Below are 48,023 nucleotides of genomic sequence, written 5' to 3'. Positions count from 1 at the left end.
GCGTTGATGCAGCCCAGGCGTGGCGCACGGTCGCAATCACCGTGATTCTGCTGGCGTTGGTGCCACTCTGCCGTCGTTGGCTGACTCTGCTGCCTTTAGGCGGGGAGACGGCTCGCTCGCTGGGCGTGGCACTGAAGCCTTCGCGCTTCGCCTTGTTGCTGTTGGCTGCCGGATTAACCGCCGCCGCTACGCTGACCATTGGTCCGCTGAGCTTTATTGGTCTGATGGCACCGCACATTGTCAGGATGCTGGGCTTCCGTCGTGCCGTTCCGCAAGTGGTGATGGCCGCGTTGATGGGCGGTGGTCTGATGGCGATAGCGGACTGGTGTGGACGGATTGTGGCGTTCCCGAATCAGATCCCTGCAGGGCTGCTGGCCACGTTTATCGGCGCACCTTACTTTGTTTATCTGTTGCGTAAGGTGTAAGGGAAGGCGGCTAAAAAAAACGCCTGATGAGAGATCACCAGGCGTTTTTTTGTTTGCAACGTGCTACTCCGTGGCCTCAGGTGCCACGCTAAGCCTGACAATGATCAGGCTAATTTAGCGAAGCTACGGCGTGCTGCCTCGACAGTGCGCTCGATATCCTGCTGGCTGTGTGCCAGAGACATAAAGCCAGCTTCGAAGGCAGACGGTGCCAGATAGACACCTTCTTCCAGCATCAGGTGGAAGAACTTCTTGAAGCGCTCCACATCACACTGGGTCACGTCCTGGTAGCTGGTCACTTCTTTGGCAGAGGTAAAGAACAGACCAAACATACCGCCTACGTGGTTCATCACCAGCGGAATACCGGTCTCTTTTGCCGCAGCCAGCAGGCCGTCAACCAGTTGCGTGGTCAGTGCGGTCAGCTTGTCGTGGCTGCCTGGTTTGGCAATTTCGCTCAGGCAGGCGAATCCAGCCGCCATGGCAATTGGGTTGCCAGAAAGCGTGCCAGCCTGATAAACCGGGCCGGTTGGCGCCAGCGCTTCCATCACGTCACGGCGGCCACCAAATGCGCCTACAGGCATACCGCCACCGATGATTTTACCCAGGCAAGTCAGATCAGGCTTCACGCCATAATGCGCCTGAGCACCAGCCAGCGCTACGCGGAAGCCGGTCATCACTTCATCAATAATAAACAGCGCCCCAAATTCGTCGCACAGCGCGCGCAGGCCCGGCAGGAAGTCAGCATGAGGCGGAATGCAGTTCATATTGCCTGCGACCGGCTCAACGATAATACAGGCGATTTCGTGAGGGTATTGCTCGAAAGCAGCGCGCACGGAATCCAGATCGTTGTAAGTACAGGTCAGAGTATGTTTAGCGAAATCAGCCGGAACGCCCGGAGAGTTAGGTTGGCCCAGGGTTAGGGCACCCGAACCGGCTTTCACTAACAGGCAGTCCGCATGGCCGTGATAGCAGCCTTCAAACTTGATGATCTTGTCACGGTGGGTGAAGCCACGCGCCAGACGGATTGCGCTCATGGTGGCTTCTGTCCCTGAGTTCACCATCCGGACCATGTCCATGGTTGGCACCAGGTCGGTGACCAGCTTCGCCATCTTCACTTCCATCTCGGTAGGTGCGCCGAAGCTCAGGCCGCGCTGGGCCGCTTCAATCACCGCGTCACGGATGGCAGGATGGTTGTGACCCAGCACCATTGGGCCCCAGGAGCCAACGTAATCAACGTACTCTTTGCCATCGGCATCGTATAAGTAAGCGCCGTCAGCTCGTTCAATAAAGAGCGGTACGCCGCCAACGCCGCTAAACGCGCGCACCGGGGAATTCACGCCACCGGGAATTAGTTGCTGCGCCTGAGCATACAGATTTTCAGACTTACTCATGGTTCCGCTCCTGAGGATGCATTAAGAAAAACCCGGCCATTCTAAGGGAACATGGGGCCTGGATAAAAGGCAAGTCGCGCTTTTGACACGATTAGAGAGGAAATTTTCCCGGGACATCGCGACTCAGGAGGGTAAGATATTGACCTATCTTTACTGAACAATGAACAGGATATGAACGAAAATACGTCATCTACTGAGCAATTGAACACTGTCCCGGCCCGGCGAGGCGACTTTTTACGCCTGATCCTCCGGAAAGATAAAACGCCTGCTGCAGTGCTGGTTGTCGCGGGCATTGTCGGCACGCTGGCCGGTTTGGTCGGTGTTATATTCGAAAAAGCCGTTAATGCAGTCGTTAGCCAGCGCCTGTCAATGCTGGCCACCGTGGAGAAGCACTGGGTGCTGGTTTTCCCTCTGGCTTTCATCCTCTCTGCGCTGCTGGCGATGGTGGGGTATTACCTGGTCAGACGATTTGCACCGGAAGCTTCTGGCTCCGGCATCCCGGAAATTGAAGGGGCGCTGGAAGAGTTGCGTCCGGTTCGCTGGTGGCGAGTGATCCCGGTTAAGTTCGTCGGCGGCATGGGGGCATTGGGGGCAGGCATGGTGCTGGGTCGGGAAGGGCCAACCGTGCAGCTGGGCGGGAATATTGGTCGGATGGTGCTGGATATTTTCCGCATGAAAAGCACTGAAGCCCGTCACTCTTTGCTGGCAACGGGCGCAGCTGCTGGATTGTCCGCCGCGTTTAACGCACCGCTTGCTGGCATCCTGTTTATTATCGAAGAGATGAGGCTGCAGTTCCGCTACAGCGTTATCTCTATCAAAGCCGTATTTATTGGCGTGATCATGTCCAGCATAGTGTTCCGCATCTTTAACGGCGAAGGCGCGGTGATCGAAGTGGGCAAACTGGCCAATGCGCCGGTCAATACTCTCTGGCTGTATTTGCTGCTGGGGATGCTGTTCGGCATCGTTGGTGTGTTGTTCAATGCGCTGATTTTCCGTACCCAGGATATGTTCCAGCGCCTGCACGGCGGCAACATGCGTAAGATCCTGATCATCGGCGGCGTGCTCGGCGGTGTTTGCGGCGTGCTCGGAGTGATTGAGCCGGAAGCGGCTGGCGGTGGATTTAACCTGATCCCGATCGCCGCAGCCGGAAATTATACCGTGGGCATGTTGTTGTTTATCTTTATCACTCGTGTAGTGACCACGCTGCTGTGTTTCGGCTCTGGCGCACCTGGCGGTATTTTTGCGCCGATGCTGGCTCTGGGGACGCTGCTCGGAACCGCTTATGGCATGGCCAGCGCTTCGCTGTTCCCGGCTTATCATCTTCAGGCTGGCACCTTTGCCATTGCGGGCATGGGCGCACTTTTTGCGGCCTCGGTAAGGGCTCCGTTGACCGGGATCGTGTTGGTTTTAGAAATGACCGATAATTATCAGCTTATTCTGCCGATGATTATTACCTGTCTTGGGGCAACCTTACTGGCACAGTTTCTTGGCGGCAAGCCGCTCTATTCCTCACTGTTGGCGCGGACGCTGGCAAAACAGCAGCAGAAAGACGATGACCAAGTGGCAGCACAGAGTGCCACGCAGGCTGCAGGGAAATCGGCGGATACTTGATTGCTATACTTGTGTATAAGATAATGATGCGAAAGAGGGTCGATTTATGACCTGGCAGGCAACCGCCTGAATGCATACTGGAGTATTAAATGAGTGACGATATAGCTCTGCCCCTGCAGTTTACTGAAGCAGCGGCCAGTAAAGTCAAAAATCTGATTTCAGACGAAGAGAATCCGGATCTGAAACTGCGTGTGTATATCACCGGGGGGGGCTGCAGTGGTTTCCAGTACGGTTTTACCTTCGATGACAAGATCAACGACGGTGATATGACCATTGAGAAAGCGGGCGTTTCGCTGGTGGTTGACCCGATGAGTTTGCAGTATCTGGTTGGTGGCGCGGTTGATTACACCGAAGGCCTGGAAGGTTCGCGGTTTATTGTGACCAACCCGAACGCGAAAACCACCTGTGGCTGTGGCTCTTCGTTCAGCATCTGATGATGTTGCCCCGGCGCTTTCGCTGCCGGGGGTCTTACCATTCAACCGTAACTAATTTAGACGCTTCCCGGTTCTTACTCTTTGTTGAGAGTACCGTTTCGGTCACTTTTGGCTGGGCCGATAACTGCTGGCCGCAGTTTACTGTGGGTGAGTTCGCTGGTGTAGTGCTTTGCCCGTCAATATGACATTGCGAGTAAATGGTCAGTTTGACCCCAATGCTGCCCGTAATGGACGCAGCACAGGCATGACCAGCCATCATAAGGCCAAGGGCCAGATAAACGGCTTTCATTGTATTGTCTTTCCTGGTGTAAAAAAATCCGGGCTTTCGCCCAAAAAACGGGCAGCGAGAAGAGAATATTTCGCCGCCTCGTTATTTTATTAACGACAATCTTTGTTGAAACTTTAACCGACTTTACTGCGGCCTTCAGGTTTCAGGTTTTTGCTCGGGGTGCAGTTGGCTGCACAATTGTTGAGCAGCCTGCATAATACGGGGTCCTGGGCGGCTAAACCAGTCATCATTTACGGCAATTATTGGAACGTTTAATTGTGGGCGCCAAAAGGCAGCAACGTCGTTGACCTGCTTTGCCTCTCCTCCCGTTACAATCACCGCCGGTTTGCGCATTAAGACTTGCTCGCGGCTCACCTGCGGCCAGGCAACCCGACTGTCAGCGAAAATATTTTCCCCGCCACACAGCTGCAAAATCTCATTCTGCAAGGTTTTGCCTGCAGCGGTGAACAGAGGATGCTGACCAAACTGCAGAAACACTCTTTTCTTTGCCAGCCCGCCATAGCGGTGGCTCAGCGTTTGCTGTTGCTGGCTCAATACATCAGCAGCTGCATCGGCTTTGGCCGGGTCTGGGCTCCACCTTTTCAGCTGCCGCAAACTGGCGATCACCTCTTTAACGGTGCTGCCTTCTATCCAGACGACTTTCACGCCAAAGGCACTGAGTTGATCCACCTGCCGTTGAGGATTGCCCCCACGCCAGGCGAGGACTACATCAGGCTTAAGCGCGAGAATACGTTCGGTATTGATGCCTTGCCAGTTGGCCACTTGCTCAACCTGCTTCGCGGCTGAGGGATAATCCGACCAGGCGCTGACGCCTACGGGGGTGATCCCCGCGGCGAAGGCCAGTTCTGTCAGATTGGGTGCCAGCGTAATCACTCTGGGCGTTGCCGCTGCTGCAGCAAAACAGGCAAGCAGCAGCAGGCAGGCGAGGAAGCGCTTAGCCACGGGACAGATTGGTCAGCAGGGTTTCAACCATCAGCGAAGATTGTTTAGCCGCTACTACCAGGAACTCATCGAAGCTCAGGTGCGATTCCTGATCGGCCACGTCGGAAATAGCGCGAACGACCACGAACGGCACCGCGAACTGATGACAAACGTGGGCAATCGCCGTGGCTTCCATTTCCACGCCAACTGCCTGTGGGAAGGTGGTACGAATGCGTGCCAGTGGCTCAGCGCCGTTAATAAACGCATCACCGCTTACGACCAGACCACGAACTGCGTTCAGTCCCAGCTGTTTAATGCAGGCTTCAGCTGCTTCAATCAGCTTCTCGTCAGCGGCGAAGGCTGCCGGGCAACCAGCCATCTGCCCTGGCGCATAACCAAAGGCCGTGACATCGGCATCGTGATAACGCACTTCATCAGAAACCACGATGTCGCCCACTTTCAGTGAAGGGGCCAGGCCACCCGCAGAGCCGGTGTTGATAATAAAGTCAGGTTTGCAAAGCTGCAGCAGCAGCGTAGTACCAAGCGCAGCAGACACTTTACCAATGCCCGATTTCAGCAGCGCAACGTCAACGCCATTGAGCGTGCCGGTATAGATTTCACAGCCTGCCAGCGTCAGCGTTTGACGGTTTTCAATTTTGTCGCGCAGCAGAGTGACTTCCTGCTCCATTGCACCAATAATGCCTGCTTTCATAGGGATACTCGCTAATGTGGTGGAATTAATCTGTCATTTCGGCGCATAGTCTATCATGGCAGGATGAAGGGCATCACGCGTACCAGGCATGAATCTGGCGCCGGACAATGGGAAGCAGGCATGACCGAAATCGACTTCAGGAAAAAGATTAATTATCAGCGTCGTTATCGTCCGATGCAGGGGCCGAAAGACGAACATGAGATTCTGCGAATTTTTGAGAGCGACCGCGGGCGCATTATCAACTCGGCGGCTATTCGTCGCTTGCAGCAGAAGACCCAGGTTTTCCCGCTTGAACGTAATGCCGCGGTACGTTCGCGGCTGACGCATTCGCTTGAAGTGCAACAGGTTGGACGTTATATCGCCAAAGAGGTTTTGACCCGGCTGAAGGAGTCAGGCCAGCTGGAAAACTACGGGCTCGATCAACTGACCGGCCCGTTTGAAAGCATTGTTGAAATGGCCTGTCTGATGCACGACATTGGTAATCCGCCTTTCGGTCATTTTGGGGAATCCGCTATTAATGACTGGTTCCGCCAGCGGATGGATAACAACTTCTTGCCGCCGGACGAGCGTGCCGACCGCTGTGAACCGGAAGTGCTGCGCTATAAAACCGATGGCTTTAACGATCTTCGTGCAAAGATTCGTCAAGATTTATCCCAGTTTGAGGGCAATGCTCAGGCGATACGCATGGTGCATTCGCTGTTGCGAATGAACCTGACCTGGGCGCAGGTCGGCTGCATTTTGAAATATACCCGGCCAGCGTGGCACAGAGGAAAAATTCCACCGGGCCACGATTATCTGATGAAAAAACCGGGATATTATCTGGCGGAAGCAGAATACGTTGCCAGATTACGCAAAGAACTGGATCTTCAACCGCACTGTCGTTTCCCCTTGACCTATATCATGGAAGCGGCGGACGATATTTCCTATTGTGTGGCCGATCTTGAAGATGCCGTTGAAAAGAATATATTTAGCGTTGAACAACTCTACGAGTACTTATTCGAACTTTGGCCAAACCATAAGCCGAATGATCTCTTCAGTTTAGTGGTAACCAGCGCGCTGGAAAAATCCAGAAGTTCCCAAACCAGCCGCAGCAGTGAAGATCAGTTCTTTATGTATTTGCGGGTGAATACCGTTTCCCGTTTAGTCCCTCACGCCGCCAGCCGCTTTATTGATAATTTGCCTGAAGTGTATGAAGGAAAATTCAATGGCGCGCTGCTGGAAGATGGCAATGCCCAGAGCCAGTTACTGGAAATTTTCAAGAAAGTTGCGTTTCGTCATGTGTTTAACCACCCTGACGTTGAACAGCTTGAGCTGCAGGGTTACCGTGTAATCAAAGGGCTGCTGGATATTTATCACCCTTTACTGATGTTGAGTCAGGAAGAATTTGCCGAGTTGATAGAGAAGGATTATTTAAAAGGCTATCCAATAGAGACTCGTCTTTTCCATAAACTCTCTACTCGTTTTCGCCTGGCATATAGTGAGGCTGTGGGTCGCCTGGATAATCGCGCTGGAGATATTGCCATCTGGGAATATTATTACCGGGCGAGAATGTTGCAGGATTACGTCAGCGGTATGACAGATTTGTATGCATGGGATGAGTACCGTCGTCTGATGGCGGTGGAATAACGTGGGAAGTACTTTCAATTGTAAAGGCAGAGAATAAATATTTACCTTTTGCTGAAACTTTTTCATGAACTTAGCGTTAAAAATTAACTCTCATCATCACGACCACAGCAATGGTTGCATAATTGGACACTAGAGAAACAGACGCATGAAAAAAACATTTTTAGTAAGCGCGTTGGCTCTGAGCCTGGGAATGGCGATGACCCCGCTGGCTGCTTCTGCAGCCGAAACGGCTTCTTCTTCCAGCCAGCAGTTGCCAAGCCTGGCTCCAATGCTCGAAAAAGTGATGCCCTCGGTTGTGAGCATCAATGTTGAAGGCAGTACCACGGTGAAAACCCCGCGGATGCCGCAACAGTTCCAGCAATTCTTTGGTGATAACTCACCATTCTGTCAGGACGGCTCGCCGTTCCAGAGCTCTCCGATGTGTCAGGACGGCGGTGCTCAGGGACAGGGCGGAGGAGAGACAAAGCAGGAGAAATTCCGCTCGCTGGGCTCTGGTGTGGTGATTGATGCAGCCAAAGGCTATGTCGTTACCAACAATCATGTCGTAAACAATGCGACAAAAATTCAGGTTCAGCTGAGCGACGGCCGCAAATATGATGCGAAAGTCATTGGCAAAGATCCCAGCTCTGACATCGCTTTAATCCAGCTGATAGACGCGAAAAACCTGACGGCAATCAAGATTGCTGATTCTGACGATCTGCGTGTGGGCGACTACACCGTGGCTATCGGTAACCCGTATGGCCTGGGTGAAACGGTCACGTCAGGGATCGTTTCCGCGCTGGGCCGTAGCGGCCTGAATGTGGAAAATTACGAGAACTTTATCCAGACCGATGCCGCAATTAACCGGGGTAACTCGGGCGGTGCGCTGGTGAACCTGAACGGTGAGTTGATTGGTATTAACACCGCGATCCTGGCACCGGACGGTGGCAATATCGGTATCGGCTTTGCTATCCCAAGCACCATGGTAAAAAACCTGACCGCGCAGATGGTTGAATACGGCCAGGTGAAACGTGGCGAGCTGGGCATTATGGGCACTGAGCTGAATTCCGAGCTGGCGAAAGCGATGAATGTTGATGCTCAGCGTGGCGCATTTGTCAGCCAGGTTCTACCGAACTCCTCAGCGGCGAAAGCGGGTGTGAAGGCCGGTGATGTCGTGACGTCCATCAACGGTAAGCAGATCTCCAGCTTCTCCGCGCTGCGTGCGCAGGTTGGTTCGCTGCCAGTCGGCACTAAAATGTCTCTGGGCTTAATCCGTGATGGCAAACCGGTAACGGTGAACGTCGAGCTTCAGCAAAGCTCTCAGCCGAAAGTGGAATCGGCGACGATTTACACCGGCATTGAAGGCGCTGACCTGAGCAACTTTGACGAAAAAGGGGCGAAGGGTGTGAAGGTTGATAACGTGAAGGCTGGTTCTGCCGCTGCGCGCATCGGTCTGAAGAAGGATGATGTGATCCTGGGCGTGAACCAACAGGCGATTGCTAACCTGGGTGAACTGCGCAAGATTCTGGACACCAAACCTTCGGTCCTGGCGCTGAATATTCAGCGTGGCGACAGCTCTATTTACCTGCTGATGCAGTAATTTCTGGAAGTGCCGACCTTACTCGTCGGCACTTCTTGCCACTTTCCCACCGCAGTAACCCTTCTCTTTGTGATGCTCCCCGCAATTTTTACAGTCCAAACCGTGCTTAGTGCAGATGCACAATGTTTCGTCTTTGTTGCACAGGTATGCTGACCGGATAACGCTTTTCTGGAGCAGTGAATGGCTACCTACCATCTGGACGCCCGCCTGGCGCAGGACATCGTCGCCCGCACGATGCAAATTATTGACAGCAATGTCAATGTGATGGATGCGCGTGGGCGGATCATTGGCAGCGGCGATCGCGAACGTATTGGTGAAATGCACGAAGGCGCGCTGCTGGCTTTGTCCCAGGCGCGTGTGGTGGATATTGATGAAGGCGTGGCTAAACATCTGCACGGCGTGCGGCCAGGCATTAACCTGCCGATGCGCATTGACGGCGATATTGTTGGCGTAATCGGCCTTACTGGCGCCCCAGATACCCTCAGACATTACGGCGAGCTGGTCTGCATGACCGCTGAGATGATGCTGGAGCAGGCTCGGCTGCTGCATATGCTGGCACAGGACAGCCGCCTGCGTGAAGAGCTGGTGCTGAACCTGATCCGCAGCGAGACGCTTTCCCCGGCATTAGTTGAGTGGGCACAGCGCCTGCGCATCGACCTCAATCAACCCCGGGTTGTGGCGGTGGTTGAGGTGGACAGCGGCCAGCTTGGCGTAGACAGCGCAATGTCCGAGCTGCAACAGCTGCAAACTCTGCTGACCACGCCGGAAAGAGATAACCTGATTGCCATCGTGTCGCTGACCGAAATGGTGGTGCTGAAACCAGCTTTTAATGCACATGGCCGTTATGATGCCGACGATCACCGGAAGAGGGTGGAGTTGTTACAGTCGAGAATGACCGAAAGTGGTCATCTGCGGATGCGCATAGCGTTAGGGAATTTTTTCACCGGACCAGGCAGCATCGCCCGTTCTTACCGGACCGCGCATACCACGATGGTCGTAGGCAAACAGCGGATGCCGGAGCAGCGCAGCTATTTCTATCAGGATCTGGTGTTGCCGGTATTGCTGGACAGCCTGCGCGGTGGATGGCAAGCCAACGAACTTTCCCTGCCGCTGGCCAAACTTAAGTCGATGGATAACAACGGCTTGCTGCGCAGAACGCTGGTTTCCTGGTTCAGCAATAACGTTCAGCCTTCGGCAACCGCTAAAGCGCTGTATATCCACCGTAATACGCTGGAATACCGCCTGAACCGTATCTCTGAACTCACCGGGTTGAATCTGAGTAATTTTGACGACAGATTGCTGCTGTATGTGGCGCTGCAACTCGATGAGCAACCTTGAGGGAAGGGCATAAAAAAAGGCGGAGAGTTCTCCGCCTTTCTGTTGCAGACTGCCGGTAATTAACGGCCGTTGCGGGTCAGCTTTTCCAGATCGGATTCGATCTCGCTGATTTTGTTGGAAACCACGTGCTCCAGATGGCGCAGGTCTTCCAGAATCTTACGTTTCAGATCCACTTCAACCTGGTCGCGCTGGCAAATCTGGTCCAGCTCATCAATCACATAACGCAGGTTCGGGCTGATTTCCTGAATTTCTTTGTAACCCTGGCTGGCGTTATCGGCCACCACAGTTTTGCGCTGACGTGGGTATTTAAACTTCACGCTCTTCGCGAAGAATTCGCCTTTGTCCTTACGGAAATAGATTTTCAGGATATCGTTGCTGGCTTCCTGACGCAGGCTGTAACGGTCGATGTCGTCGGGATTAGAAATGCCCAAGCCTTTCAGATTGTCGTACATAGTTTGCTTCCTAAGTGAAGTTTGGTCGTTCCGGCTGCGCATCGTGAATCCTGCGTTATGCAGTGCTCACCTGCATCATGGAAGGGTATCCAGAGTACTGGTTGCGCGCTTTACGCCTTGTCTTCACTTAGCTCGCTCGTCCGTACTTCAGCGAAAAATGGCCTCGCTAAAACAGCAGTCCGGGTCACGATAAGTTTAAGGGATTAAATCAACGGCGCGGATTATCGCTCAGTTGTTGCGCAATAGCATCCGTTATTTCGATGCGCGAAACAGGTTGTTGGCAGGGGAAGTGTAAAGAAAAGATTACGGGCCACAGAGTGTGGCCCGGAAGAGATCAGTCGATGGTACGCAGCAGTTCGTTGATGCCCACTTTAGCGCGGGTTTTAGCGTCTACTTTCTTCACGATAACCGCACAGTACAGGCTGTAGCTGCCATCTTTAGAAGGCAGGTTACCGGAAACGACCACTGAACCAGCTGGCACGCGGCCATAAGTCACTTCGCCCGTTTCGCGATCGTAGATTTTGGTGCTCTGGCCGAGGTAAACGCCCATTGAAATCACCGCGCCTTCTTCAACGATCACCCCTTCAACCACTTCTGAGCGTGCGCCGATGAAGCAGTTGTCTTCGATGATAGTGGGGTTAGCCTGCAGAGGCTCAAGCACGCCACCAATGCCCACGCCACCCGACAGGTGCACGTTTTTACCAATCTGAGCACAAGAGCCGACGGTAGCCCAGGTATCCACCATTGAGCCTTCATCAACATAAGCACCGATGTTGACATAAGAAGGCATCAGCACGGTGTTACGGGCAATATAAGCACCCTGACGCACGGCCGCTGGCGGCACAACGCGGAAGCCTTCTTTCTTGAAGCGGGCTTCATCGTAGTCGGCAAATTTCATCGGAACTTTGTCGTAGAAACGGCTTTCTGCACCGTCAATCACCTGATTGTCATTGATGCGGAAGGAGAGCAGCACGGCTTTCTTCAGCCACTGATGCGTAACCCACTGACCGTCGATCTTTTCTGCGACACGCAACGCACCGCTGTCCAGCAGGGCGATAACCTGGCTGACGGCTTCGCGGGTAACGGTGTCGGCATTAGCTGGAGTGATCTCCGCACGACGCTCGAAAGCGCTCTCAATAACATTCTGTAATTGTTGCATTAATTCAGATTTCCTGTGTCAAATCATGTTCCAGGTGCGGGAAGACTGTCCGGTTTTCGGCAGGCCGAATCGGGTCACTCTGCCCCACAAGGTGGGTTAAAAATTAAATCTGGGTCACACTTTATCGTTTGGATTAAGGGCCTCTGTCAACCGTTGTTGCAACACTTCGCGCAATTCCGGACTAAGGGCACGTCGTTCGCTATTCGCGAGAATAAACAAATCCTCTACGCGTTCCCCGATAGTACTGATCCGCGCGCCGTGCAGTGAAACCCCCAGATCGGCGAACACTTCACCCACTCTGGCGAGCAGCCCAGGCTGATCCAGTGCGATCAGCTCCATATAGGTCCGGCGGTCAGTGTGTGTCGGCAAGAACTTGGCTTCAGTCTCGACACTGAAATGCTTCAGCCTGGAAGATTGACGGCGTGGGCGCGGTGATTGCCAGCTGGTCTGACTGATGGATTGCTCCAGCGCCTGACGGATCAATTCATGGCGATCGGCGGCCAAAGGGCTACCATCTGGCTCCAGCACGATAAAGGTATCCATCGCCACACCATCACGGCTGGTGAAGATCTGCGCGTCATGCACGCTGAGGTTCCGCCGATCCAGCTCTCCCGCTACCGTGGCAAACAGGTAGGGGCGATCGGGGCTCCAGATAAAGATCTCCGTACCGCCTCGCGTGGCTTGCGGGCTGACCAGCACCAGCGGTTCGCTCAGATCGTGATTCATCAGATGGCGTGCGTGCCAGGCGAGTTGGTTCGGCGTATGGCGAAGGAAATAATCGGCACGGCAACGTCCCCAGATGTGGTTCAACGCCTGCTCATCGATATTGTCCATCCGCAACAATGCCAGCGCCTGAAGGCGATGATGGCGCACTCTTTCACGCAGGTCTGGGCTGTTTTCCATGCCTCTGCGCAGCTGTTTCTCCGTGGCGAAGAACAGTTCTCGCAGCAGGCTTTGCTTCCAGCTGTTCCACAGATTCTCGTTGGTGGCACAGATATCGGCAACGGTCAGGCAAACCAGATAACGCAGGCGATTCTCATTCTGCATCACTTCGGCAAATTGCTGGATCTCCGTCGGGTCCTGAATATCACGGCGCTGAGCAGTGACAGACATCAACAAATGATGGCGTACCAGCCAGGCTACCAGTTGCGCTTCACGCGAATTCAAACCGTGCAGTTCGGCAAACGCCATCGCGTCCTGAGCACCAAGAATGGAGTGATCGCCGCCACGTCCTTTGGCAATGTCGTGGAACAGAGCGGCCATCAGCAGCAGTTCTACCTGCGGCAGGCGCGGCCAAATCTCCACACAAAGAGGATGACGCGGGCGGGTGGTTTCACTGGCAAAGCTTTCCAGCTTTTGCAGCACGCGGATAGTGTGTTCATCCACCGTGTAAGCGTGGAACAGATCAAACTGCATCTGCCCGACAATGTTGCCCCATAGCGGCATATAAGCCCACAACACGCTGTGGCGATGCATGGGCACCAGCGCGCGGCTAACGGCGCCGGGGTGGCGCAGAATAGAGAGGAACAGCTTGCGGGCTTCAGGAATGTTACAGAGTGGCTCCTTCAGGTGGCGACGAGCGTGTCTGAGTTGACGCAGCGTTGTTGAATAGATGCCAGTGATGCTTTGCGTGCGCACCATAACGTAAAACATGCGCATGATCGCTTCTGGTTCGCGGGAAAACAACGACTCATCAATCAAATCTATCAGCGAACCACGGACCTGGAACTCGTCGTCAATGGCGCGGGGTTTTTCATCAGTACCCAACGCCAGAATAGCCTCATCAAACAGCTGCAATAGCATATGGTTGAGTTCGCTGATGCGGCGAGTGACGCGGTAGAAATCTTTCATCATCCGTTCGACCGGCTCGTTGACTTCCCCCTGATAATTCAGGCGTTGAGCCACGGTCAACTGGCGGTCAAACAGCAGGCGGTTATCGTAACGCGGCAGCGTCAGGTGCAGGGCAAAGCGGATGCGCCACAGGAACGTCTGGCATTCGTTAAGCTCATTGCGTTCCACTTCGGTGAGAAAACCAAAGCCGACCATCTCATCAAGCGAGGTCGCGCCGAAATGGCGGCGGGCTACCCACAACAGCGTATGAATGTCGCGCAGGCCGCCCGGGCTGCTTTTGATATCGGGTTCCAGGTTATAGCTGGTGCCGTGATAGCGCAGGTGCCGCTCCTGCTGCTCTTCAATCTTGGCGGCGAAGAAACGGTCAGAAGGCCAGAAACCATCGCTGAAGACATTTTTCTGTAGCTCCAGAAAGAGAGCCACATCGCCGGTCAGCATACGGGATTCAATCAGGTTGGTGGCCACGGTCAGATCTGACAGGCCTTCGAGCAGACACTCTTCCAGCGTGCGGACACTGTGACCGACTTCCAGCTTCAAATCCCACATCAGCGTCAGTAATTCACTGGTGCGTTGAGCATCCTGTTCTGAAAGCGGCTGGCGGCTGAGGATCAGCACATCAATATCGGAAAGCGGGTGCAGTTCGCCACGGCCATAGCCGCCAACAGCCACTAACGCGATGCCATTCTTTTCCGGGAAGCCATAAAAGCGCCAGAGGCGTCGCAGTAGGCGGTCAATAAACAGTGTGCGTGCATCAATCAGCACTTCCACTTCTGCGCCAGCATCAAACTCACTGGCCAGCAGCTGATGGAATTGCTCAAGATGGTGTTTGAGGGATCCTCTGGTCAACTCCGCATCAGCCCAGTGGGCAGGGGAGCCAGACTTCTTGTAATCCTTAAGGGTTTTGGTCACGCCAGTGCTCCTGCTAAATGCTCTGCGAGTCAGAATAGGAAAATCAACACTGACAATAGCGCCAGCAGCAGCCTGAGATCAAAAAAAACCGGCCTGAGCCGGTTTTTTATTTAACGAGAGGTTACTCGTCGTGCGTAAGAATGGCCGGTAGGGTGTCATCTTTGCGCAGTGTCATAATTTCACAGCCGTTTTCTGTCACTACAAGGGTGTGCTCATACTGAGCAGACAGGCTGCGATCTTTGGTTTTCACCGTCCAGCCATCTTTCATGCTGCGAATGCGGTAATCACCGGCGTTGACCATTGGCTCGATGGTGAAAGCCATGCCAGCCTGTAGCACCACACCGCCGTCATCAGCATCATAATGCAGAACCTGAGGCTCTTCATGGAAGCCTTTACCAATGCCGTGACCGCAATATTCGCGAACCACAGAGAAGTCCTGAGCTTCAACAAATTTCTGGATTTCACGGCCAATGGTCCGCAGACGAATGCCCGGTTTTACCATCCGCAGTGCCAGATACAGGCTCTCCTGAGTGATACGGCACAGGCGCTCACCCTGAATGGTTGGTTTGCCAGCGATAAACATTTTTGAAGTATCGCCGTGATACTCATCTTTGATGACCGTGACGTCGATATTGACGATATCGCCATCCTTCAGGATGCGTTCATCGCTTGGAATGCCGTGGCAAACCACTTCGTTAATCGAGATACAGACCGATTTTGGGAAGCCGTGATAGCCCAGGCTGGCAGAGATCGCTTTCTGAGTATTGACGATATAGTCGTGACAAATCCGATCCAGCTCACCGGTGCTGATGCCAGGCTTCACGTGTTCTTCAATCATTTCCAGCACTTCAGCAGCCAGACGGCCTGCTACGCGCATTTTTTCGATTTCTTCAGGGGTTTTAATTGTAATTGCCATCAATTTTGTCCGCAGTTGTCGCTATTTTCGACAATAATAAAGGAAGTGCAGCAATGGTAGCAGCCCACCCTTGCTCTGCCAATTGCAGTTTGTGGCAGACGAGTCGTTGCTAACAAAACTTGGCTTCACAGGGCGCTTTGTGGTATAAAGCGCGCCGACGATTCTCTGTAGGGAAGTTCTACAGGGAAACGCATAACTCTCATTATGTGTAAATAACACACATGTATCGACACATACTCCGGGGTGCCTTAATGCCTGCGTAAGCAGTCTGCCGGGTCGGTTGTATGGGATACATGGAGGCTTAACCCCAAATCATTCTATAGAGGTAATCATGGCAACTGTTTCCATGCGCGACATGCTCAAGGCCGGTGTACACTTCGGTCACCAGACCCGTTACTGGAACCCGAAAATGAAGCCATTCATCTTCGGCGCTCGTAACAAAGTTCACATCATCAACCTTGAAAAAACTGTACCTATGTTCAACGACGCTCTGGCTGAACTGAACAAGATCGCTTCCCGTAAAGGTAAGATCCTGATCGTTGGTACTAAGCGCGCTGCAAGCGAAGCGGTAAAAGAGTCTGCGTTGAGCTGCGATCAGTTCTTCGTAAACCATCGCTGGTTGGGTGGCATGCTGACTAACTGGAAAACCGTTCGTCAGTCCATCAAACGTCTGAAAGACCTGGAAATCCAGTCTCAGGACGGTACCTTCGATAAACTGACCAAGAAAGAAGCGCTGATGCGTACTCGCGAACTGGCCAAGCTGGAAAATAGCCTGGGCGGTATCAAAGACATGGGCGGCCTGCCTGACGCACTGTTCGTAGTTGACGCTGACCACGAACACATCGCTATCAAAGAAGCAAACAACCTGGGTATCCCAGTCTTTGCTATCGTTGATACCAACTCTGATCCAGACGGCGTTGACTTCATCATTCCTGGTAATGACGATGCAATCCGTGCTGTGAGCCTGTACCTGACTGCAGTAGCTACTACTGTACGTGAAGGTCGCTCTCAGGACCTGGCTCAGCAGGCTGAAGAAAAATTCGCCGAAGCTGAGTAATAAGGATCGCTCTCCCGAGAGCCCTTAGACGTCAGATGTTAATCTGTAAGGGGCCTGCATTGGCCCCTTTATTTTATTCGAATTCGCTTTGCTGGTTGTCATAACGGCGGGGCAGAATGTTTCTCCCGAGACCAGGCATCAGTGGCGAACCTGTAAGGCTTTCGCTGACCGATGCACGCTAACCGAGGATTATAGAATGGCTGCTATTACCGCTGCTCTGGTAAAAGAACTGCGCGAGCGTACTGCTGCTGGCATGATGGATTGCAAGAAAGCTCTGACTGAAGCTGACGGCGACATCGAGCTGGCGATCGAGAACATGCGTAAATCTGGCGCGATCAAAGCTGCTAAAAAAGCAGGCAACGTGGCTGCTGATGGCGTGATCAAAACCAAAATCGAAGGCAACTTCGGCGTGATTCTGGAAGTAAACTGCCAGACTGACTTCGTTGCTAAAGACGGTGGTTTCCAGGCCTTTGCTGACAAAGTGCTGGACGCTGCTGCTGCGGGCAAAATCACTGACGTTGAAGTGCTGAAAGCCCAGTTCGAAGAAGAGCGCGTTGCACTGGTTGCTAAAATCGGTGAAAACATCAACATCCGTCGTGTTTCCATCCTGGAAGGCGATGTGCTGGGTAGCTACCTGCACGGTGCTCGCATCGGTGTTCTGATCGCCGCTACCGGCGCTGACGAAGAGCTGGTTAAGCAGCTGGCAATGCACGTTGCTGCCAGCAAGCCAGAATTCGTTAAGCCTGAAGATGTGTCTGCTGAAGTGGTTGAGAAAGAGTTCCAGGTTCAGCTGGACATCGCCATGCAGTCTGGCAAGCCAAAAGAAATCGCAGAGAAAATGGTTGAAGGCCGCATGAAGAAATTCACCGGCGAAGTTTCTCTGACTGGCCAGCCTTTCGTCATTGACCCATCAAAAACTGTGGGCCAACTGCTGAAAGAGAAAAACGCAGACGTAGTTAACTTCATCCGCTTTGAAGTGGGCGAAGGCATTGAGAAAGCTGAAACAGATTTCGCAGCAGAAGTTGCGGCGATGTCCAAGCAGTCTTAATGAACGATAAGAACCGCCAATCGGCGGTTCTTTTTTATCTGTCTTCGTTCCACCCATTTTCAGTCTCATCCCAATAGCATTTCTCCGATGCTAAGAGGATGATAGTCCAGATTTTACTCCTCACATCGATCAAACCATTCGGGAAAATACACCATGGCGACCAATGCAAAACCTGTATATCAACGTATTCTGCTTAAACTGAGTGGCGAAGCGCTGCAAGGTGCCGAAGGCTTCGGCATTGATGCCAGCGTGCTGGATCGTATGGCTCAGGAAGTGAAAGAACTGGTAGAACTGGGCATTCAGGTGGGTGTGGTTATCGGTGGTGGTAATCTGTTCCGTGGCGCTGGCCTGGCGCAGGCTGGAATGAACCGCGTAGTGGGCGACCATATGGGCATGCTGGCGACCGTGATGAATGGTCTGGCTATGCGTGATGCTCTGCATCGTGCCTATGTGAATGCCCGTCTGATGTCCGCAATTCCGCTGAATGGCGTTTGTGATAACTACAGCTGGGCAGAAGCTATCAGCCTGCTGCGTAATAACCGCGTAGTGATCTTCTCCGCCGGTACCGGCAACCCGTTCTTCACTACTGACTCCGCAGCCTGCCTGCGTGGTATTGAAATTGAAGCTGACGTGGTACTGAAAGCCACTAAAGTGGATGGCGTTTACTCGGCCGATCCAGTGAAAAACCCGGATGCTACCCTGTACGACCAGATCAGCTACACCGACGTGCTCGATAAAGAACTGAAAGTCATGGATCTTGCTGCCTTTACGCTGGCCCGTGACCACAAACTGCCAATCCGCGTGTTCAACATGAACAAACCAGGTGCACTGCGCCGCGTGGTGATGGGCGAAAAAGAAGGCACCCTGATTACGCAATAATATCAGTCGCTGCGTAAAATAAGGTATATTCTGCCTTTGTGGCGCGATGCGCGCTACAATCAGGATCGTCATAGATTATTTTGAAACGGGCTCTGTATTCAGAGCCTGCCTGGTAACCAGAATCCAAGGGTTCCAACGTGATTAACGAAATCCAAAAAGATGCTGAAACGCGCATGGACAAATGCGTAGAAGCATTCAAAAACCACATCAGCAAAATCCGTACTGGCCGTGCCTCGCCGAGCATTCTTGACGGCATCATGGTCGACTATTACGGTTCTTCCACGCCGCTGCGCCAGTTGGCCAACGTGACCGTTGAAGATTCGCGCACGCTGAAAATCAACGTCTTTGATCGTTCGATCAGTGCTGCTGTTGAGAAAGCGATCATGACCTCTGACCTGGGTCTGAACCCAAGCTCAGCGGGCACCGACATTCGTGTTCCTCTGCCAGCCCTGACTGAAGAGCGTCGTAAAGACCTGATCAAAGTCGTGCGCGGTGAAGCAGAGCAGGGCCGTGTGTCCGTGCGTAACGTTCGCCGTGATGCGAACGACAAAGTGAAAGTGCTGCTGAAAGACAAAGAGATCAGTGAAGACGAAGAACGTCGTTCACAGGATGATATCCAGAAAATGACCGACGTCTTTATCAAGAAAGTAGATACAGCGCTGGCAGAAAAAGAAGCGGAGCTGATGGAGTTCTAATCCGTCATAGTTCCGATGAAACGCCGTACAGATTGCCGTTCTTTTGAGTGGTCAGTCTTACGGCGTTTTGCATTTATTCTCTTATCTGGCGTGCGGGGGAATGGCTTCCCCGGCGGCGGAGTTGACACAGAGCAACCTCATGAAGCAATTGACGATCCTCGGTTCAACGGGTTCTATCGGGACCAGTACGCTGGCCGTAGTGAAGGCTAATCCGCAGTTGTTTGCTGTTAAGGCGCTGGTCGCAGGCCACAATGTTGAGCTGATGGCTGAACAGTGTCTGGCCTTCCGCCCGGCTTATGCCTCAATGTCCGATGAACAGTCGGCTGCGGCACTGCGACTTCGTCTGAAAAGTATGAATGTGGCGACCGAGGTGTTCAGTGGTGAGCAGGCAGCCTGTGAGCTGGCGGCGCTGGATGATGTGGATCAGGTTATGGCGGCAATTGTCGGTGCGGCAGGATTATTGCCTACGTTAGCCGCAATTCGCGCCGGAAAACAGGTTCTTCTGGCGAATAAGGAGTCTCTTGTCACCTGCGGCCAGCTTTTTCTGGAGGCGGTCAGCGCCTCTAAAGCACAGCTGCTGCCCGTCGACAGCGAGCATAACGCCATTTTTCAGAGTTTGCCTGCTTCCCTCCAGCAACAGTTAGGATACGCTTCTCTGGAAGATAATGGCATTGATAGCATTATTCTTACGGGGTCAGGTGGCCCTTTTCGTGACACCCCGCTGGACCTGCTCAAGAGTATGACTCCTGATCAGGCCTGCGCGCATCCGAACTGGTCGATGGGGCGCAAGATCTCCGTTGATTCCGCCACCATGATGAACAAAGGTTTAGAATATATCGAAGCCCGCTGGCTATTTAATGCGACCGATGACCAGATGGAAGTCATCCTGCATCCGCAGTCGGTGATCCATTCTATGGTGCGTTACCGTGATGGCAGCGTACTGGCTCAGCTGGGGTCACCAGACATGCGCACACCGATTGCACATGTGATGGCCTGGCCTCAACGAGTGCCGTCCGGGGCGAAGCCCCTGGATTTCACCCGGATGGGGGCGATGACGTTCGCCGAGCCAGATTATGCTCGTTATCCCTGCCTGAAGCTGGCGATTGATGCCTGTTCAACCGGACAGGCGGCGACCACCACGCTGAATGCGGCCAATGAAATTGCGGTTGCCGCGTTTCTGGATTCGCACATTCGCTTTACCGATATTGCTGCGGTCAATTCGGCCGTGCTGGAGGCGTTTTCCTGTGCAGAACCGGACAGCGTTGAAGCGGTGCTGGAGATTGACAGACAGGCACGAGCCGTTGCTCAGGCCCAGCTGTCACGCTTCTCTGATGCCCGATAATTCAGCCAATTAGCGCGTCGCCATTTGTGAGGCGAAGGCGGAGATGGTATAGTCTTCGCCCGCTAATTGAGTCATTCGTTGCGATGTGGCGGTAATGCAGACCGTGTATAACACGGTTTTTTTACGTCGAGCGGGTAAGATATTTCAGAAGCCGTTGTCTTTCTGATTAAAGGAAATCATTACGCGTTATGTCGTCCAAAAATCAACTAAAAACCGATGACTTGCAAGAAGGGGAGAATCCCCGTCACGTAGCCATCATCATGGATGGCAATGGCCGTTGGGCCAAAAACCGTGGTAAATTGCGCATCTCTGGCCATAAAGCCGGCGTGAAGTCCGTTCGTCGTGCGGTGAGTTTTGCTGTCAGCAATAATCTTACTGCCCTGACGCTTTATGCATTCAGCAGCGAAAACTGGAATCGTCCTCCGCAGGAAGTCATGGCGCTGATGGAGTTGTTTGTTTGGGCACTCGACAGCGAAGTGAAAAGTCTGCACAAACACAACGTTCGTCTGCGGATTATTGGTGACATCGGTCGCTTTAATGCCCGTCTGCAGGAGCGCATTCGCCGCGCTGAGGAACTTACTCAACAAAATAATGGACTAACCCTCAACATTGCCGCGAATTATGGCGGACGTTGGGATATCATCCATGGCGTCAGAAAAATAGCAGAGCAGGTTCAGGAGGGTCTTATCCGTCCTGATCAGATCGAGGAAGAAACCCTTGGTCAGTATCTCTGCCTTAATGAGCTGGCTCCAGTGGATCTGGTAATAAGGACAGGGGGAGAGCATCGAATCAGTAACTTCTTGCTGTGGCAGGTTGCCTATGCAGAGTTCTTTTTTACCGATGTTCTCTGGCCTGATTTTGATGAACAAGTCTTTGAAGGTGCACTGAATGCGTTTGCACAACGAGAGCGTCGCTTCGGCGGTGCAGCACCCGGCGGCGCTTAAGCGCACTGGGGGTAATCTTTGCTGAAGTCTCGCCTGATTACCGCGTTTATACTTATCCCGATTGTGATTGCAGCGTTGTTCCTGCTTCCGCCTCCTGGATTTGCCATTGTAACCCTGGTGGTGTGCATGCTTGCCGCCTGGGAATGGGGACAATTTGCGGGCTTCGCGACCCGTTCGCAACGCATCTGGCTGGCGGTCCTTTGTGGACTCCTGCTGGCCTTTATGATGTTCACTCTCCCTGCTTATCAGCACTCGGTGCACCTGCCTCAGGTGGCCGGTTCGCTTTGGGCCGCCCTGTGTTGGTGGGTCGTGGCGTTGCTGCTGGTGCTCTCTTATCCCGGCTCAGCCTCTTTCTGGCGCTCCTCTAAAGCGCTTCGCCTGCTGTTCGGTGTCCTGACGATTGTGCCGTTCTTCTGGGGCATGTTAACGCTACGCCAGTATCACTACGACACCGACCACTTTGCCGGTGCCTGGTGGCTGCTGTATGTGATGCTGCTGGTGTGGGGCGCGGATTCAGGCGCTTACATGTTTGGCCGCCTGTTTGGTAAACACAAGCTGTCGCCGAAAGTCTCGCCGGGTAAAACCTGGGAAGGGTTCTTTGGCGGCCTGCTGACTTCTGCACTGATTGCCTGGCTGTTTGGCCTTTGGGCTCCGCTGACTATCTCGCCTGTTACCCTGTTGATTTGTTCACTGGTAGCCGCTTTGGCTTCCGTGCTGGGGGATTTAACCGAGAGCATGTTCAAGCGTGAAGCCGGTATTAAAGACAGTGGAAATCTGATCCCCGGACATGGGGGCATCCTTGACCGTATCGACAGCCTGACTGCAGCCGTTCCTGTGTTCGCCTGCCTGTTGTTGCTGGTTTTCGGGACGTTATAAGGGACCCTATGTTAAGCATTCTCTGGAGCCTTGGAGCCTTTGTCGTTGCGCTGGGCGTACTGATCACCGTGCACGAGTTTGGCCACTTCTGGGTGGCCCGACGTTGTGGTGTCAAAGTTGAACGTTTCTCGGTGGGTTTTGGTAAAGCGCTGTGGCGCCGTACCGATAAACAGGGAACGGAATACGTCATTGCTCTGATCCCCTTGGGCGGGTACGTCAAGATGCTCGATGAGCGTGTTGAAAGCGTGCCGCCGGAGCTGCGTAATCAGGCTTTTAATAATAAAACCGTGCTGCAACGCGCGGCGATCATTAGTGCCGGTCCCCTCGCCAATTTCCTCTTTGCCATCTTCGCTTACTGGCTGGTGTTTATCATCGGCGTACCCGGTGTTCGCCCGGTTGTTGGCGAAATAGTGAGCGGTTCGCAAGCGGCCGAGGCTCAAATTACACCTGGGATGGAACTTAAAGCCGTTGACGGTATCGAAACGCCTGACTGGGATGCCGTGCGTATGGCGCTGGTGTCAAAAATTGGCGACCAGCAAACCACGCTGAGCGTGGCGCCATTTGGCACTACTCAGCTGAGTGAGAAGCGGCTTGATCTGCGCAACTGGCAGTTCGAACCGGATAAGCAGGATCCTGTTGTGTCACTCGGTATTATGCCGCGTGGGCCGCAGATCGAAACGGTGCTGGCAGAAGTCCAGGCTAACTCGGCAGCAAGTAAGGCGGGTTTGCAAGCGGGCGACAGGATCGTTAAAGTCGATGGTCAGCCGTTGGACCAGTGGCAGCGTTTTGTCACTCTGGTTCGCGATAATCCGGGTAAAGCGTTGGCGGTAGAAGTTGAGCGACAGGGCAGTCCTGTCACGGTGACACTGACGCCAGACGTAAAGCCAGGCAGCAAAGCAGAAGGGTTTGCCGGGGTGATCCCGCGCATTGTTCCTCTGCCGGATGAATTTAAAACGGTACGCCAGTATGGTCCGTTTGCGGCAGTGGGTGAGGCTAGCGCCAAAACCTGGCAGCTGATGAAACTGACGGTCAACATGCTGGGCAAACTGATTGTCGGCGAAGTGAAGTTGAACAATCTCAGCGGGCCGATTTCAATCGCCCAAGGTGCTGGGATGTCGGCGGAATATGGTTTGATCTACTACCTGATGTTCCTGGCTTTGATCAGCGTGAACCTCGGGATTATCAATCTGTTCCCGTTGCCGGTATTAGATGGTGGGCATTTGCTGTTCCTGGCGATCGAAAAGATCAAAGGTGGGCCGGTGTCTGAGCGAGTTCAGGACTTCAGTTATCGCATCGGCTCTATTTTGCTGGTGCTGTTAATGGGGCTTGCACTATTCAATGATTTCTCGCGTCTTTAGTCGGCCAGCAGGCCAACTACCCGCGAGAACCAGTTAGGAAGAATGCATAACAACGATGGCGATGAAAAAGTTGCTCATAGCGTCGCTGCTGTTTAGCAGCGCTACCGTATACGCGGCAGACGGCTTCGTAGTGAAGGATATTCATTTCGAAGGCCTGCAGCGAGTCGCCGTCGGCGCGGCATTGCTGAGTATGCCTGTCCGCGTGGGAGACACCGTCTCCGATGATGATATCAGTAATACTATCCGTGCTCTCTTCGCAACCGGGAACTTCGAAGACGTACAGGTCCTGCGCGACGGCACTACGCTGATTGTCCAGGTGAAAGAACGCCCAACGATTGCCAGCATCACCTTCTCCGGTAACAAAGCGGTGAAAGATGACATGCTGAAGCAGAACCTTGAAGCCTCTGGCGTGCGCGTGGGTGAAGCCCTTGACCGCACCACTATCTCATCCATTGAGAAAGGGCTTGAAGACTTCTACTACAGCGTCGGTAAGTACAGCGCCAGCGTAAAAGCTGTGGTTACCCCGCTGCCACGTAACCGTGTCGATCTGAAACTGGTGTTCACCGAAGGTGTCTCTGCCAAGATCCAGCAAATCAACGTGGTCGGCAACAAAGCCTACTCGTCTGATGAACTGATCTCTCGCTTCTCACTGCGTGATGAAGTGCCATGGTGGAACGTGGTTGGCGATCGTAAATACCAGAAGCAGAAACTGGCGGGTGACCTTGAAACCCTGCGCAGCTTCTATCTGGATCGTGGTTATGCCCGTTTCAACATTGATTCGACTCAGGTCAGCCTGACGCCGGACAAAAAAGGCATCTACATCACCATCAATATCACCGAAGGCGATCAGTACAAGCTTTCTGGCGTAGTTGTTAACGGCAGCATGGCCGGTCACTCAGCAGAAGTTGAACAGCTGACTAAGATCAAGCCAGGCGAGCTGTATAACGGCGCTAAAGTGACCAAGATGGAAGATGACATCAAGAAGATGCTGGGCCGTTATGGCTATGCCTATCCGCGCGTCGTCACGCAGCCAGAAATCAATGATGCTGATAAAACCGTCAAGCTGCACGTCAACGTAGATGCGGGCAACCGTTACTATGTGCGTAAAGTGCGTTTCGAAGGTAATGACACCTCTAAAGATTCCGTGCTGCGCCGTGAAATGCGTCAGATGGAAGGTTCATGGCTGGGCAGTGACCTGGTTGAGCAGGGTAAAGAGCGTCTGAACCGTACCGGTTACTTCGAGACGGTAGATACCGACACGCAGCGCGTGCCAGGCTCACCTGATCAGGTTGACGTTGTGTACAAGGTGAAAGAACGTAACACCGGTACCTTCAACTTCGGCGTCGGTTACGGCACCGAGAGTGGCGTAAGCTTCCAGGTTGGCGTCACCCAGGATAACTGGTTGGGTACAGGGAACACCGTTGGTATCAGCGGAACCAAAAACGATTATCAGACCTATGCTGAATTCTCACTGACTGACCCGTACTTCACGGTCGACGGTGTGAGCCTGGGCGGTCGTATCTTCTATAACGACTTTAAAGCTGATGATGCTGACCTGTCTGACTATACCAACAAGAGCTATGGTTTAGACGGTACGCTGGGCTTCCCGGTTAACGAAAACAACACCTTGCGTGTTGGTCTGGGTTACGTGCATAACGACCTGTCCAACATGCAGCCACAGGTTGCGATGTTCCGTTATCTGAATTCAGTGGGTCAGAATCCGAGCCTGGGTGAAGATGCAGATTATGCCGCAGATGACTTCACCTTCAACTATGGTTGGACTTATAACAACCTGGACCGTGGGTTCTTCCCAACGTCCGGTAACCGTACCAACCTGAACGGTAAAGTGACGATCCCTGGCTCTGATAACGCCTTCTACAAAGCGACGCTGGATACTCAGCAGTATGTTCCACTGAATCAGGATCGTACCTGGGTTCTGTTGGGTCGCGGTAAAGTCGGTTATGGTGATGGTCTGAGCGGGAAAGAATTGCCGTTCTACGAGAACTTCTATGCCGGTGGTTCCAGCACCGTACGTGGTTTCCGCTCGAACACCATCGGTCCTAAAGCGGCCTACTACAATAATGGTTCGGATACTTGCTCTACGGGCACGCTGTGTGATTCCAGCGATGCGGTTGGTGGTAACGCGATGGCTACGGCCAGTGCTGAGTTGATTACCCCAACACCGTTCCTGAGTGAGAAGTATGCTAACTCTGTCCGCACATCGTTGTTTGTCGATGCCGGTACAGTGTGGGATACCAATTGGGAAAACACGGCTGAAACTCGCGCCGCTGGTATTCCTGATTACAGCGATCCGGGCAACATCCGTATGTCGGCTGGTCTGGCACTGCAGTGGATGTCTCCACTGGGTCCACTGGTGTTCTCTTACGCCCAGCCGTTCAAAAAGTATGATGGAGATAAGGCCGAGCAGTTCCAGTTTAACATTGGTAAAACCTGGTAACGGCGGTTCGGCACGGAAGCCTGTAAGTGAGTATCGCGACGTTTAATGGCAACCTGCAAGGTTGCCTTAACGCGCAACACATGTGTCAAAGACACAAACGTTGATGGTAAGGAGTTTATAGTGAAAAAGTTGTTGTGTGCCGCAGGCCTCTCTATCGCTCTGGCGGTTTCCGCTGGTGCCCAGGCTGCAGATAAAATTGCAGTGGTGAACGTTTCCAGCATTTTCCAACAGTTACCGGCGCGTGCAACCGTTGCGAAACAGCTTGAAAATGAGTTTAAAGGCCGTGCAACTGAGCTGCAGGGTATGGAACGCGATCTGCAGACTAAAATGCAGAAACTGCAGCGTGACGGCTCTACCATGAAGGCTAGCGATCGCAGCCGTATGGAAAAAGACGTTATGGCTCAGCGTGAAGCCTTCTCTTCTAAAGCTCAGGCTTTTGAGCAGGATAACCGTCGTCGCCAGGCTGAAGAACGTAACAAAATCCTGAGCCGTATTCAGGATGCTGTGCAGAAAGTTGCGGATGATGAAGGTTACGACGTCGTTGTTGATGCTAACGCCGTAGCGTATGCAGCTAAATCTAAAGACATCACTGCTGATGTTCTGAAACAGGTTAAATAATCAATGTCTTCTATTCGACTGGCTGATTTAGCCCAGCAGTTGGATGCAGATTTGCACGGAGATGGCGAACTCGTCATCTCCGGCATTGCTTCTATGCAATCCGCCCAATCCGGTCAAATCACATTTCTCTCTAACAGCCGTTACCGCGAGCAGCTCGTCACCTGTAAGGCCTCCGCCGTGGTGCTGACGGAAGCGGATCTGGACTGCGTTCAAGGCGCCGCTCTGGTAGTGAAAGATCCTTATCTGACTTATGCCCGCATGGCTCAGATTCTGGACAGCACGCCACAGCCTGCCAAAGATATCGCGCCAAGCGCGGTGATCGATGCCAGCGCTAAGCTGGGTCAACAAGTCTCTATTGGCGCAAATGCCGTGATCGAATCCGGTGTTGAACTGGGCGATAACGTGGTTATTGGTGCCGGATGCTTTGTCGGGAAAAATACCCGCATTGGAGCCGGAACCCGTTTATGGGCCAACGTCTCCATTTATCATGAAATTCAGATCGGCGAGCGTTGCCTGATCCAGTCGGGCACGGTAATCGGTGCTGATGGCTTTGGTTACGCTAACGATCGTGGCAATTGGGTGAAAATCCCGCAGCTCGGTACGGTGATTATTGGCGATCGCGTTGAGATTGGTGCTTGTACCACCATCGATCGCGGTGCGTTGGATAACACTCAGATCGGGAATGGTGTTATCATTGATAACCAGTGCCAGATTGCACATAACGTTGTGATTGGCGACAATACCGCGGTTGCGGGTGGCGTCATCATGGCAGGCAGCCTGAAAATCGGCCGCTATTGCATGATTGGTGGTGCAAGCGTAATCAACGGTCACATGGAAATTTGTGACAAAGTTACGGTCACCGGAATGGGAATGGTCATGCGACCAATCACCGAACCTGGGGTATACTCCTCCGGGATTCCGCTGCAACCCAACAAAACCTGGCGCAAAACGGCCGCGCTGGTGATGAATATCGATGAAATAAGCAAACGCTTAAAAGCCATCGAGCGTAAAGTCGACAAAGACTAAGCGCCTTCCCAGCACCTTGACCAGCTTACATTACCCCACAGGGTAGAATTAGAATGCTAAGCAAGGAAGCCCGGCGCACAGAACCTGATTTGCGGCCTGCGGATGATCTTATGATCTTTGCAGGCCGTGTTATTGATGCCATCAGAATTTTTTAGGACAGGAAGAGTATTTTGACTACTGAAACTCATACTCTGAAGATTGAAGAGATTATTGAACTGCTGCCACACCGCTACCCGTTTCTGCTGGTAGACCGCGTACTTGAGTTCGAAGAGCACAAGTTCCTGCGCGCAGTAAAGAACGTCTCGGTTAATGAACCGTTTTTCCAGGGCCATTTCCCTGGTAAACCGATTTTCCCAGGCGTGTTGATTTTAGAGGCTATGGCTCAGGCAACCGGTATTCTGGCGTTTAAAAGCGTGGGTAAACTGGAACCGGGCGAGCTTTATTACTTCGCTGGGATTGATAGTGCCCGCTTCAAGCGTCCTGTTGTGCCTGGCGATCAGATGATCATGGAAGTGACTTTCGAGAAAACCCGCCGTGGTCTGACGCGCTTTAAAGGCGTGGCAACCGTAGACGGTAAAATTGTCTGTGAAGCAACGATGATGTGTGCCCGCAGCCGGGAGGCGTAATTCGTGATTGATGAAACAGCTGTAATCCATCCAAGTTCCGTCATTGAAGAGGGTGCCGTAATCGGCGCTCGCGTCCACATCGGCCCATTCTGCTTTATTGGGGCGAATGTTGAGATTGGTGAAGGCACCGTCCTGAAATCTCATGTGGTGGTCAATGGACACACCCGTATTGGCAAAGACAATACCATTTATCAGTTCGCCACCATTGGTGAAGCAAACCAGGATCTGAAATACGCTGGCGAGCCAACCCGAACCGAAGTGGGTGACCGCAACAGCATTCGTGAGAGCGTGACCATTCATCGTGGCACTTCTCAGGCTGAAGGTCTGACCAAAGTGGGAAGCGATAACCTGCTGATGGTTAACGCACACATTGCCCATGACTGCATTATTGGCGACCATTGTATCCTCGCCAATAACGCAACGCTGGGCGGTCATGTGATTGTGGATGACTTTGCCATTATCGGTGGGATGACAGCTGTTCATCAGTTCTGCATTATCGGTGCGCACGTGATGGTTGGCGGCTGTTCTGGCGTAGCCCAGGATGTTCCCCCGTTCGTCATTGCCCAAGGCAACCATGCCACACCCTTTGGTATCAACCTGGTGGGGCTGCAGCGTCGTGGCTTCAGTAAAGAGGCCTTACACGCAATCCGTAATGCGTACAAGATCCTTTACCGCAGCAACAAAACGCTGGAAGAAGCGAAGCCAGAGATTGCTGAGATTGCCAGCAAGCATCCTGAAGTGCAGCCGTTCTACGATTTCTTCACTCGCTCCACGCGGGGTTTGATTCGTTAACTCATGCCAAAGCATCCTTTAACGATTGCCCTTGTCGCCGGAGAAACCTCCGGCGATATTCTTGGTGCCGGTCTTATCCGCGCGCTGAAGGAAAAGCATCCGGATACCCGCTTTGTGGGTGTTGCCGGCCCGCTGATGCAGGCGGAAGGCTGTGAAGCCTGGTACGAGATGGAAGAGCTGGCGGTGATGGGCATTGTGGAGGTGGTAGAACGTCTGCCTCGCTTGCTGAAAATTCGCCGTGATCTGACCAAACGCTTTACCGAGCTACAGCCGGATGTCTTTGTTGGCATTGATGCGCCTGATTTCAATATCACCCTTGAGGGGCGTCTCAAGCAGAAGGGCATTCGCACTATTCATTATGTCAGCCCGTCTGTCTGGGCGTGGCGTCAGAAGCGCGTATTCAAAATTGGGCGGTCGACCGATCTGGTGTTGGCCTTTTTGCCGTTTGAAAAGGCGTTCTACGATCGTTTCAACGTTCCCTGCCGCTTTATCGGCCATACCATGGCTGATGCGATGCCGATCCAGCCAGATAAGCGTGCTGCTCGTCTGGAGCTGGGGATAGCCGAGGGGACGCCTTGCCTGGCTTTGCTGCCTGGTAGCCGCAATGCGGAAGTTGAGATGCTGAGTGCCGACTTCCTGAAAACGGCTGTTCTGCTGCGCCAGAAGTGGCCAGAGCTGGAAATCGTGGTGCCGTTGGTTAATCCGCGCCGCCGTGAACAGTTTGAGAAAATTAAAGCAGAAGTCGCGCCTGACCTGAAAATGCATTTGCTGGATGGCAAAGGGCGTCAGGCGATGATAGCCAGTGATGCTGCGCTGCTGGCATCAGGTACGGCGGCACTGGAATGTATGCTGGCAAAATGCCCGATGGTTGTCGGTTACCGTATGAAACCTTTCACCTTCTGGCTGGCTAAGCGCCTGGTGAAAACGGATTATGTGTCTTTACCTAACCTGCTGGCTGGCCGCGAACTGGTGAAAGAGCTGCTGCAGGAAGAGTGTCAGCCGGATCTGCTGGCCGCTGCGCTGGAGCCTTTGCTTGCCGAAGGGGAAACCCGCGATCGGTTGCTGGCTACCTTCACTGAACTTCATCATCAAATCCGCTGGAATGCCGATGAGCAGGCCGCGGCTGCCGTACTGGAACTGTGTCCATGAGCGACTTTATCTATCCTGTAGCGACCTGTATTGCAGGCGTGGACGAAGTAGGGCGTGGCCCGTTAGTCGGTGCTGTAGTGACGGCTGCGGTGATCCTCGATCCAGCCCGGCCGATAGTCGGTCTGGCCGACTCAAAAAAGCTTTCTGAAAAACGTCGTCTGGCGTTGTACGACGAGATTGTCGAGAAGGCGTTAAGCTGGAGCCTGGGTCGGGCAGAGCCGGAAGAAATCGATCAACTGAATATTCTGCATGCCACTATGCTGGCAATGCAGCGCGCTGTTGCTGGACTGCATATCACACCTGATTTTGTGTTGATTGACGGCAACCGTTGCCCGGCGCTGGCGATGCCTTCTCAGGCCGTGATAAAAGGCGATAGTCTGGTGCGTGAAATCAGCGCCGCGTCCATCATTGCTAAGGTCACGCGTGACCGGGAAATGAGCGAGCTGGATCTGCTTTTCCCGCAGTATGGTTTTGCCCAGCACAAAGGCTACCCGACCGCACTGCACATGGAAAAACTGGCGCTGCATGGCGTAACACCGCATCACCGTCGCAGTTTTTCCCCGGTGCGTAATGCGATACTGGATGCCGACGTTGCGGCTTCAGCCGGGCAAACTCTGTAATTTTCACCCCTCAGCCTTAAGTGGGATCCAAGATGGCCGAACCTCGTTTTATTCATTTACGCGTTCACAGTGACTATTCCATGGTTGATGGATTAGCCAAGACTGGCCCGTTGGTGAAAAAAGCGGCTTCTCTGGGCATGCCGGCCATTGGCATCACTGACTATCTTAACCTGTGCGGCCTGGTGAAATTCTACGGCGGTGCGCACGGGCAGGGCGTTAAACCCATCGTTGGTGCAGACTTTAAGGTCAGCAGTGATGCGATGGGCGACGAACTGGGCCAGCTGACGATCCTTGCCGCTAACAACACCGGTTACCAGAACCTGACGTTGTTGATCTCCAAAGCTTACCAGCGTGGTTACGGTGCAGCCGGGCCGATCATCGATCGTGACTGGCTGATCGAACTTGGCGAAGGATTGATCCTGCTCTCTGGTGGACGTCGTGGCGACGTTGGTCAGATGCTGTTGCGCGGAAATCATGCTCAGGTTGCCGAATGCCTGGCGTTCTATCAGCAATACTTCCCGGAGCGCTATTATCTTGAGTTGATCCGCACCGGACGGCAGGATGAAGAGACTTGGGTCCACGCCGGCGTAGAGCTGGCAATGGCCAATAACATTCCTGTGGTGGCCACCAACGAAGTTTGCTTCCTGGAAGAAGGGGACTTTGATGCGCATGAAATTCGCGTAGCGATCCACGACGGTTTCACGCTCGACGATCCAAAAAGACCGAAAAACTACAGCCCTCAGCAATATCTGCGTACCGAAGAGGAGATGTGCGAGCTGTTCTCGGACATCCCTGAAGCGCTGGCTAACAGCGTAGAGATTGCTAAGCGTTGTAACGTCACCATCCGTTTGGGCGAGTATTTCCTGCCGCAGTTCCCAACGGGCGAGATGAGTACGGAAGACTTCCTGGTGATGAAATCCCGTGAAGGTCTGGAAGAGCGTCTTGAGTTCCTCTTCCCGGATGCCGCCGTGCGGGCAGAAAAACGTGCTGAGTATGACGATCGCCTCGAAATCGAACTGAACGTGATCAACCAGATGGGCTTCCCGGGCTACTTCCTGATCGTGATGGAATTTATCCAGTGGTCGAAGGATAACGACGTGCCGGTTGGGCCAGGTCGTGGTTCCGGTGCCGGTTCCCTGGTCGCCTATGCGCTAAAAATTACCGACCTCGATCCGCTGGAATTTGATCTGCTGTTCGAACGCTTCCTTAACCCGGAACGTGTCTCCATGCCCGACTTCGACGTCGACTTCTGTATGGAAAAGCGCGATCTGGTGATTGAGCACGTAGCCGAAATGTATGGCCGTAAAGCCGTATCGCAGATTATCACCTTCGGTACGATGGCGGCAAAAGCCGTAGTCCGTGACGTTGGTCGCGTTCTGGGTCATCCGTATGGCTTTGTCGATCGCATCTCCAAGCTGATCCCGCCAGAACCTGGCATGACGCTGGAAAAAGCGTTTGCGGCTGAACCGCAGTTGCCCGAAATTTACGAAGCCGACGAAGAAGTTAAAGCGCTGATCGATATGGCGCGCAAGCTGGAAGGCGTCACGCGTAACGCCGGTAAGCACGCCGGTGGTGTAGTGATAGCGCCGACGCAAATCACTGACTTTGCGCCGCTTTACTGTGATGAAAACGGGAACTATCCGGTTACCCAGTTCGATAAAAACGATGTGGAATATGCCGGGCTGGTCAAGTTCGACTTCCTTGGCCTGCGAACGCTGACCATCATCGACTGGGCGCTGGGGATGATCAACGCCCGACGCAAGAAGCAGGGCGAGCCGCCGATCGATATCGCCGCGATCCCGCTTGAAGATAAAAAAAGTTTCGATATGCTGCAGCGATCTGAGACCACAGCGGTGTTCCAGCTTGAATCGCGCGGCATGAAAGATCTGATCAAACGTCTGAAGCCCGACAGCTTCGAAGATATGATCGCACTGGTAGCGCTGTTCCGTCCTGGCCCGTTGCAGTCAGGCATGGTAGATAACTTTATTGACCGTAAGCATGGCCGGGAAGCGATCTCCTATCCGGATATCCAGTGGCAGCATGAATCCCTGAAACCGGTACTGGAGCCAACCTACGGCATCATCCTGTACCAGGAACAGGTTATGCAGATTGCTCAGGTACTGGCAGGTTACAGCCTGGGTGGCGCAGACATGCTCCGCCGTGCGATGGGTAAAAAGAACCCGGTCGAAATGGCAAAACAGCGCGGTGGCTTTGAAGATGGTGCCAAGTCTCGCGGCATTGAAGGGGAGCTGGCGGTTAAAATCTTTGACCTGGTAGAGAAATTCGCCGGTTATGGTTTTAACAAATCTCACTCTGCTGCTTATGCACTGGTCTCTTACCAGACACTGTGGTTGAAAGCGCACTATCCGGCTGAGTTTATGGCTGCGGTAATGACTGCCGATATGGACAACACCGAGAAGGTGGTTGGTCTGGTCGATGAATGCTGGCGTATGGGGCTGAAAGTCTTGCCGCCTGATATCAACTCCGGCCAGTACCAGTTCCACGTTAACGATGACGGCGAAATTGTCTACGGCATCGGCGCCATTAAAGGCGTGGGTGAAGGCCCGATTGAAGCGATCATCGAAGCCCGTAACGAAGGCGGCTATTTCCGCGAGCTGTTTGACCTGTGCGCCCGTACCGATACTAAGAAGCTTAACCGTCGAGTACTGGAAAAGCTGGTGATGTCCGGCGCCTTTGACCGTCTTGGGCCGCATCGCGCCGCTTTGATGAGCGCGCTGCCAGAAGCCTTGAAAGCCGCCGATCAGCATGCCAAAGCCGAAGCTATCGGCCAGGCCGATATGTTTGGCGTGCTGGCGGAAGAGCCAGCGCACATTGAAAAATCCTATGCCGACATCAAGCGCTGGCCTGAACAGGTTCAGCTGGATGGCGAAAGAGAAACATTAGGGCTTTACTTAACCGGGCACCCGATCAATCAGTATCTGAAAGAGATCGAGCGCTACGTTGGGGGAATGCGCCTGAAAGACATGCACCCGACCGATCGTGGCAAAATGACCATGGCCGTCGGTCTGGTGGTGGCGGCCCGCGTAATGGTAACAAAACGCGGTAACCGGATTGGCATCTGCACGCTGGACGACCGCTCTGGTCGGCTGGAAGTGATGTTATTCACAGATGCGTTAGAGAAGTTCCAGCATTTGTTGGAAAAAGACCGTATCCTGATCGTCAGCGGACAGGTCAGCTTCGATGACTTCAGCGGGGGGCTTAAAATGACCGCCCGCGATGTGATGGACATTGATGAAGCCCGTGAAAAATATGCTCGTGGGCTTGCTATCTCGCTGACGGACAGGCAAATTGATGACCAGCTTTTGAACCGTCTCCGTCAATCCCTGGAACCCCATCGTTCGGGGACCATTCCGGTACATCTCTACTATCAGAGAGAGGATGCACGGGCGAAGTTGCGCTTCGGCGCAGCCTGGCGTGTGTCGCCCAGCGACCGTTTATTAAACGAATTGCGGTCGCTGATAGGGTCGGAGCAGGTGGAACTGGAGTTTGACTAAAACAGGAATATTATGAGTCTTAATTACCTGGATTTCGAACAGCCAATCGCAGAACTTGAAGCGAAGATTGATTCACTCAAGTCGGTTGGCCGTCAGGATGAAAAACTGGATATTAATCTGGATGAAGAAGTTCAGCGACTGCGTGAGAAAAGCGTAGAGCTGACCCGTAAGATCTTCTCCGATTTGGGCGCATGGCAGATCGCGAAATTAGCGCGTCACCCTTTGCGTCCTTACACGCTGGACTATGTCCGCAACGTGTTTACTGACTTTGACGAGCTGGCAGGCGATCGCGCCTATGCGGATGATAAAGCCATTGTTGGCGGGATCGCTCGTCTGGAAGGTCGCCCGGTGATGATCATTGGTCATCAGAAAGGCCGCGAAACCAAAGAGAAAATTCGTCGTAACTTCGGCATGCCTGCACCTGAAGGCTACCGTAAAGCACTGCGTCTGATGGAGATGGCTGAGCGCTTCAAGATGCCAATCATCACCTTTATCGACACGCCTGGTGCTTATCCGGGTGTTGGCGCAGAAGAGCGCGGTCAGTCCGAGGCTATCGCACGCAACCTGCGTGAGATGTCTGGCCTGAAAGTGCCGGTCATCTGTACCGTCATCGGTGAAGGTGGTTCCGGTGGCGCGCTGGCTATCGGCGTTGGCGACAAAGTAAACATGCTGCAGTACAGCACCTATTCGGTGATTTCACCGGAAGGCTGTGCCTCAATTTTGTGGAAAAGTGCTGATAAAGCACCGCTGGCCGCAGAAGCGATGGGCATTGTTGCTCCGCGCCTGAAAGAACTGAAGCTGATCGACACGGTGATCCCAGAGCCATTAGGCGGAGCGCATCGCGATCCACTGGCTATTGGTGCCTCCATGAAAGCGCAGCTGCTGGCCGATTTGGCCGATCTGGACGTGCTGAGTACAGAAGAACTGCTGGACCGTCGTTACCAGCGTTTGATGAACTACGGCTACGCCTGACAGTTCATGATCCACTCACAACAGGATGTTGTGGGTGGTTCATCCCCAATTTTTTCCCTTCTGCCCGCCATCTTCGCTATGCTTACCCCTGCTGCACAATACCAGGAGGTACGCATTGAATATCATCGCGATCATGGGACCGCATAACGCATTCTATAAAGATGAACCCATCCGTGAACTGGACGGGGCGCTGAACGCCCAGGGATTCCAGACCATCTACCCGAAAGATGCTAACGACCTGCTCAAGCTGATTGAACACAATCCCCGGATCTGCGGCGTTATCTTCGACTGGGATGAATACAGCCAGGATCTGTGCAGCGAAATCCAGCTGCTGAATGAATATCTTCCGCTCTACGCCTTTATCAACACCCATTCCAGCATGGACGTGAGCATCAATGAGATGCGCATGGCGATGTATTTCTTTGAATATGGTCTTGGTGTGTCAGAAGAGATTGCCCAGCGCATCCGCCAGTACACCAACGAATACATTGATACGATTACGCCTCCGTTGACCAAAGCGCTGTTCAACTATGTGAAAGAGGGGAAATACACCTTCTGCACGCCGGGCCATATGGCCGGCACAGCCTTCCAGAAAAGCCCGGTCGGTACGCTGTTCTATGATTTCTTCGGTGCCAACACCTTAAAAGCGGATATCTCCATCTCAGTGACTGAGCTGGGATCGCTGCTGGATCACACTGGCCCGCACCTGGAGGCCGAAGAGTATGTCGCCCGCACTTTTGGAGCCGAACAGAGCTACATGGTGACTAATGGCACCTCAACGTCGAATAAGATTGTTGGGATGTATGCCGCCGCCGCTGGCAGTACGGTGTTAATCGATCGCAACTGCCACAAGTCGCTGACTCACCTGCTGATGATGAGCGATATTATCCCGATCTGGCTGAAGCCAACCCGCAATGCACTTGGCATTCTTGGCGGCATCCCTAAGCGTGAATTCACTAAAGAGAGCATCGCGCTCAAAGTGGCCCAGACCGAGAGGGCAACCTGGCCGGTGCATGCGGTGATCACCAATTCAACCTATGACGGCCTGCTGTATAACACCCACTACATCAAAGAGACGCTGGACGTGCCGTCGATCCACTTTGATTCTGCCTGGGTTCCTTACACCAATTTCCATCCAATCTATCAGGGATTAAGTGGGATGAGCGGTGAGCGAACGCCAGGGAAAGTGATCTACGAAACGCAGTCAACGCATAAACTGCTGGCGGCATTTTCCCAGGCTTCGCTGATCCACATTAAAGGTGACTACGACGAAGAAACCTTCAATGAGGCCTACATGATGCACACCACCACGTCGCCAAACTATTCGATCGTCGCTTCTATCGAAACGGCGGCGGCAATGCTGCGCGGCAATCCGGGTAAACGGCTGATTAACCGCTCTGTTGAGCGTGCGCTGCACTTCCGCCGTGAAGTGCAACGTCTGCACGAAGAGTCGGAAGGGTGGTTCTTCGATATCTGGCAGCCGGAAGGGGTTGATGAGCCAGAATGCTGGGCAATCCAGCCGGGAGAAGAGGACTGGCACGGGTTTAAAGAGGCAGACGCGGATCATATGTATCTGGATCCGATCAAAGTCACCATCCTCACGCCAGGCATGAGCGAACTGGGTGTGATGGCGGATGAGGGGATCCCGGCTGCGCTGGTGGCTAAATTCCTCGACGAACGTGGCGTGGTGGTGGAAAAAACCGGACCTTACAATCTGTTGTTCCTGTTCAGTATTGGCATCGACAAAACCAAAGCGATGAGCGTGCTGCGCGGCTTAACCGAGTTCAAGCGGGCTTACGATCTGAATTTGCGCGTTAAAAACATGCTGCCGGATCTCTATGCAGAGGATCCTGATTTCTATCGCACGATGCGCATTCAGGATCTGGCCCAAGGGATCCACCGTCTGATCCGTGAACACGATTTGCCAAGGTTGATGCTGCAAGCCTTTGCCACCTTGCCAGAAATGAAAATGACGCCGCATCAGATGTTCCAGCAGCAGGTCAAAGGCAATGTTGAAACCGTAGAGATAGCGCAGCTGGTTGGGAGGGTCTCCGCGAATATGATCCTGCCTTATCCGCCTGGTGTGCCAGTGGTGATGCCTGGGGAAATGATTACTGATGAAAGCCGCGCGGTGCTCGATTTCCTGCTGATGCTTTGCACCATTGGCAAACACTATCCTGGTTTTGAAACGGACATTCACGGCGCTAAGCTGACGGAAGAAGGACAGTATCTGGTACGGGTGCTAAAAAATCCGGTCGATTAATTCCAGAATAGTGCCATTGTCGGCCGCTGAGGGCCTGCGTAAAGTAAGGGATAGAAGCCATTATCAAGGAGTTATTATGTTAGGTATTAAGCAGGTCCACCACATCGCTATTATCGCCAGCCAGTATCAGGTCAGTAAGGACTTCTACTGTGACATTCTGGGGTTTACCTTGATGGGCGAAGTGTACCGTGAAGCTCGCGACTCCTGGAAAGGGGATTTGGCCCTGAACGGTCAGTACACCATTGAACTGTTCTCTTTCCCTTTCCCTCCTTCGCGCCCGACTCAGCCTGAATCCTGTGGCTTGCGCCATCTGGCCTTCAGCGTTGACAATATTGATGCCGCTAAAGCGCATCTGGAATCAAAAGGGGTGAGTTGTGAAGATATCCGTATCGATCCGGTGACCGATAAGCGCTTTACCTTCTTCAACGATCCGGACGGTTTGCCGCTGGAGCTCTATCAGGCGTAATATAGCGCCATTCTGACCCGGTCAACTCTGGCCGGGTTTATCTCCTCCCGTAACGGAATTCTCATGTCACTGCACGCACTTGCTCAGCACCTCGCCGGACATCAGCATCTGCTGGTGGGCTTCAGCGGTGGGCTGGATTCCACGGTTCTGCTGCATCAGCTGGTTACGCTGCGTGAACAGCGGGGCGATCTGCAACTGCGGGCAATCCACATTCATCATGGACTGAATCCGCTGGCTGATGGCTGGGTGGAACATTGCCAGCAGCAGTGCCAGCGTTGGCAGGTTGAGCTGGAAGTGGTGTATGTCACGCTGGATAGCCGTGAGAAAGGGGTGGAAGCCGCTGCCCGTGAAGCTCGTTATCAGGCTTTTGCTCAGCATCTCAGACCGCTTGAGAGCCTGCTAACTGCGCAGCATCAGGACGATCAGTGTGAAACCTTACTGCTTGCCTTAAAGCGGGGTAGCGGGCCAGCTGGCCTGGCGGGAATGCCCGTTCAGTCTTTGTTAGGCACGCAAACTCTGCTTCGTCCTTTATTGTCCCAAACCCGCCTGCAACTCGAAGCCTGGGCAGCAGAACATGCCTTGAGCTGGATTGAGGATGACAGCAATCAGGACACCCGTTTTGACCGCAACTTCCTGCGGCAAAAAGTCATCCCTGAACTGGTCAGCCGCTGGCCACATTTCGCGCATTCAGTTGCCCGCAGCGCCACGCTATGCGGTGAGCAGGAGCAACTGCTGGATGAATTGCTGGCTGAATCACTGGGTAAGCTGGTGGATGCGGCTGGAGGTATGGAGTGGGCGCCTCTGCTGGCGATGAGTGAAGTCAGACGTGCCGCACTTCTCCGGCGCTGGATTGCTCTGCAGGGGGGACTGATGCCGTCGAAAGAGTCACTGCAGCGACTCTGGCAGGAAGTGGCTTGCAGCCGTGAAGATGCTGAACCTCGTTTGCGCCTTGGCTCGTTTGAAGTCAGGCGCTATCGCGAGCGGCTTTACTGGCTGGCACTGACTGAGCCGGTCAGTGAGGTGATTATCCGCTGGCCTTTGACTGCAACAGCGTTAAGTTTGCCGCAACAGCTGGGGCACTTGCTGCGTGATGATGCAGGCATGAAGATTCGGGCACCTCTCGCCGGGGAAGCCGTTAGCGTGCGTTTCCAGGCTCAGGGGAAGTTTCATCTTATCGATCGGGCTGGCAGCCGCTCGCTGAAAAAGATCTGGCAGGAAAAGGGGATCCCGCCCTGGCAACGCGATCGCACGCCTTTGCTGTTTTATGGCGAAACGTTGATTGCAGCCGTTGGGGTATTTGTCACGCGGGAAGGAAAAGCGGATAAGGACGTTTACTGGCAAGTGAGCTGGATAAAACAGGGATAATCTGGAGCTTGGGCGGAAGAGATTCCGCCCGGAGGATTAATCAGATTCGCTGACCACAACGGTGCCCAGATCTGGATGGCTGAAGCTGGCAATATGGTCCAGTCTCAGCTCACGGACTTCACCTGAAAGATCGATAGCCAGATATTCCACATTCTTTCGAGACACCATGTCGGTGGCTTTGGCCTTCAGCTTTTCACCATCTTTCAGTTCCAGAGCCAGCATCCAGCTGTTCTGGCAGGCAAGTTCCAGGTTGTCGTAATCGTCGCAGTTTATCGGTTTGTAGGCTTCATTCGTCAACATAATCGCTCACCAATAAGTTTGCAGCAGCAAAAGCTGCCTGTTCCCTGATGGAAGAGTGTAGCTCAGTATTGGCAGCTACCTCGTCAAGTGCTTTCAGTACGCAACCTAATGCGTCTGGCACGTATCCCAGATCGCCGCTGCCTATCTGGGCATATTTGCGGCGAACTAATTCACAATACTTTTGCATTTGCACCTCACTCAGAGTTTTCTCTGGCTATTTTACGACTATAACACAGGCTTTTGCGTGAAATCAGCCCACCGGACAGTGATTTGCTGTGTCAACGGGTTACAATAGCGGCCAATAACCATAAGGAACCCCATGGCACTTAAAGCGACCATTTATAAAGCGACGGTCAACGTTGCGGATATGGACAGAAATGTTTTTATCGACAGCAACCTCACGCTGGCCCGCCATCCCTCGGAAACCGAAGAGCGTCTGATGCTGCGCCTGCTTGCCTGGCTGGTGAACGCCCATGAACGTCTGGTCTTTACCCGGGGCTTGAGCGCAGAAGATGAGCCAGAAATCTGGCTGATGAACGATCACAACGGTATTGAGCTGTGGGTTGATTTGGGCTTGCCAGAAGAGAGAAGGGTGAAAAGAGCCTGTAATCGCTCAACCAGCGTAGTGTTATATACCTATAACGGACGTGCAGCTCAGATGTGGTGGCAGCAGAACCAGAGCAAACTGGCACAGCAGGATAATTTGACCATTCGTTTCATCGACGATGAGCAACTGAATGCGCTGATCAAGTTGGCCTCCCGCTCGATGACGCTGCAGGCCACCATTCAGGACGGCACTGTCTGGCTTTCCGACGACCAAAACCACCTGGAGCTGCGCTTCACTGACTGGTTGGTTAACGGCAAGCGCGCATGATTATTCTGTCGCGCAACGTCACAATCCCTGATAGCGAGCTGGAGCTGACGGCGATCAGGGCTCAGGGAAACGGCGGGCAAAACGTCAATAAAAGTTCGACGGCAATCCATCTGCGTTTCGATATCCGCGCCTCAAGCCTGCCTGAATACTATAAAGAGCGACTGATGGCGGTCAGCCACCATCTGATTACCCCGGAAGGCGTGGTGATCATCAAGGCGCAGGAGTATCGCAGTCAGGAGATGAACCGCGAAGCCGCGCTGAAGCGACTGGAGAATTTGATCCAGGAGCTGACGGTGGTAGAAAAAGCGCGGCGAGCTACGCGGCCAACGTTGGCTTCGAAGAAACGCAGGCTTGAAAGCAAAACACGCAAAGCGACAACGAAATCGTTACGCGGAAAAATGCGCGGACCGGCTGAGTAATGCCAGTAAGACAAGGAACAGTTCGAGAGAAACAGAAGGGAAGTGTTTAAAGAAGGCTGGTGAAGCAAGGTGCGGGCCGGATATGTGATTATCCGGCCCGCTGTTTTATCAGCCGTTGATTTCGCTGACCAGGAAATCGAGGATTTCACCGGTTTTAATCATCCGCTTCTCGCCTTCACGACGGGATTTGTACTCAACTTCTTCGCTGTCGAGGTTACGGTCGCCAATCACGATAGTGTGCGGCACGCCGATCAGTTCCATATCCGCAAACATCACGCCCGGACGCTCTTTACGATCGTCGAGGATCACGTCAATGCCTTTAGCGCGTAACTGAGCGTACAGCTCTTCTGCCAGCTCTTTCACACGGAAAGATTTGTGCATATTCATTGGCAGAATGGCCACCTGGAAAGGTGCCAGTGCTGCAGGCCAGATAATGCCGCGTTCATCGTGATTCTGCTCAATGGAAGCCGCCACGATACGGGTGATACCAATGCCGTAACAGCCCATGGTCAGGATCTGATTGCGTCCATCTTCGCCCTGCACGGAAGCTTTCATCGCCTCGGAGTACTTAGTCCCCAGCTGGAAGATATGGCCAACTTCAATGCCACGTTTGATCTGCAGTGTGCCTTTCCCGTCTGGGCTGGCATCGCCTTCTACCACGTTGCGGATGTCTTCCACACGCGGCAGTGGCAGATCGCGCTGCCAGTTGATGCCGGTAAAGTGCTTACCATCAACGTTGGCACCGGCGGAGAAGTCACTCATCACCGCAACAGTGCGGTCGATGATGATTGGCATGTTCAGACCAACGGGACCGAGTGAACCTGGACCGGCACCCACAATCGCCCGAATCTCTTCTTCAGTAGCGAAAGTCAGCGGTGCTTCAATCAGATCCAACTTCTCGGCTTTGATTTCGTTCAGCGCATGGTCGCCACGCACCAGCAGAGCTACCAGCGTATGGCCACTCTCTTTGGTCGCTTTCACCATCAGCGTTTTCACGGTTTTCTCAACCGGCAGATTGAACTGTTCAACCAGCTCAGCGATAGTTTTCGCATTGGGTGTATCGATTTCTTGCAGGGGCTGTTTAGCATCTGCACGGCCGCCAGCTGGCGCCACGGCTTCTGCAAACTCAATATTCGCCGCGTAATCAGATTCGGTAGAGAAGATCACATCATCTTCACCGCTCTGTGCCAGAACCTGGAACTCATGGGAAGCACTGCCACCGATAGAACCGGTATCCGCCTGCACAGCACGGAAATCCAGCCCCATACGCTTGAAGCTTTGGCTGTAGGCGCGGTACATATCATCGTAGGTAGCCTGCAAAGACTCCTGCGAAGCGTGGAAGGAGTAGGCATCTTTCATGATGAACTCACGCGAGCGCATCACGCCGAAACGTGGGCGCACTTCGTCACGGAATTTGGTCTGGATCTGGAACACATTCAGCGGCAGCTGCTTGTAAGAGCTCAGCTCGTTACGGATCAGATCGGTGACCACTTCTTCATGCGTTGGACCGAGCACAAACGGACGGTCGCCACGATCCACAAAGCGCAGCAGCTCAGGACCATATTGCTCCCAGCGTCCACTCTCCTGCCATAAATCGGCGGGCTGAACTACCGGCATGGAAATCTCAATCGCACCGGCGTTGTTCATCTCTTCACGCACGATGTTTTCAACTTTTTTCAGTACGCGCAGACCGGTTGGCAGCCAGGTGTATAACCCTGAGGCCAGTTTGCGGATCATCCCGGCACGCAGCATCAGCTGGTGGCTGATCACTTCAGCGTCGGCTGGCGTCTCCTTTTGGGTGGAGAGCAGATATTGAGTAGTACGCATGAGTTACGATTCCATTAAGCGGAAAGCTATTCGAAGTAAGCAGAGCCAAAAAAATTCTGGCGGCTAGTGTACCAGCGTGGCCGAAGACTCAAAAGATGCAGGGGAATAAATTAACGGGGATCCAGCGCAATCACTACGGTTCCCGCTGCGTTTACACACCAGCGAACGTTGAAATCCAGCAGCCAGGCCGCGTATTCACGTTCGGGCTCTTCACCTTTACGGTAGGCTGGACGAGGATCCTGCGCCAGAACCTGAGTAATAAAGCGTTCCAGATGAGGATACTGCTGGTGGTGTGAAGCAAGCTGCTGTTGCGCCAGCGGCGAAAACGTCACTGACATGCTGGCTTCCGGTGCCTGTTGGGCAAACCCAGCCCTGGCATCAGCAACCGACTCGGCAAAGGGAAGGTAGGGCTTGATGTCGACTATCGGCGTGCCATCGACCAGATCCAGACTGCCCAGTTCGAGAATCACCTGGCCCTTCTCAGTGCGGATGCCTTTAAGCTCAACCAGCGACATGCCGATGGGGTTGGGCCGGAAGGTGGAGCGGGTGGCGAATACCCCCATCCGCGCGTTACCGCCAAGGCGGGGAGGGCGGACAGTTGGCCTCCAGCCGCCTTCCATTGTCTGATGAAAGACAAACAACAGCCACAGGTGGCTGAAGGCTTCCAGGCCACGAACGGCTTCGGGCTGATTATAAGGTGCGTGAAGGTGTAGTTCTCCGCCGCCATCTTCAATCAGGCCGGGCTGGCGGGGAACGGCGAACTTCTCCTTCCAGGGGGAACGAACGGTAGCAATTTGCTGGAAGGAAAATTCACTCATTGATTAGAGACTTTCAACGCTGAACCCTGGCAAACGGCCTGGCGGTAGCAGCCCTGCGCATTGCTGACGATTTCACACTGGTGAACCAGCACCGCATTGGCTTTCATTGCGGAAGCGCGGATCTGCATTCTTTTACGGGCAGTGTTGAGATTTGGCGGCGAGCTTTGCGCGCTGGCCTGGCAATCATCACCGTAAACTTCACCAAGATCGCGGAATGGTTTGCTCACCAGATCGCTGGCATCCGTATAGAGTTTTACCGGAGCAGGCCGCGTTTGCGGTTTGCTGCGTTGTGGCTGAGTTTGCGTAGTCTGCTTGAAGGGTTCGACGGGCTTATAAGGTTTCTGCATCAACGAACACCCTGTCAGCGAAAGGGCTAACAAACAGAGCGGTAAAACACGCATGGGACTATCCTCATGTTCGGTAAAAGTGGCGTTATTGAAACAAGCCTTCGGGGAAATAACAAGCGCTTAAAAAGGCAAAAAGCGGGCAAAAGCCCGCTTCGTACTGGGTAAAGCTGTTTCTGCGATACTCTTCGCAGGTAACAGGCTTACCAGCCTTTAACCGCACCGCCGTTGAAAATCTTGTTAGCTGCGGCGTTCACTTCGTCAGACTGGTATGCCTGCACGAATTTCTTCACGTTTTCCGCGTCTTTATTGTCTTCACGGGCAACGATCATGTTCACGTAAGGGGAGTCTTTCCCTTCTACGAAGATGCCGTCTTTTTGTGGGGTCAGGTTGATCTGGCTGGCGTAAGTGGTGTTGATCACTGCCAGAGCGATCTGCTGATCGTCCAGTGAACGTGGCAGCTGAGGCGCTTCCAGTTCAACCAGTTTGATGTTCTTCGGGTTCTCAACCACATCCAGAGAGGTTGGCAGCAAACCAGTGCCTTCTTTCAGCTTGATCAGGCCGACCTTCTGCAACAGCAGCAGTGAACGACCTAAGTTGGTTGGATCGTTAGGGATAGCAACCTGTGCACCGTTCTGCAGCTCATCCAGGGATTTAATCTTCTTGGAGTAGCCCGCGATTGGGTAAACGAAGGTATTGCCTACCGACGTTAACTTATAGCCGCGATCCTTGATCTGCTGATCCAGATAAGGTTTGTGCTGGAAGGCATTTACATCGATGTCGCCTTTGCTCAGCGCTTCGTTCGGCAACACGTAATCGTTGAAGGTTACCAGCTCAACGTCCAGACCGTATTTATCTTTAGCAACCTGCTTGGCCACTTCAGCAACCTGCTGCTCAGCGCCAACTATTACGCCGACTTTGATGTGGTTTGGATCTTTCTCTTTCTGATCGCAACCAACCAGCGCCAAAGTACCAATCAGCGCGCCCACAGCGGCAAATGTTTTAAAGTTAAAAGACATATCCCTTCCTTAATTTAATCGGACTGTTGTTTATTTGTGAGTGACGGCACGTGCAATGCGGTCGCCACAGAACTGAATCAAATACACTAGAACAACCAACAACACTAATACCGTATTCATCACCGTAGCGTTATAACCGATATAACCATACTGAATACCAATCTGGCCCAGACCGCCGGCACCCACGGCACCGCCCATAGCGGAATAACCAACCAGCGTAATCAGCGTAATGGTAGCGGCATTAATTAAGCCTGGCAGTGCTTCAGGTAGCAGAACTTTCTTCACGATCTGGAACGGCGTGGCGCCCATCGCGCGGGAAGCCTCGATCAAGCCAGTAGGCAGTTCCAATAATGTGTTCTCAACCATACGGGCAATAAAGGGTGCAGCGCCGATAGTCAGTGGCACAATCGCCGCCTGTAAGCCAATGGAGGTGCCGACGATCATGCGGGTGAACGGAATCATCCACACCAACAGGATAATGAAGGGGATCGCGCGGAAGATATTCACCAGCGCCGACAGCGAGCGATACAGTGAACGGCTTTCCATGATCTGGCCTGGACGAGTGACATATAAAAGAACGCCAAGCGGCAGACCAATAACAAAACCGAAGAAGCCAGAGACAAAAGTCATGACCAGCGTCTCCCAGACGCCCCGGCAAAGAAGCAGGATCATCGCCTCAGACATAACCTAGTACCTCTACCTTTACATGATGCTCTTTCAGGAACGTAATAGCCGCCTGAGTATCGGCCTCGGTGCCATGCATTTCGGTCAGCATGATGCCAAACTTCACACCACCGGCGTAATCCATTTGGGCACTGATAATATTGTTATTCACATTGAAGCGACGGGCCGACTCGGACAGCAGCGGTGCATCAACAGACTGACCTGTGAATTCCAGGCGTAATAAAGGCACGCTGTCCGGTTTGTTCGCTGCCGACAGACGCGCGCTGTAATCTTCCGGGATATCCAGATGCAGAGTCGACTGGATAAATTGCTGGGCTAACGGCGTCTTGGGATGAGAGAACACTTCACTGACGCTGTCCTGCTCAATCAGCTCGCCATTACTGATCACGGCAACCTGGTCGCAGATGCGTTTAACCACGTCCATCTCATGGGTGATCAGCAAGATAGTGATCCCCAAACGGCGGTTAATGTCTTTCAGCAGTTCGAGGATTGAGCGGGTTGTTGCCGGGTCCAGTGCGCTGGTGGCTTCGTCACACAGCAACACTTTTGGATTAGTCGCCAGAGCACGAGCGATGGCTACACGTTGCTTCTGTCCACCGGAAAGGTTGGCAGGCCAGGAGTCTTGTTTATCCGCCAGGCCTACCAGTTCCAGCAGTTCTTTTACTCGCGCGTTGATCTCGCTGCGGGACAGCTTACCCAGCTCCAGCGGCAGGGCAACATTCCCGGCTACAGTGCGGGAGTTCATCAGGTTAAAGTGCTGGAAGATCATGCCAATCTGGCGGCGAGCTTTCGTCAGCTGGCTTTCAGAAAGACTGGTGAGGTCCTGACCGTCGACCAGCACAGTGCCGGACGTGGGGCGTTCAAGCAAATTAACGCAGCGGATCAGGGTACTTTTCCCTGCGCCCGATGCGCCAATAACGCCATAAATTTGCCCGGCAGGCACGTGCAGGCTGACATCAGACAGCGCTGTAATCGTGCGAGTGCCTTGCTGGAACACTTTGGTGATAGAGTTAAGTTTTATCATTTTATTATCGTAGTGCAGTTATCCGTGGCGTGTATTGAGTGCATCGCCTTGAGCGAAATGCGAGTGGATGTTAAGGCATCCAGACGTCTAAATCAATCAAAGTCATTCAAACTGCCATTCTCACCGTTAGCGCAATCATGCGATACTCTACGGCAACTTTAGTAGCAGGAGTTTCTACGTGACAGACAAAGTCCCCGCCATATTTCTCGATCGTGATGGCACGATGAATGAGGATCATGGTTACGTCCATGAGATCGACAACTTTCAGTTTATAGAGGGTGCCATTGAGGCCATGCACGAGCTTAAGAAGATGGGCTTCGCGCTGGTGATGGTGACTAACCAATCCGGGATTGCACGCGGCATCTTTACTGAAGATACCTTTATGCAGCTAACCGAGTGGATGGACTGGTCGCTGGCCGACCGTGAAGTGGACCTTGATGGCATCTATTTCTGCCCACATCATCCGGAAGCAGTAATAGAAGAGTATCGCCAGCAGTGTGATTGCCGTAAGCCAGAACCTGGTATGCTGTTGTCCGCTCAGAAAGAGTTGAACATTGATATGGCCGCTTCTTATATGGTTGGCGATAAAATTGATGACATGCTGGCAGGTAAAGCAGCCGGTGTAGGAATAAAGGTGTTAGTTCGTAGCGGCAAGCCGATTACCGAAGAGGGTGAAAAAGCAGCTGACTGGGTGATTAATAGCCTTGCAGACCTGCCCGCACGCATCAAACAGGGCTAAAAAGCAGCGTTCTGCGCGAAGTTTCATCGAACGGTAAAAAAGTTCAGATTTACGCTTGCCTTCCCGCGGCGTATCCCTATAATGCGCCTCCATCGAACGGCAACGAGCAAACGCTCAGTGTGCTGAAAGATGAAGAGAAAATTCCTGATTTAAGGGGTTGACTCTGAAAGAGGAAAGCGTAATATACGCCACCTCGCAGTAAGGCGCTAAGGCACTTACCGCAACGCTCTTTAACAATTTATCAGACAATCTGTGTGGGCACTCGCAGGATTGATATCAACGTCTCCGGACGTAAA

General features: G+C 53.2%; 45 protein-coding genes. 29 read left to right on the top strand and 16 right to left on the bottom strand.

Annotation, left to right across the window (positions count from 1 at the left end; genetic code table 11):
- The coding region (locus WCC56_RS20425) for an iron chelate uptake ABC transporter family permease subunit (protein WP_424694143.1) at positions 1-425 on the top strand (425 nt) is incomplete at its 5' end.
- 104 nt (positions 426-529) lie between these two features.
- On the opposite strand, the gene hemL is transcribed toward WCC56_RS20425, so the two are convergent.
- Complete coding sequence (gene hemL / locus WCC56_RS20420) at positions 530-1,813, bottom strand: glutamate-1-semialdehyde 2,1-aminomutase (RefSeq protein ID WP_424694142.1); 1,284 nt, start codon at positions 1,811-1,813, stop codon at positions 530-532.
- 171 nt (positions 1,814-1,984) lie between these two features.
- Between hemL and clcA the strand changes: the two genes are divergently transcribed.
- Together clcA and erpA are read left to right on the top strand one after the other, a co-directional pair.
- Positions 1,985-3,424, top strand: coding sequence for a H(+)/Cl(-) exchange transporter ClcA (gene clcA / locus WCC56_RS20415; protein WP_424694141.1), 1,440 nt, complete (start codon positions 1,985-1,987; stop codon positions 3,422-3,424).
- A gap of 89 nt (positions 3,425-3,513) precedes the next feature.
- On the top strand, positions 3,514-3,858 hold the full coding sequence (gene erpA, locus WCC56_RS20410; protein ID WP_041691911.1) for an iron-sulfur cluster insertion protein ErpA: 345 nt from the start codon (positions 3,514-3,516) through the stop codon (positions 3,856-3,858).
- 34 nt (positions 3,859-3,892) lie between these two features.
- Here erpA and WCC56_RS20405 read toward each other — a convergent pair whose 3' ends face one another.
- The 3 genes from WCC56_RS20405 to mtnN all read right to left on the bottom strand — a co-directional run bounded on the left by WCC56_RS20405 (position 3,893) and on the right by mtnN (position 5,780).
- Positions 3,893-4,147 (bottom strand): hypothetical protein, encoded by a 255-nt coding sequence (locus WCC56_RS20405; RefSeq protein WP_424694140.1) that lies wholly within the window; start codon positions 4,145-4,147, stop codon positions 3,893-3,895.
- 135 nt (positions 4,148-4,282) lie between these two features.
- A complete protein-coding gene (btuF, locus tag WCC56_RS20400; protein WP_424694139.1) occupies positions 4,283-5,089 on the bottom strand; it encodes a vitamin B12 ABC transporter substrate-binding protein BtuF in 807 nt (268 codons plus the stop codon).
- On the bottom strand, positions 5,082-5,780 hold the full coding sequence (mtnN, locus tag WCC56_RS20395) for a 5'-methylthioadenosine/S-adenosylhomocysteine nucleosidase (RefSeq protein ID WP_424694138.1): 699 nt from the start codon (positions 5,778-5,780) through the stop codon (positions 5,082-5,084). Before mtnN ends, btuF begins: the two co-directional genes overlap by 8 nt.
- A 120-nt stretch (positions 5,781-5,900) precedes the next feature.
- On the opposite strand from mtnN, the gene dgt reads away from it, so the two are divergent.
- From dgt to WCC56_RS20380, 3 genes are all read left to right on the top strand, one after another.
- Positions 5,901-7,406 (top strand): dGTPase, encoded by a 1,506-nt coding sequence (gene dgt, locus WCC56_RS20390; protein WP_424694137.1) that lies wholly within the window; start codon positions 5,901-5,903, stop codon positions 7,404-7,406.
- 145 nt (positions 7,407-7,551) lie between these two features.
- Positions 7,552-8,985 carry a serine endoprotease DegP gene (gene degP / locus WCC56_RS20385; protein ID WP_424694136.1) on the top strand — a complete coding sequence of 478 codons (1,434 nt, stop codon included), beginning with the start codon at positions 7,552-7,554 and terminating at the stop codon, positions 8,983-8,985.
- Between the two features lie 180 nt (positions 8,986-9,165).
- A complete protein-coding gene (locus WCC56_RS20380) occupies positions 9,166-10,323 on the top strand; it encodes a CdaR family transcriptional regulator (protein ID WP_424694135.1) in 1,158 nt (385 codons plus the stop codon).
- A gap of 59 nt (positions 10,324-10,382) precedes the next feature.
- On the opposite strand, the gene WCC56_RS20375 is transcribed toward WCC56_RS20380, so the two are convergent.
- From WCC56_RS20375 to map, 4 genes are all read right to left on the bottom strand, one after another.
- Positions 10,383-10,775: a DUF3461 family protein gene (locus tag WCC56_RS20375; RefSeq protein ID WP_424694134.1), complete on the bottom strand. Its 393-nt coding sequence runs from the start codon at positions 10,773-10,775 to the stop codon at positions 10,383-10,385.
- Positions 10,776-11,109: 334 nt separating this feature from the next.
- Entirely contained in the window at positions 11,110-11,934 is an 825-nt protein-coding gene (gene dapD, locus WCC56_RS20370) for a 2,3,4,5-tetrahydropyridine-2,6-dicarboxylate N-succinyltransferase (protein ID WP_013200841.1), read from the bottom strand.
- Between the two features lie 114 nt (positions 11,935-12,048).
- Positions 12,049-14,694, bottom strand: a complete 2,646-nt coding sequence (gene glnD, locus WCC56_RS20365; protein WP_424694133.1) for a bifunctional uridylyltransferase/uridylyl-removing protein GlnD — start codon at positions 14,692-14,694, stop codon at positions 12,049-12,051.
- A gap of 121 nt (positions 14,695-14,815) precedes the next feature.
- Positions 14,816-15,610 (bottom strand): type I methionyl aminopeptidase, encoded by a 795-nt coding sequence (map, locus tag WCC56_RS20360; RefSeq protein WP_424694132.1) that lies wholly within the window; start codon positions 15,608-15,610, stop codon positions 14,816-14,818.
- 331 nt (positions 15,611-15,941) lie between these two features.
- Between map and rpsB the strand changes: the two genes are divergently transcribed.
- The 20 genes from rpsB (at position 15,942) to tilS (ending at position 39,679) form a co-directional block, all read left to right on the top strand.
- A complete protein-coding gene (gene rpsB, locus WCC56_RS20355; protein WP_424694131.1) occupies positions 15,942-16,667 on the top strand; it encodes a 30S ribosomal protein S2 in 726 nt (241 codons plus the stop codon).
- A 196-nt stretch (positions 16,668-16,863) separates the two neighbouring features.
- On the top strand, positions 16,864-17,715 hold the full coding sequence (tsf, locus tag WCC56_RS20350; RefSeq protein ID WP_013200845.1) for a translation elongation factor Ts: 852 nt from the start codon (positions 16,864-16,866) through the stop codon (positions 17,713-17,715).
- Between the two features lie 153 nt (positions 17,716-17,868).
- Positions 17,869-18,594: a UMP kinase gene (gene pyrH, locus WCC56_RS20345; RefSeq protein WP_013200846.1), complete on the top strand. Its 726-nt coding sequence runs from the start codon at positions 17,869-17,871 to the stop codon at positions 18,592-18,594.
- A gap of 137 nt (positions 18,595-18,731) precedes the next feature.
- On the top strand, positions 18,732-19,289 hold the full coding sequence (gene frr, locus WCC56_RS20340) for a ribosome recycling factor (RefSeq protein ID WP_424694130.1): 558 nt from the start codon (positions 18,732-18,734) through the stop codon (positions 19,287-19,289).
- A gap of 139 nt (positions 19,290-19,428) precedes the next feature.
- The gene (ispC, locus tag WCC56_RS20335; RefSeq protein WP_424694129.1) at positions 19,429-20,631 is read left to right on the top strand and encodes a 1-deoxy-D-xylulose-5-phosphate reductoisomerase; all 1,203 of its coding nucleotides are present in this window, start codon (positions 19,429-19,431) and stop codon (positions 20,629-20,631) included.
- A gap of 188 nt (positions 20,632-20,819) precedes the next feature.
- Entirely contained in the window at positions 20,820-21,575 is a 756-nt protein-coding gene (gene ispU / locus WCC56_RS20330) for a (2E,6E)-farnesyl-diphosphate-specific ditrans,polycis-undecaprenyl-diphosphate synthase (protein WP_424694128.1), read from the top strand.
- A gap of 18 nt (positions 21,576-21,593) precedes the next feature.
- The gene (gene cdsA, locus WCC56_RS20325) at positions 21,594-22,451 is read left to right on the top strand and encodes a phosphatidate cytidylyltransferase (protein ID WP_424694127.1); all 858 of its coding nucleotides are present in this window, start codon (positions 21,594-21,596) and stop codon (positions 22,449-22,451) included.
- A gap of 8 nt (positions 22,452-22,459) precedes the next feature.
- Positions 22,460-23,809: a sigma E protease regulator RseP gene (gene rseP, locus WCC56_RS20320; protein WP_424694126.1), complete on the top strand. Its 1,350-nt coding sequence runs from the start codon at positions 22,460-22,462 to the stop codon at positions 23,807-23,809.
- A 55-nt stretch (positions 23,810-23,864) separates the two neighbouring features.
- Positions 23,865-26,267 carry an outer membrane protein assembly factor BamA gene (bamA, locus tag WCC56_RS20315; RefSeq protein WP_424694125.1) on the top strand — a complete coding sequence of 801 codons (2,403 nt, stop codon included), beginning with the start codon at positions 23,865-23,867 and terminating at the stop codon, positions 26,265-26,267.
- Between the two features lie 120 nt (positions 26,268-26,387).
- Complete coding sequence (gene skp / locus WCC56_RS20310) at positions 26,388-26,885, top strand: molecular chaperone Skp (protein WP_424694124.1); 498 nt, start codon at positions 26,388-26,390, stop codon at positions 26,883-26,885.
- A gap of 3 nt (positions 26,886-26,888) precedes the next feature.
- Positions 26,889-27,911 carry a UDP-3-O-(3-hydroxymyristoyl)glucosamine N-acyltransferase gene (lpxD, locus tag WCC56_RS20305; protein ID WP_424694123.1) on the top strand — a complete coding sequence of 341 codons (1,023 nt, stop codon included), beginning with the start codon at positions 26,889-26,891 and terminating at the stop codon, positions 27,909-27,911.
- A gap of 170 nt (positions 27,912-28,081) precedes the next feature.
- A complete protein-coding gene (fabZ, locus tag WCC56_RS20300) occupies positions 28,082-28,537 on the top strand; it encodes a 3-hydroxyacyl-ACP dehydratase FabZ (protein ID WP_405262301.1) in 456 nt (151 codons plus the stop codon).
- A 3-nt stretch (positions 28,538-28,540) separates the two neighbouring features.
- Entirely contained in the window at positions 28,541-29,329 is a 789-nt protein-coding gene (gene lpxA, locus WCC56_RS20295) for an acyl-ACP--UDP-N-acetylglucosamine O-acyltransferase (RefSeq protein WP_424694122.1), read from the top strand.
- A 3-nt stretch (positions 29,330-29,332) separates the two neighbouring features.
- Positions 29,333-30,478, top strand: coding sequence for a lipid-A-disaccharide synthase (gene lpxB / locus WCC56_RS20290; RefSeq protein ID WP_424694121.1), 1,146 nt, complete (start codon positions 29,333-29,335; stop codon positions 30,476-30,478).
- The gene (rnhB, locus tag WCC56_RS20285; RefSeq protein ID WP_424694120.1) at positions 30,475-31,098 is read left to right on the top strand and encodes a ribonuclease HII; all 624 of its coding nucleotides are present in this window, start codon (positions 30,475-30,477) and stop codon (positions 31,096-31,098) included. The genes lpxB and rnhB overlap by 4 nt, the downstream gene beginning before the upstream one ends.
- A gap of 32 nt (positions 31,099-31,130) precedes the next feature.
- Entirely contained in the window at positions 31,131-34,613 is a 3,483-nt protein-coding gene (dnaE, locus tag WCC56_RS20280) for a DNA polymerase III subunit alpha (protein WP_424694119.1), read from the top strand.
- A 12-nt stretch (positions 34,614-34,625) separates the two neighbouring features.
- Positions 34,626-35,585: an acetyl-CoA carboxylase carboxyl transferase subunit alpha gene (gene accA, locus WCC56_RS20275; protein ID WP_424694118.1), complete on the top strand. Its 960-nt coding sequence runs from the start codon at positions 34,626-34,628 to the stop codon at positions 35,583-35,585.
- Positions 35,586-35,700: 115 nt separating this feature from the next.
- Positions 35,701-37,848, top strand: a complete 2,148-nt coding sequence (locus WCC56_RS20270) for a lysine decarboxylase LdcC (protein ID WP_424694117.1) — start codon at positions 35,701-35,703, stop codon at positions 37,846-37,848.
- A gap of 76 nt (positions 37,849-37,924) precedes the next feature.
- Positions 37,925-38,314: a VOC family protein gene (locus tag WCC56_RS20265; protein ID WP_424694116.1), complete on the top strand. Its 390-nt coding sequence runs from the start codon at positions 37,925-37,927 to the stop codon at positions 38,312-38,314.
- Between the two features lie 63 nt (positions 38,315-38,377).
- Positions 38,378-39,679 carry a tRNA lysidine(34) synthetase TilS gene (gene tilS / locus WCC56_RS20260; protein ID WP_424694115.1) on the top strand — a complete coding sequence of 434 codons (1,302 nt, stop codon included), beginning with the start codon at positions 38,378-38,380 and terminating at the stop codon, positions 39,677-39,679.
- A gap of 36 nt (positions 39,680-39,715) precedes the next feature.
- Here tilS and rof read toward each other — a convergent pair whose 3' ends face one another.
- Positions 39,716-39,979 (bottom strand): Rho-binding antiterminator, encoded by a 264-nt coding sequence (rof, locus tag WCC56_RS20255; protein WP_424694114.1) that lies wholly within the window; start codon positions 39,977-39,979, stop codon positions 39,716-39,718.
- Positions 39,966-40,166, bottom strand: a complete 201-nt coding sequence (locus WCC56_RS20250; RefSeq protein ID WP_071822098.1) for a YaeP family protein — start codon at positions 40,164-40,166, stop codon at positions 39,966-39,968. The genes rof and WCC56_RS20250 overlap by 14 nt, the downstream gene beginning before the upstream one ends.
- A 132-nt stretch (positions 40,167-40,298) precedes the next feature.
- On the opposite strand from WCC56_RS20250, the gene WCC56_RS20245 reads away from it, so the two are divergent.
- Positions 40,299-40,853 (top strand): YaeQ family protein, encoded by a 555-nt coding sequence (locus tag WCC56_RS20245; RefSeq protein WP_424694113.1) that lies wholly within the window; start codon positions 40,299-40,301, stop codon positions 40,851-40,853.
- Entirely contained in the window at positions 40,850-41,272 is a 423-nt protein-coding gene (gene arfB, locus WCC56_RS20240) for an alternative ribosome rescue aminoacyl-tRNA hydrolase ArfB (protein WP_424694112.1), read from the top strand. Before WCC56_RS20245 ends, arfB begins: the two co-directional genes overlap by 4 nt.
- A gap of 108 nt (positions 41,273-41,380) precedes the next feature.
- Here arfB and proS read toward each other — a convergent pair whose 3' ends face one another.
- The 6 genes from proS to metN form a co-directional block, all read right to left on the bottom strand.
- Positions 41,381-43,099 (bottom strand): proline--tRNA ligase, encoded by a 1,719-nt coding sequence (proS, locus tag WCC56_RS20235; protein ID WP_424694111.1) that lies wholly within the window; start codon positions 43,097-43,099, stop codon positions 41,381-41,383.
- A 110-nt stretch (positions 43,100-43,209) separates the two neighbouring features.
- Positions 43,210-43,917, bottom strand: coding sequence for a tRNA (N6-threonylcarbamoyladenosine(37)-N6)-methyltransferase TrmO (gene tsaA, locus WCC56_RS20230; protein ID WP_424694110.1), 708 nt, complete (start codon positions 43,915-43,917; stop codon positions 43,210-43,212).
- Positions 43,914-44,318, bottom strand: a complete 405-nt coding sequence (rcsF, locus tag WCC56_RS20225) for an Rcs stress response system protein RcsF (protein ID WP_424694109.1) — start codon at positions 44,316-44,318, stop codon at positions 43,914-43,916. The genes tsaA and rcsF overlap by 4 nt, the downstream gene beginning before the upstream one ends.
- Positions 44,319-44,464: 146 nt before the next feature.
- Positions 44,465-45,280 (bottom strand): MetQ/NlpA family lipoprotein, encoded by an 816-nt coding sequence (locus WCC56_RS20220; RefSeq protein ID WP_424694108.1) that lies wholly within the window; start codon positions 45,278-45,280, stop codon positions 44,465-44,467.
- Positions 45,281-45,310: 30 nt separating this feature from the next.
- A complete protein-coding gene (locus WCC56_RS20215; RefSeq protein WP_424694107.1) occupies positions 45,311-45,964 on the bottom strand; it encodes a methionine ABC transporter permease MetI in 654 nt (217 codons plus the stop codon).
- Positions 45,957-46,988, bottom strand: a complete 1,032-nt coding sequence (metN, locus tag WCC56_RS20210; RefSeq protein ID WP_424694106.1) for a methionine ABC transporter ATP-binding protein MetN — start codon at positions 46,986-46,988, stop codon at positions 45,957-45,959. The genes WCC56_RS20215 and metN overlap by 8 nt, the downstream gene beginning before the upstream one ends.
- 178 nt (positions 46,989-47,166) lie before the next feature.
- Between metN and gmhB the strand changes: the two genes are divergently transcribed.
- Complete coding sequence (gmhB, locus tag WCC56_RS20205) at positions 47,167-47,727, top strand: D-glycero-beta-D-manno-heptose 1,7-bisphosphate 7-phosphatase (RefSeq protein ID WP_424694105.1); 561 nt, start codon at positions 47,167-47,169, stop codon at positions 47,725-47,727.
- Positions 47,728-48,023: the final 296 nt, after the last annotated feature.

This window comes from Erwinia sp., from assembly GCF_049696395.1.
Lineage (GTDB): Bacteria > Pseudomonadota > Gammaproteobacteria > Enterobacterales > Enterobacteriaceae > Erwinia.
The sequence above is the reverse complement of the archived record's forward strand: the minus strand, read 5'-3'. Positions and strand labels throughout refer to the sequence as shown.

Coding starts and splice junctions, on each gene's coding strand:
- hemL (WP_424694142.1), bottom strand. CDS start 1,813: ATGAGTAAGTCTGAAAATCTGTATGCTCAGGCGCAGCAACTAATTCCC.
- clcA (WP_424694141.1), top strand. CDS start 1,985: ATGAACGAAAATACGTCATCTACTGAGCAATTGAACACTGTCCCGGCC.
- erpA (WP_041691911.1), top strand. CDS start 3,514: ATGAGTGACGATATAGCTCTGCCCCTGCAGTTTACTGAAGCAGCGGCC.
- WCC56_RS20405 (WP_424694140.1), bottom strand. CDS start 4,147: ATGAAAGCCGTTTATCTGGCCCTTGGCCTTATGATGGCTGGTCATGCC.
- mtnN (WP_424694138.1), bottom strand. CDS start 5,780: ATGAAAGCAGGCATTATTGGTGCAATGGAGCAGGAAGTCACTCTGCTG.
- dgt (WP_424694137.1), top strand. CDS start 5,901: ATGACCGAAATCGACTTCAGGAAAAAGATTAATTATCAGCGTCGTTAT.
- degP (WP_424694136.1), top strand. CDS start 7,552: ATGAAAAAAACATTTTTAGTAAGCGCGTTGGCTCTGAGCCTGGGAATG.
- WCC56_RS20380 (WP_424694135.1), top strand. CDS start 9,166: ATGGCTACCTACCATCTGGACGCCCGCCTGGCGCAGGACATCGTCGCC.
- WCC56_RS20375 (WP_424694134.1), bottom strand. CDS start 10,775: ATGTACGACAATCTGAAAGGCTTGGGCATTTCTAATCCCGACGACATC.
- dapD (WP_013200841.1), bottom strand. CDS start 11,934: ATGCAACAATTACAGAATGTTATTGAGAGCGCTTTCGAGCGTCGTGCG.
- map (WP_424694132.1), bottom strand. CDS start 15,610: ATGGCAATTACAATTAAAACCCCTGAAGAAATCGAAAAAATGCGCGTA.
- rpsB (WP_424694131.1), top strand. CDS start 15,942: ATGGCAACTGTTTCCATGCGCGACATGCTCAAGGCCGGTGTACACTTC.
- tsf (WP_013200845.1), top strand. CDS start 16,864: ATGGCTGCTATTACCGCTGCTCTGGTAAAAGAACTGCGCGAGCGTACT.
- pyrH (WP_013200846.1), top strand. CDS start 17,869: ATGGCGACCAATGCAAAACCTGTATATCAACGTATTCTGCTTAAACTG.
- ispC (WP_424694129.1), top strand. CDS start 19,429: ATGAAGCAATTGACGATCCTCGGTTCAACGGGTTCTATCGGGACCAGT.
- ispU (WP_424694128.1), top strand. CDS start 20,820: ATGTCGTCCAAAAATCAACTAAAAACCGATGACTTGCAAGAAGGGGAG.
- rseP (WP_424694126.1), top strand. CDS start 22,460: ATGTTAAGCATTCTCTGGAGCCTTGGAGCCTTTGTCGTTGCGCTGGGC.
- bamA (WP_424694125.1), top strand. CDS start 23,865: ATGGCGATGAAAAAGTTGCTCATAGCGTCGCTGCTGTTTAGCAGCGCT.
- lpxD (WP_424694123.1), top strand. CDS start 26,889: ATGTCTTCTATTCGACTGGCTGATTTAGCCCAGCAGTTGGATGCAGAT.
- lpxB (WP_424694121.1), top strand. CDS start 29,333: ATGCCAAAGCATCCTTTAACGATTGCCCTTGTCGCCGGAGAAACCTCC.
- rnhB (WP_424694120.1), top strand. CDS start 30,475: ATGAGCGACTTTATCTATCCTGTAGCGACCTGTATTGCAGGCGTGGAC.
- dnaE (WP_424694119.1), top strand. CDS start 31,131: ATGGCCGAACCTCGTTTTATTCATTTACGCGTTCACAGTGACTATTCC.
- accA (WP_424694118.1), top strand. CDS start 34,626: ATGAGTCTTAATTACCTGGATTTCGAACAGCCAATCGCAGAACTTGAA.
- WCC56_RS20265 (WP_424694116.1), top strand. CDS start 37,925: ATGTTAGGTATTAAGCAGGTCCACCACATCGCTATTATCGCCAGCCAG.
- tilS (WP_424694115.1), top strand. CDS start 38,378: ATGTCACTGCACGCACTTGCTCAGCACCTCGCCGGACATCAGCATCTG.
- rof (WP_424694114.1), bottom strand. CDS start 39,979: ATGTTGACGAATGAAGCCTACAAACCGATAAACTGCGACGATTACGAC.
- WCC56_RS20250 (WP_071822098.1), bottom strand. CDS start 40,166: ATGCAAAAGTATTGTGAATTAGTTCGCCGCAAATATGCCCAGATAGGC.
- WCC56_RS20245 (WP_424694113.1), top strand. CDS start 40,299: ATGGCACTTAAAGCGACCATTTATAAAGCGACGGTCAACGTTGCGGAT.
- arfB (WP_424694112.1), top strand. CDS start 40,850: ATGATTATTCTGTCGCGCAACGTCACAATCCCTGATAGCGAGCTGGAG.
- proS (WP_424694111.1), bottom strand. CDS start 43,099: ATGCGTACTACTCAATATCTGCTCTCCACCCAAAAGGAGACGCCAGCC.
- tsaA (WP_424694110.1), bottom strand. CDS start 43,917: ATGAGTGAATTTTCCTTCCAGCAAATTGCTACCGTTCGTTCCCCCTGG.
- rcsF (WP_424694109.1), bottom strand. CDS start 44,318: ATGCGTGTTTTACCGCTCTGTTTGTTAGCCCTTTCGCTGACAGGGTGT.
- WCC56_RS20220 (WP_424694108.1), bottom strand. CDS start 45,280: ATGTCTTTTAACTTTAAAACATTTGCCGCTGTGGGCGCGCTGATTGGT.
- WCC56_RS20215 (WP_424694107.1), bottom strand. CDS start 45,964: ATGTCTGAGGCGATGATCCTGCTTCTTTGCCGGGGCGTCTGGGAGACG.
- metN (WP_424694106.1), bottom strand. CDS start 46,988: ATGATAAAACTTAACTCTATCACCAAAGTGTTCCAGCAAGGCACTCGC.